This is a genomic window from Vibrio sp. SNU_ST1, from assembly GCF_030563405.1.
Taxonomy (GTDB): Bacteria; Pseudomonadota; Gammaproteobacteria; order Enterobacterales; family Vibrionaceae; genus Vibrio.
On sequence record NZ_CP130749.1, the window covers coordinates 461,372 to 519,042 of the forward strand.

At 42.4% G+C, this 57,671-nt stretch carries 49 protein-coding genes (2 of these 49 running past the window's edge); 25 read left to right on the top strand and 24 right to left on the bottom strand.

What is annotated here, in order from left to right; genetic code table 11:
* On the bottom strand, nt 1-150 hold the start of the coding sequence (locus tag Q5H80_RS16375; protein WP_304570476.1) for a LysR substrate-binding domain-containing protein. It extends 765 nt beyond the left edge of the window; the window shows 150 of its 915 coding nt (coding positions 1-150); the start codon lies at nt 148-150; the stop codon falls past the left edge of the window.
* A 91-nt stretch (nt 151-241) separates the two neighbouring features.
* Between Q5H80_RS16375 and Q5H80_RS16380 the strand changes: the two genes are divergently transcribed.
* Nucleotides 242-1,276, top strand: coding sequence for a DMT family transporter (locus Q5H80_RS16380; RefSeq protein ID WP_304570477.1), 1,035 nt, complete (start codon nt 242-244; stop codon nt 1,274-1,276).
* Nucleotides 1,277-1,318: 42 nt separating this feature from the next.
* Here the strand turns inward: Q5H80_RS16380 and Q5H80_RS16385 are convergent, their stop codons facing one another.
* Nucleotides 1,319-4,372: an HD domain-containing phosphohydrolase gene (locus Q5H80_RS16385; RefSeq protein ID WP_304570478.1), complete on the bottom strand. Its 3,054-nt coding sequence runs from the start codon at nt 4,370-4,372 to the stop codon at nt 1,319-1,321.
* 294 nt (nt 4,373-4,666) lie between these two features.
* Here Q5H80_RS16385 and Q5H80_RS16390 point away from each other — a divergent pair, with 294 nt between their 5' ends.
* The 4 genes from Q5H80_RS16390 (at nt 4,667) to Q5H80_RS16405 (ending at nt 8,277) form a co-directional block, all read left to right on the top strand.
* Complete coding sequence (locus Q5H80_RS16390; protein ID WP_304570479.1) at nt 4,667-5,413, top strand: phosphatase; 747 nt, start codon at nt 4,667-4,669, stop codon at nt 5,411-5,413.
* A gap of 144 nt (nt 5,414-5,557) precedes the next feature.
* Nucleotides 5,558-5,953, top strand: a complete 396-nt coding sequence (locus tag Q5H80_RS16395) for a cytochrome b562 (protein WP_146490101.1) — start codon at nt 5,558-5,560, stop codon at nt 5,951-5,953.
* A 326-nt stretch (nt 5,954-6,279) separates the two neighbouring features.
* Complete coding sequence (locus tag Q5H80_RS16400; RefSeq protein ID WP_304570480.1) at nt 6,280-6,630, top strand: hypothetical protein; 351 nt, start codon at nt 6,280-6,282, stop codon at nt 6,628-6,630.
* 111 nt (nt 6,631-6,741) lie between these two features.
* Nucleotides 6,742-8,277 carry a PepSY domain-containing protein gene (locus tag Q5H80_RS16405; RefSeq protein ID WP_304570481.1) on the top strand — a complete coding sequence of 512 codons (1,536 nt, stop codon included), beginning with the start codon at nt 6,742-6,744 and terminating at the stop codon, nt 8,275-8,277.
* 112 nt (nt 8,278-8,389) lie between these two features.
* On the opposite strand, the gene Q5H80_RS16410 is transcribed toward Q5H80_RS16405, so the two are convergent.
* Both Q5H80_RS16410 and Q5H80_RS16415 read right to left on the bottom strand, forming a co-directional pair.
* Complete coding sequence (locus tag Q5H80_RS16410) at nt 8,390-8,773, bottom strand: VOC family protein (protein WP_304570482.1); 384 nt, start codon at nt 8,771-8,773, stop codon at nt 8,390-8,392.
* Nucleotides 8,767-9,705, bottom strand: coding sequence for a LysR family transcriptional regulator (locus Q5H80_RS16415; RefSeq protein WP_304570483.1), 939 nt, complete (start codon nt 9,703-9,705; stop codon nt 8,767-8,769). Before Q5H80_RS16415 ends, Q5H80_RS16410 begins: the two co-directional genes overlap by 7 nt.
* Before the next feature lie 241 nt (nt 9,706-9,946).
* Here Q5H80_RS16415 and Q5H80_RS16420 point away from each other — a divergent pair, with 241 nt between their 5' ends.
* The 3 genes from Q5H80_RS16420 to tdh all read left to right on the top strand — a co-directional run bounded on the left by Q5H80_RS16420 (nt 9,947) and on the right by tdh (nt 13,841).
* Nucleotides 9,947-11,191: an MFS transporter gene (locus Q5H80_RS16420; protein ID WP_304570484.1), complete on the top strand. Its 1,245-nt coding sequence runs from the start codon at nt 9,947-9,949 to the stop codon at nt 11,189-11,191.
* Nucleotides 11,192-11,506: 315 nt separating this feature from the next.
* The gene (locus Q5H80_RS16425; protein WP_017094962.1) at nt 11,507-12,700 is read left to right on the top strand and encodes a glycine C-acetyltransferase; all 1,194 of its coding nucleotides are present in this window, start codon (nt 11,507-11,509) and stop codon (nt 12,698-12,700) included.
* A gap of 109 nt (nt 12,701-12,809) precedes the next feature.
* Nucleotides 12,810-13,841 (top strand): L-threonine 3-dehydrogenase, encoded by a 1,032-nt coding sequence (gene tdh / locus Q5H80_RS16430; RefSeq protein WP_019825750.1) that lies wholly within the window; start codon nt 12,810-12,812, stop codon nt 13,839-13,841.
* Nucleotides 13,842-14,006: 165 nt separating this feature from the next.
* Here the strand turns inward: tdh and Q5H80_RS16435 are convergent, their stop codons facing one another.
* Both Q5H80_RS16435 and Q5H80_RS16440 read right to left on the bottom strand, forming a co-directional pair.
* Complete coding sequence (locus Q5H80_RS16435; protein ID WP_304570485.1) at nt 14,007-14,753, bottom strand: helix-turn-helix transcriptional regulator; 747 nt, start codon at nt 14,751-14,753, stop codon at nt 14,007-14,009.
* On the bottom strand, nt 14,746-15,492 hold the full coding sequence (locus tag Q5H80_RS16440) for an EAL domain-containing protein (protein ID WP_304570486.1): 747 nt from the start codon (nt 15,490-15,492) through the stop codon (nt 14,746-14,748). Before Q5H80_RS16440 ends, Q5H80_RS16435 begins: the two co-directional genes overlap by 8 nt.
* Nucleotides 15,493-15,904: 412 nt before the next feature.
* Here Q5H80_RS16440 and Q5H80_RS16445 point away from each other — a divergent pair, with 412 nt between their 5' ends.
* Nucleotides 15,905-16,501: a response regulator transcription factor gene (locus tag Q5H80_RS16445; RefSeq protein ID WP_304570487.1), complete on the top strand. Its 597-nt coding sequence runs from the start codon at nt 15,905-15,907 to the stop codon at nt 16,499-16,501.
* A 502-nt stretch (nt 16,502-17,003) separates the two neighbouring features.
* On the opposite strand, the gene Q5H80_RS16450 is transcribed toward Q5H80_RS16445, so the two are convergent.
* From Q5H80_RS16450 to Q5H80_RS16460, 3 genes are all read right to left on the bottom strand, one after another.
* On the bottom strand, nt 17,004-18,227 hold the full coding sequence (locus Q5H80_RS16450; protein WP_304570489.1) for a DUF819 domain-containing protein: 1,224 nt from the start codon (nt 18,225-18,227) through the stop codon (nt 17,004-17,006).
* 531 nt (nt 18,228-18,758) lie between these two features.
* Nucleotides 18,759-20,684 (bottom strand): monovalent cation:proton antiporter-2 (CPA2) family protein, encoded by a 1,926-nt coding sequence (locus tag Q5H80_RS16455; protein WP_304570491.1) that lies wholly within the window; start codon nt 20,682-20,684, stop codon nt 18,759-18,761.
* A gap of 3 nt (nt 20,685-20,687) precedes the next feature.
* Nucleotides 20,688-21,302, bottom strand: a complete 615-nt coding sequence (locus Q5H80_RS16460; RefSeq protein WP_304570492.1) for an NAD(P)H-dependent oxidoreductase — start codon at nt 21,300-21,302, stop codon at nt 20,688-20,690.
* A gap of 304 nt (nt 21,303-21,606) precedes the next feature.
* Between Q5H80_RS16460 and Q5H80_RS16465 the strand changes: the two genes are divergently transcribed.
* Nucleotides 21,607-22,683, top strand: coding sequence for a low specificity L-threonine aldolase (locus tag Q5H80_RS16465; RefSeq protein WP_304570493.1), 1,077 nt, complete (start codon nt 21,607-21,609; stop codon nt 22,681-22,683).
* A gap of 67 nt (nt 22,684-22,750) precedes the next feature.
* Here Q5H80_RS16465 and Q5H80_RS16470 read toward each other — a convergent pair whose 3' ends face one another.
* Nucleotides 22,751-22,876 carry a hypothetical protein gene (locus Q5H80_RS16470; RefSeq protein ID WP_017060906.1) on the bottom strand — a complete coding sequence of 42 codons (126 nt, stop codon included), beginning with the start codon at nt 22,874-22,876 and terminating at the stop codon, nt 22,751-22,753.
* Nucleotides 22,877-23,121: 245 nt separating this feature from the next.
* On the opposite strand from Q5H80_RS16470, the gene Q5H80_RS16475 reads away from it, so the two are divergent.
* Complete coding sequence (locus Q5H80_RS16475; protein WP_017075771.1) at nt 23,122-23,556, top strand: YccF domain-containing protein; 435 nt, start codon at nt 23,122-23,124, stop codon at nt 23,554-23,556.
* Nucleotides 23,557-23,721: 165 nt separating this feature from the next.
* Here Q5H80_RS16475 and Q5H80_RS16480 read toward each other — a convergent pair whose 3' ends face one another.
* From Q5H80_RS16480 to Q5H80_RS16490, 3 genes are all read right to left on the bottom strand, one after another.
* Complete coding sequence (locus Q5H80_RS16480; protein ID WP_304570494.1) at nt 23,722-24,645, bottom strand: hypothetical protein; 924 nt, start codon at nt 24,643-24,645, stop codon at nt 23,722-23,724.
* Nucleotides 24,646-24,881: 236 nt separating this feature from the next.
* Entirely contained in the window at nt 24,882-26,030 is a 1,149-nt protein-coding gene (gene yiaY, locus Q5H80_RS16485; protein ID WP_172379209.1) for an L-threonine dehydrogenase, read from the bottom strand.
* 239 nt (nt 26,031-26,269) lie between these two features.
* Nucleotides 26,270-26,455, bottom strand: coding sequence for a hypothetical protein (locus Q5H80_RS16490; RefSeq protein ID WP_304570495.1), 186 nt, complete (start codon nt 26,453-26,455; stop codon nt 26,270-26,272).
* A 478-nt stretch (nt 26,456-26,933) separates the two neighbouring features.
* Between Q5H80_RS16490 and yjjG the strand changes: the two genes are divergently transcribed.
* On the top strand, nt 26,934-27,608 hold the full coding sequence (gene yjjG, locus Q5H80_RS16495; RefSeq protein ID WP_017098476.1) for a pyrimidine 5'-nucleotidase: 675 nt from the start codon (nt 26,934-26,936) through the stop codon (nt 27,606-27,608).
* A 173-nt stretch (nt 27,609-27,781) separates the two neighbouring features.
* Entirely contained in the window at nt 27,782-28,711 is a 930-nt protein-coding gene (gene yddG / locus Q5H80_RS16500) for an aromatic amino acid DMT transporter YddG (protein WP_304570496.1), read from the top strand.
* 45 nt (nt 28,712-28,756) lie between these two features.
* Here the strand turns inward: yddG and Q5H80_RS16505 are convergent, their stop codons facing one another.
* Together Q5H80_RS16505 and Q5H80_RS16510 are read right to left on the bottom strand one after the other, a co-directional pair.
* Nucleotides 28,757-30,868, bottom strand: coding sequence for a diguanylate cyclase (locus Q5H80_RS16505; RefSeq protein WP_304570497.1), 2,112 nt, complete (start codon nt 30,866-30,868; stop codon nt 28,757-28,759).
* Nucleotides 30,869-30,979: 111 nt separating this feature from the next.
* A complete protein-coding gene (locus tag Q5H80_RS16510; protein WP_304570498.1) occupies nt 30,980-31,876 on the bottom strand; it encodes a cation diffusion facilitator family transporter in 897 nt (298 codons plus the stop codon).
* Nucleotides 31,877-32,237: 361 nt separating this feature from the next.
* Here Q5H80_RS16510 and Q5H80_RS16515 point away from each other — a divergent pair, with 361 nt between their 5' ends.
* The gene (locus tag Q5H80_RS16515; protein WP_114635501.1) at nt 32,238-32,588 is read left to right on the top strand and encodes a hypothetical protein; all 351 of its coding nucleotides are present in this window, start codon (nt 32,238-32,240) and stop codon (nt 32,586-32,588) included.
* 60 nt (nt 32,589-32,648) lie between these two features.
* On the opposite strand, the gene Q5H80_RS16520 is transcribed toward Q5H80_RS16515, so the two are convergent.
* Complete coding sequence (locus tag Q5H80_RS16520; RefSeq protein ID WP_009845583.1) at nt 32,649-33,527, bottom strand: LysR family transcriptional regulator; 879 nt, start codon at nt 33,525-33,527, stop codon at nt 32,649-32,651.
* 161 nt (nt 33,528-33,688) lie between these two features.
* On the opposite strand from Q5H80_RS16520, the gene Q5H80_RS16525 reads away from it, so the two are divergent.
* From Q5H80_RS16525 to Q5H80_RS16535, 3 genes are all read left to right on the top strand, one after another.
* Entirely contained in the window at nt 33,689-34,288 is a 600-nt protein-coding gene (locus Q5H80_RS16525; RefSeq protein ID WP_009845582.1) for a class I SAM-dependent methyltransferase, read from the top strand.
* Nucleotides 34,289-34,713: 425 nt separating this feature from the next.
* Complete coding sequence (locus tag Q5H80_RS16530; RefSeq protein WP_304570499.1) at nt 34,714-36,279, top strand: YjjI family glycine radical enzyme; 1,566 nt, start codon at nt 34,714-34,716, stop codon at nt 36,277-36,279.
* Nucleotides 36,280-36,337: 58 nt separating this feature from the next.
* Nucleotides 36,338-37,252 carry a YjjW family glycine radical enzyme activase gene (locus Q5H80_RS16535; RefSeq protein ID WP_304570500.1) on the top strand — a complete coding sequence of 305 codons (915 nt, stop codon included), beginning with the start codon at nt 36,338-36,340 and terminating at the stop codon, nt 37,250-37,252.
* Between the two features lie 27 nt (nt 37,253-37,279).
* On the opposite strand, the gene Q5H80_RS16540 is transcribed toward Q5H80_RS16535, so the two are convergent.
* The 5 genes from Q5H80_RS16540 to yccS all read right to left on the bottom strand — a co-directional run bounded on the left by Q5H80_RS16540 (nt 37,280) and on the right by yccS (nt 42,835).
* Nucleotides 37,280-38,191, bottom strand: a complete 912-nt coding sequence (locus Q5H80_RS16540; protein WP_304570501.1) for a LysR family transcriptional regulator — start codon at nt 38,189-38,191, stop codon at nt 37,280-37,282.
* A gap of 53 nt (nt 38,192-38,244) precedes the next feature.
* On the bottom strand, nt 38,245-39,504 hold the full coding sequence (locus Q5H80_RS16545) for a hydroxymethylglutaryl-CoA reductase (protein ID WP_304570503.1): 1,260 nt from the start codon (nt 39,502-39,504) through the stop codon (nt 38,245-38,247).
* Nucleotides 39,505-39,690: 186 nt separating this feature from the next.
* Nucleotides 39,691-40,011: a hypothetical protein gene (locus tag Q5H80_RS16550; protein ID WP_304570504.1), complete on the bottom strand. Its 321-nt coding sequence runs from the start codon at nt 40,009-40,011 to the stop codon at nt 39,691-39,693.
* 121 nt (nt 40,012-40,132) lie between these two features.
* Nucleotides 40,133-40,294, bottom strand: a complete 162-nt coding sequence (locus Q5H80_RS16555) for a hypothetical protein (protein WP_304570505.1) — start codon at nt 40,292-40,294, stop codon at nt 40,133-40,135.
* 357 nt (nt 40,295-40,651) lie between these two features.
* Nucleotides 40,652-42,835: a YccS family putative transporter gene (gene yccS, locus Q5H80_RS16560; RefSeq protein ID WP_304570506.1), complete on the bottom strand. Its 2,184-nt coding sequence runs from the start codon at nt 42,833-42,835 to the stop codon at nt 40,652-40,654.
* 177 nt (nt 42,836-43,012) lie between these two features.
* Here yccS and helD point away from each other — a divergent pair, with 177 nt between their 5' ends.
* Together helD and Q5H80_RS16570 are read left to right on the top strand one after the other, a co-directional pair.
* Nucleotides 43,013-45,088, top strand: coding sequence for a DNA helicase IV (helD, locus tag Q5H80_RS16565; RefSeq protein ID WP_304570507.1), 2,076 nt, complete (start codon nt 43,013-43,015; stop codon nt 45,086-45,088).
* A gap of 173 nt (nt 45,089-45,261) precedes the next feature.
* Nucleotides 45,262-45,612: a VOC family protein gene (locus Q5H80_RS16570; RefSeq protein WP_304570508.1), complete on the top strand. Its 351-nt coding sequence runs from the start codon at nt 45,262-45,264 to the stop codon at nt 45,610-45,612.
* Nucleotides 45,613-45,797: 185 nt separating this feature from the next.
* Here Q5H80_RS16570 and tkt read toward each other — a convergent pair whose 3' ends face one another.
* Together tkt and tal are read right to left on the bottom strand one after the other, a co-directional pair.
* Nucleotides 45,798-47,789: a transketolase gene (tkt, locus tag Q5H80_RS16575; RefSeq protein WP_304570509.1), complete on the bottom strand. Its 1,992-nt coding sequence runs from the start codon at nt 47,787-47,789 to the stop codon at nt 45,798-45,800.
* A 90-nt stretch (nt 47,790-47,879) separates the two neighbouring features.
* On the bottom strand, nt 47,880-48,830 hold the full coding sequence (gene tal, locus Q5H80_RS16580) for a transaldolase (protein WP_029223051.1): 951 nt from the start codon (nt 48,828-48,830) through the stop codon (nt 47,880-47,882).
* 459 nt (nt 48,831-49,289) lie between these two features.
* On the opposite strand from tal, the gene Q5H80_RS16585 reads away from it, so the two are divergent.
* From Q5H80_RS16585 to Q5H80_RS16595, 3 genes are all read left to right on the top strand, one after another.
* On the top strand, nt 49,290-50,282 hold the full coding sequence (locus Q5H80_RS16585; protein WP_139685237.1) for a sugar-binding transcriptional regulator: 993 nt from the start codon (nt 49,290-49,292) through the stop codon (nt 50,280-50,282).
* 269 nt (nt 50,283-50,551) lie between these two features.
* Complete coding sequence (locus tag Q5H80_RS16590; RefSeq protein ID WP_304570510.1) at nt 50,552-53,569, top strand: M6 family metalloprotease domain-containing protein; 3,018 nt, start codon at nt 50,552-50,554, stop codon at nt 53,567-53,569.
* A gap of 547 nt (nt 53,570-54,116) precedes the next feature.
* Nucleotides 54,117-55,001 carry a LysR family transcriptional regulator gene (locus Q5H80_RS16595; protein WP_304570511.1) on the top strand — a complete coding sequence of 295 codons (885 nt, stop codon included), beginning with the start codon at nt 54,117-54,119 and terminating at the stop codon, nt 54,999-55,001.
* On the opposite strand, the gene Q5H80_RS16600 is transcribed toward Q5H80_RS16595, so the two are convergent.
* Complete coding sequence (locus Q5H80_RS16600) at nt 55,002-55,460, bottom strand: prepilin peptidase (protein ID WP_304570512.1); 459 nt, start codon at nt 55,458-55,460, stop codon at nt 55,002-55,004.
* A gap of 210 nt (nt 55,461-55,670) precedes the next feature.
* Between Q5H80_RS16600 and Q5H80_RS16605 the strand changes: the two genes are divergently transcribed.
* The 3 genes in view from Q5H80_RS16605 to Q5H80_RS16615 are tightly spaced (at most 54 nt apart) and all read left to right on the top strand, a layout consistent with a single transcriptional unit that may run on beyond the window.
* Nucleotides 55,671-55,883, top strand: a complete 213-nt coding sequence (locus tag Q5H80_RS16605) for a Flp family type IVb pilin (RefSeq protein WP_304570513.1) — start codon at nt 55,671-55,673, stop codon at nt 55,881-55,883.
* Nucleotides 55,884-55,937: 54 nt separating this feature from the next.
* On the top strand, nt 55,938-56,714 hold the full coding sequence (locus Q5H80_RS16610) for a pilus assembly protein CpaB (RefSeq protein ID WP_304570515.1): 777 nt from the start codon (nt 55,938-55,940) through the stop codon (nt 56,712-56,714).
* Nucleotide 56,715: 1 nt separating this feature from the next.
* A protein-coding gene (locus tag Q5H80_RS16615; protein WP_192891125.1) for a type II and III secretion system protein family protein crosses the window boundary here: on the top strand, nt 56,716-57,671 show its 5' portion. The gene runs 370 nt beyond the window's last position; the window shows 956 of its 1,326 coding nt (coding positions 1-956); the start codon lies at nt 56,716-56,718; the stop codon falls past the right edge of the window.

A 57,671-nucleotide genomic window follows, 5' to 3' on the forward strand; every position in this document is an offset into this window, starting at 1 on the left:
CGGTTTGTTGACCAGTTGCTCCAATGATTTTATCGCTTGGCTTACCGCTGAATGGCTGACATACAACACGCGAGCGGCTTCGGTCATGCTGCCTGTTTCGGCTACAGCAATGAAAGCATAAACGGATTTAAGTGGAACGAGTTTCTTCATTGGTAAGTTTTCCTTACAGTTGTGGTTAATATTACTCGCTATTTCTCATCACGTCACGCCTCTAAAATAGCTGTCATAGGAGGTGATAATTATGTCTGATATTACCAAGGCGACGACTTTCATGTTGTTGTCGACATTCAGTTTGTCTTTAAGTGGCTTAATGGCCAAATATCTATCTGAAGTGATGCCTACTTCGTTACTCAGTTTTGTGCGTTTTTTCTTACCCAGTCTGTTTTTATTTCTTTTTCTGACCTTTTATAAGATCAGCAAGCCGACACGAGAAATGTGGAAACCGTCAGTGATGCGGGCGATCTTTATGGTGGCGTGCCAGTGGTGTTTCCTTACTTCACTACAAACTTTAACTCTGGTTGAAGGGGTAGTGTTGTTCAGCACTGGTCCTCTGTTTATTCCATTGTTAGAAAAGTTAATGTTTGGCACCAAGATTCATACAACGACGATAGTGTGTTTAGTTGTCACCTTTGTTGGCGTAGTGATGATGGCTGGGGACTGGTCGCAGTTTGAATTTGGCTCAGAGTTCTTTAGGCCAGCGTTGTTGCTGGGGTTATTGGCGGGTGTGTTTAATTCGGGTTCACAAGTGAGCTTGTACCGGGCGTCTAAAACCAGCTTGACTCCGGCAGAGCTTAACGCGTGGACCTTTTTAGTTGCGGCAATGATTGTGATACCAATGGTGGTGTTTACTTCAGTTTCTGCGGTTCCTGAGGTGATTGAAAGTGCTGAAAAAGGTTTCCTGTCGGCGTTGTTGTCTTTTGACGATTTACGTTGGATTGCTCTCGGAGCTTTCGGACTTGCACTGTTTACCATCAATACCCAAATCTTCCGTTCCAAGGCGTATAAGCTGGCAGACAGCGGTTCCCAGTTGGCACCTCTGATTTTTACAAACATGTTGTTTAGCGCGTTATGGCAGGGTTTGTTCTTTGATGATGTGTTTTCTATTCAGCAGATGATTGGCATTAACCTGATTGTTGTGGCGAGCATTACCAACACGCTATTAGCGAAGAGACATAGCAAGGCGAAAGCCAACCAGACACCGCGAGTTACAGTGGCTGTAGCGACGGTAGCCACTGTAGTGGACGTTGCGGTGTTGGATTCTGCTGCTAAAAACTAATCATTGATCTTATAGCCTAAAGACTAAATGGTTAGCTCAAACTTAAAATAATGAGCGTATGTACTCTTTTACTCGGTCGATGTGTTGGTTTGGTTCAATCTCGCAACGCTGTTTAGTCTCTAGGAATCGCTCAGCGTATTTGTCATAGATTTTGTTTTCTAAGAACAGCAAATACAGCTTGGGATCGATATGACCGCTGGTCGCCATGTCGGTCATGATGTTGAGTGATTCGCTTAGGAGTTTGCCTTTCTTATACGGGCGATCACTAGAGGTGAGCGCTTCAAAGACATCAGCAATGGCCATCGCTCTGGACGGCAGAGGTAATTGGTCTTCGCTTAAGCCTCTTGGGTAGCCCTTACCGTCGATACGCTCGTGGTGTCCACTAGCGATATCCGGAATATTCTGGAGGTAAGGCGGATAAGGCAGCTTGTTAAGCATGGTGAAGGTTTGAATAATATGATCGTTGATCATGAAACGTTCTTCATCGTTTAACGTGCCACGACGAACTTTCAAATTGTGCAGTTCACCTTGGTTGTATTTGACCTCTCCTGGCTTAAGCACAAACGCTTCTTGCCATACATCAGTAGGGCTAAAGCCATTATCCCACGGTATTTTATGCTCAGGTTTATCGGCAAGTAGCGGTTCCATAACCGGCAGAGTTTGCTTGGTTTTAATTGGCTCTAAGGGATTTGGTTCTTCGGTATTTGGTTCAGCGGTATATTGTGTTGCTGAAGTTTGCTTCGTGTTAAACCTCTCTTCTTCAGACCATGACAGCCCCAATTGATCATCCAGCGTGCGTTTCCATTGGCGTTTAGCTATTTGGTCCAAGCGTTCGAGTTGTGCTTCTGTCATCGACTCACCACCAAGGTTGCACTCTGCAACGAAGGCAAATTCTTCATCCAATTCTGACAAGCTTTGTTCGAGGATCGTAAGCTGATCCTCTTGAAGCGCTCCGTTCGCTATGGCTTTCCAATAATCGGTTTCCGCTTGTTGTTTCAATAACTCAAAACGCATTCGCACTTCGTGGATTCGGTCATATATCGTTTCTAGTTTTGTTGCCTTATCCACGACATATTCTGGTGTCGTCACTTTGCCACAATCGTGCAACCAAGCAGCCAGCATGAGTTCTTCCCATTGTTTATTATCCAATGAGAATTGCGGGTAATAGCGGTCATCATCAATGGTTGCTTGAGTTAGCCATTTGGTGAGCTCAGGTACTCGCTGGCAATGCCCACCCGTGTAAGGTGATTTGGTATCAATCGCTGATGCAATCAATTCGATAAAGGCATTAAGCATGTCTTTCTGTTGCTGCATTTGGTCAATGTTATCTTTGGCTATTTCAGCAAAGCTTAGCAACTCTCGCAAAAAAGCATGCTTATCTGCCTGCATTTTAGTAATCGGTCTTTCATAGCCAATTGTCACAATACCCACTAAAAGCTTCTCTCTGTTCAATAGTGGAAACAGGTAAAGGTCTGAATTGAAGATTGAGTCTTGGTAGTAGTTAAGAACATTGTCTTCTCGGTTTAAGTGGATGATCTCCCCAGATTTAAGTTGGCACAACAACCAAGGGGTATGTTTGATGAAGTCATTAATGTCGGCTTTAAAGGGAATAATGGCGAGGTTAGCAGCAGTATCAAACACGTCTTTCTCTTTTGATTGGGTGAAAAGGACGATGGTTTCTGCTTTGGTAATTAAATAGCTTTGGTGAGCAATATTCTTGGCTAAGATCGAAAATTCCTGATTACCTGCAGTGTCTCTAAGTAGTGTTATCAGATCATGAAGCGTGTGTTCCATCAGCTCAATCGAATGGGTGAGGTTAGCCACTTCTTGAATCATGCTTTTGGGATAATGAGTACGCCTGAAGTCAAATCGAGCGATGTTGTCGGTGAGTTGCATCAGCGTATTAAGCGGCTGAGACAGTCGATTAGCAACAAACCATACGATAGCGAAGCAGATGAACAACATCCCAATCGCGACCGCAACTTGCTTGTCTCGCATTGAGATAAGATCAGCGAGCAGCTCATTGTGTGGCGTCGCTTCTGCCAAGTATAAGGTGACGTTTTGAGTGAGTTGAACCGGCGTTAGCGTTAATGCCCAAGTGTTTAAGTTGTATTCAACGTTTTTTAGGTTGAGATTAAACTTCTCTTCATCAGAGATAAGCGGCGCTATGACGGAAGCTTTCAATGCTTCCATCTGTTCACGTTTGGGCACATTAAAGAAGCTTTGGTCTTGCTCACTACCAGAGAGCTTTCCCGTCGCTTGGTTATTCGTTTTCTCAATTTTATTTGGGTCATTAGGCTGTGAGGTAAGCTTGGGAATTGATAGATCAAGTTGATGCTGACCGAGAAGATTAAAATGTTGGTCGAACAAGGCGAGTCGAGTTTGCGGAGAGTAGGCCAATTCACTGATCTGGGAAGAGAGAGATTTCAACGTGAAGTCGGCACCAACGACATGCTTGCCATCCAAAGAACGTCTAGAAAGCGTAATGCCATTGGTTTGCAGGAAATAGAATAGGTAGGGCTCAGAAAGTTGTATTGAGCCGTCAGGCTTTGCGTTACGAAACCAAGGTCGAGTCGTAGGGTTGAACTTACTCTCGGCTTGTCGGGTACTGATCACTTGATGTGCGCCATCGAGAAAGGTAATAAAGTTTTCACCATCTAGATTGGTGGTGCTGACCATCATGGTCGCCTTGGCTGGGGCGTTGTTGTCGGCTCTCTGTTTAATGGAACTCAGAGGTCGAAAGATTCTGAAATTACCATCTTCAGAGCCATAGAACAGGGCGACCAAGTTGGTATTTTGCTTGAAGATAATATCGACTGAAGCAAGCCAAGAATCTTTTTCGACAGAGGAGGTTTGATGGGCAACAAACGGGCTCACCGCCATCACGTTTAAGGTTGTGATGACAGGGGCAATGGCTTGTTTAAATACCGATTCTAGCTTGTCGCGATGTTCATTGCTGACTTCGCGCACTGTGCCTAAAAGCAGTTCTTGAGAGTGCCGATAACTTATCGAAATCAGTACGGCACCGACAAGAGTTGTCAAAATTAAGAAAAGGCTAGTGATGTGGATACTCAGCGGATATCGTCTTCTTCTCATCTAACACTCCAACTTGTGAACTGGTTTAAGTATTGACGAACTTGAGTAGGTTGCAAAAAATTGGCGCAATTACCTGAGTTTATTCGTTCTAGTTAGATACGACCAAGCGTTAGTGCGTTCTGGCTAACCACGTATTCTCGTGCAGTCTAAATAAACCCTCAGGTTTGGGTGCTAATTGTCACTTTCAGCTGATAAACTGGTCGAATTGTTGCCATTAAGCATTCCTTTTCAGAAAGCGGTTCAGGGATACCTTTTTGAAAAACGTTTAGAGACCAAGCTAGAGGGCATTGTTTCATGGAACTCAAAGTAGATACCCACACTCACACATACGCAAGTGGTCATGCTTACAGCACGCTTATCGAGAATGCCAAGTCGGCAAAACAAAATGGCTTAGACATGTTTTGTACCACTGATCATTCAGAGTCGATGCCGGGCGCGCCACATTATTGGTTCTTCAGCAACCAGCGTGTACTTCCTCGTTTTATCGAAGACGTTGCTATTATCCGCGGCGTGGAATCAAACATCATGAACACTCAAGGTGACATCGATATTCATCCGAGCGTTGATAAGAACTTGGATTGGGTGATCGCGAGTTTTCATGAGCCAGTATTTCGCCCATCGGATGTCGCTACCCATACAGAGGCTCTCGTGAATGTGATTAAGGGCGGTCGAATCGATGCACTTGGCCACTTAGGGAACCCAAATTTTGATTTCGATTTTGAAGCTGTGATTGAATGCGCAGCTCAATATAACGTAGCAATCGAGATTAATAACACCACACTCAAAGGCAATAGCCGTGTTGGTAGTGTCGACCGTTGTTTCGAGATTGCGAGAATCGCAAAAGCGAAAGGGGCATTCATTACTACTGGAAGTGATGCGCATTTCTGCCAAGACGTGGGCGGGCTGGATCTTGTGTCTTCATTACTTGATGAGGTGGGCGTGGATTCCAGAAAGGTGATCACTCATTCTCCAAAGCAATTCCTGTCATTTTTGGCGTTGCGCGGTCGTAATGAAATCCCAGAATACTCAGCTCTTATTTAAGAGAATGTCGGCGGGTTTGCATTTCGACACAATCAATTTTTGTGCCTGACAGATTTTTGTATACACTAGCCGAAAATAATAAAGTCGAAGTGCCACAGTAATGATGGCTCTAACTTCAAAGGCACCGCTTCACTTGGAGAAACAATGAAAACTCGCTCAATCCTTTTATCTGGTTTAATCGCTGCTTCAGTATTGTCTGGCAACGCATTTGCTAACGTAGACCTTAAGAAAAACATGCAAGAAATGAAGCTTGCGTTCAAACAAGCGGCAGAAGCTCAAAGCATTGAAGAGATGCAAAAGCCTATCGTTCGTTTAGATACGCTAGTGGCAGAGCTGAAAACGGGTGTTTACCCAATAGAGAAAGAAGATAACTTCATGGAAGGCTTCAAAAAGATCAGTGCATCATTGGATAGCATTGAGCAGAAGCTAGACCAAGGTGACTTCGAGTCAGCACAGCAGGAACTTCGTACTATTGACGGCCTTCGTGAAGAGTACCATGAGAAGCGTAACCCAAGCATTTGGAGCAAAATCTTCGGTTAATTCGTTAATCATGAGCGTTTGCTAGATGCGTATCAAAGAGCAAAACCTCAAGATTCGACTTCTAAAACGTCGCCTTACATTATTCTTTTTTAAGAAGGTATAACGCGTCGTTTTTTTATTGTCGTTTCTCTAAACAGTTTACTGCTATTTTTCTAGACATTTTACTGCTAATAGGCGCGTAACATTCTTTTGGCTCTTTCTTTGTAACCAGTTTTTAACTAAAAAGAGTGTGCGTTAGCTTCAATTTTTTAACTTGCTGTTAATCTTTACGTTTACCTATATTCCAAGTTCCTCATAATAAGGGAAATTTATAAAGATTTGGAATAATGCGCCGAACCTCGTTCAATTTCTCCATGTTACTTGCAACAGCATTAAGCTGGGCGCTAGTGACATTAATGCCTGTTATCAATGCTCATGGTAATAGTGCGGGAGTATGGGCGTCGTTATGTACGGTCAATGGCTTTGAACTGGTTCAAATTGAAGAAGGTGAACCTAATACTCATAAAGGAAAGCCGTGCCCTTTTAGCCATTTTTCCACGTTTCACCAAGACGAACTTCCAACTACACTACTGACAACTCGATTGAGTTCTATTGTCTCAGACAGCTACGCTTTTTTGGCTCTAAGTGAAGGCTACACGAGACAAGCCCCTCGCGCCCCTCCCTTTGTAAGTGCTTAAACCTCACTCATTAAAATAATTAAAAAATATAGTATTAAGTAAAGTTAAACATGCCTTAGTGACTTTCTGATTTTTCAGAAGGTTCGTTTGCGCATGTAAAAGGAAATAATAATGTTGAGAAATGAATCTCAAACTACTGTGAAGGCACAAGCGACTTCGCAGTCTACAAGCAGTGCAACAACCGGTTCGAAAACCCATATAAAAAGCAAAGAGCGTAATAAAACCCTCTACTTTCTCACCTGGCGCTGGCACTTCTATGCTGGTCTATTCGTTATCCCATTCATGCTGATGCTAAGTGTTACTGGTTTAGTGATGTTGTTTGACGATGAGATCGAACTGGCTTTTCATCAAGAAGCGATTGAAATTGCAGTATCCGGTGAGCCGATCAAGATTTCACAGCAGTTAGCGGCAGTGCAAAATCAATATCCACAAGGCTCGGTGACACAGTTTGTACCGAGCAAAGCTCCTGAATTAGCTAACCGCTTTTCAGTATCACTGGAAGATGGAACTTCCGTTTTCGCGACTGTGAATCAATACACTGGCGAAGTGGTAGGAGAAATCCCGCGCAGCGATAGCCTATATCAGCTGGCGAATGACATTCACGGCACTTTGTTGATTGGTGATTGGGGGGATTACCTAATTGAAGTTGCAATAAGCTTATCGATTCTTTTACTTATCAGTGGTATTTACTTATGGTTACCGAGAGATAATGCGAGCCGCGCCGGTTTTCTTAAGCTGAGAGTTTCATCTGGGCCACGTGTACTGATGCGTGATCTGCATGCGAACATTGGTGGCACGCTATCTCTTATTCTGCTGCTTTTTATTCTCTCAGGATTGGCGTGGACAGGTTTTTGGGGTGGTAAATTGGTTCAAGCATGGAGCACTTTCCCGCCTCAAATGTGGGACGATATTCCATTGTCAGATAAGACTCACGCTTCCCTCAATCATGGCTCAGAAGAAGAGCTTCCATGGAATCTAGAACAGACACCGCTGCCTTTGTCTCAAGATCAGCCAGCAGAACACGTCCATCAAGTAGAAGAGGCGCCTGAAGCCCATGATCATTCTAAGATGGATGAAGACCACTCTCAGCATGTGTTGTCAGCTAGCAGCTTCGAGATTGATGACGTTATTGAAAAGGCACACTCACTTGACTTTACACAGTACAAGGTGAATTTCCCTCGTTCAGAAACGGGTGTTTACACGGTGACGGCCAATACCATGGGCGGCGATATCATCGATCCAACGCAGGATCGTACGACACACCTAGACCAATATTCTGGTCGTATTTTGGGTGAGGTGACATGGCAAGATTATAACTTCATTGCCAAGACGTTAGCGGTTGGTATTTCATTGCATCAAGGCGACATCAGCATCATCAACAAGCTTCTAAATGCCTTGTTTTGTTTGGCGTTCATTGTTGTGTCAGTGACAGGCGGTGTGATGTGGTGGATGCGCAGACCTTCAGGTCAAAGAAAGCTTGGTACGCCACCGAAGTTTGGTGATGCAGGGCTTTGGAAGACAGGCTTAGTGACCGTGATAGTTATTTCAGTACTGTTTCCACTCGCGGGGGCGACGATTGTGACTGCAATGCTATTGGATTGGTTACTGTTTTCACGCGTTGAGAGATTCAAGACCGCGTTGAGTTAATTGACATGCAAACGGACTTTCTCGGCTTGAGAAGGTCCGTTTATTAATCAGATGGGCGATTTTTTTGTGAGGAAGACTTTAGACTTGATACAGCTCTAGATTTGATAACGCTTTAGATCTGATAAAGCTCTAGCGGCAGGCCGTCTGGGTCTGCGAAAAACGTAAATGATTTGCCCGTAAACTCATCAACTCGAATCGGTTCTACTTCAATACCTTGTGCTTCTAAATAGCTTTTGACATGTTGAACGTCATCAACACAAAAAGCTAAGTGCCTTAGTCCTTGAGCTTCCGGAAAGCTTGGTCTTTCAGGTGTGTCAGGGAAGCTGAATAATTCTATTTGAGCACCATTAGGTAGCGCTAAATCAAGCTTGTATGACTGGCGAGCCTCACGATAATTCTCGGCAATTATCTCAAGCTTTAAAATTTCTGTGTAAAAGCGTTTCGATAATTCATAGTTTGAACAGATTATTGCCGCGTGGTGTATTCCTTTCAGCATTCGTTTATTTCTCCTGCCAGCTTGTCACTTAAGTGTTCCATTGCGTAATCAATGAATACACGTAATCGTGCAGGCATATACTTGGTTTGAGCAAACTGCATCGCAATCGCACCATGGTAGTTACTCTTGATGGTCCAATCTTCCAATACTTGTACTACAGAACCTTCAGCCAATGCATCTTGAATCACGAAGTCATGGAAAATCCCAACACCTAGGCCTTCTTTTACACCTTTTAGTCGCATCTGCGAGTGGTTGACTGCGTAACGCCCACTGACTGGTACCGTGTGGAATTCATCATCTTTAAGAAAGTCCCAAATGTGGTCTTTGTCTGTCTCCGCAAGATACAAACAGTCGTGTTCAGAAAGCTCGGTAGGGTGGTGAGGAATTCCTTCGGCTTCTAGATAGTCGGGGCTCGCACATAACACGAGGTTTGTTTTTCCGAGTTCTTTTAATACCAAACTCTCGTCAGGTTTGTCGGTAAGGCGAAACGCAATGTCGATGCCTTGACGCAATATGTCGATGTCGCCATCAGCCGCTCTCAATTTAAGTTGGATCTTTGGATACTGATTTAAGAATGGAACAACGAAAGGCTGTAGCACTGAGTTCAAGAACGCCTCAGGCGCCGCTACTGTTATAGAGCCTGCAGGTTCAGTGTGGTCAGAGGTAGACAGTTCAACTGCTTGTTGGGCCGCGTTGATCATAACCACGCTCTGATCGTAAACCAGTTGACCTGCTTGCGTGATGATAAGGGTACGAGTGGTTCGTTCAAACAATTTCACCGACAGTGCTTTTTCTAAACGAGTGATGAGTTTACTCAAGGCTGACGGCGTCACACCTAACTGCTTTGCTGCGGCGGTAAAGCTGCCCTCATTAACCACCAAAATAAAGGAGGCAAGGTCAGGAAGTAGGGCTATCAGTTTTGGGTTGATCATAACGTTGGGTACTCGGCCAGTTGGCTGATATTTTTAGAAATCGACAATCAGCATCATACGTCAAACTCCATTCAATATTAAGTGGAGTGTTTTGTATGGTTTGCACCATTTTCGTGTAGTGAAACAAGCAGGAGATCTTGTCTTTTATAAGAATCACTTGAGTGGTCTGTATTTATACAACTCAATCCATATACTGGCTGAATAACAATTATTAAACCAGTTGGTTAATAAAGGGAATTCTATGGATAGATCAGAAAGTTTATTTCAAAAGCAGCGCGTAAAACGCTTCAATTTCTCAATATGGACGGTACTGACTGGGACGCTACTCGCCCGAACGAGCTACTTTATGGCATGGCCTTTTCTGATAGTCTTTCTCTATGAAGATTACGGTGCATCCGCGATTGAGGTCGGCACTATGTTGGCGGCTTCTGCTGTTGTTGGTGCGGGTACTGGACTCTATTCCGGTTATCTGTCTGATAAACTGGGTCGCAAGTGGGTAATGGTGTTTGGTAGTTGGATTGCCGCGATCTCGTACTCAGGCATTGCACTCGCAAGTGAGGTGTGGCAGTTCTATGTGCTGATTATGATGACAGGTTTGATGCGTCCGATGATAGAAGCACCCGCAAAGGCTGTGATTGGGGATAATCTAAATGATCAGAAAGACCGAGAGCTAGCACTCAACATTCGTTACTTTCTGTTGAATCTGGGCGGTGCTCTTGGGCCATTGATTGGCATTACTTTAGCTCTCGCGCACCCTCAAAATCTGTTCTTTGTGGCTGGTGGTACCTATGTAGTTTACGGATTTTGGTTGTTACTTGGAATCGAGCGTAAAGGGACCTTCACCAAGCCGGACCCTTCTCAGTTACCGAACTTCACCGCGACCTTAAGTGTCATTCGTAAAGACAATATCTTTGTTAAGTTGATGGTTGCGAACTTCATTATGATGTTTGTCTACGCGCAAGTAGAGTCATCTATTCCTCAGGTCATTGTGCGTTCATCAATAACAGATGCAGCACAGTTAATCGCTGGGCTGGTTTTGGTCAACACTCTCACCATTATTGTGTTCCAGTTCCCGATGCTTAAATGGCTAGAGCATGTGCCTCTGTTTGTGAGAACCCGAATCGGCATGATCTTGATGGCTGTCGCGCAAATTGGCTTTCTTTTTACCCCAAATGACTGGCCATTAGGCTGGGGAATTGCTTGTTTTATATTAAGTTTAGGAGAAGTGATTGCTTTCCCAACCCTTAATGTACAAATCGATAGAATGGCACCGCCACATCTAAGAGGATCTTACTTCGGTGCGGCTGCACTTTACTCTCTTGGATTTGCTATTGCGCCACTGTTTGGTGGTGTGGTGATAGAGATACTCAGCGCCTACTGGCTATTTGCGCTCTGTTTCATCCTATGTTTGGTGATGATTTGGTTGTACTGGTTGGCAGAACATACAGAAGACTGCGTCGATAGAGAGTCAATAGTCCAGAGCTAATGAGACAAACCTTGTTGTTATCCTTGTACTCATTGGCGAAAGCTTTTTAATTCGACATCACTCAAACTTGTAGTGTTTCTAAGCTCTTCCCAAATCAGATGAACACTGAATTGTGACTGTATTCATACTTAATGTATTTTATTTGTGCTTTAGATTCATTAATGTTTTTCCAACTAAAGGGATAATCGGAACGAGGATGTTCAACTAGAATATAGGCATGAGTTTTACAGTGTAAATGATCTTATTGAGATCCTTTACATCCCTACATAATGCGGCGCGCGATGCTGCTGAATAATAATTAGGAAGGAATAGACAATGTCTTCTGCATTTTACCAACAGATTCAAACTCAAATCGAAGAAGTTAAAGAAGAAGGTCTTTACAAGTCTGAGCGCATTATCACTTCTGCTCAAAAAGCAGCGGTTTCTATCTCGACTGGTGAAGAAGTACTAAACTTCTGTGCAAACAACTACTTAGGTCTTGCTAATCACCCTGACCTTATCGAAGCTGCTAAAGACGGTATGGATCAACACGGTTTTGGTATGGCTTCTGTTCGTTTCATCTGTGGTACTCAAGACTCTCACAAAGAACTAGAGCAAAAGCTATCTACGTTCCTTGGTAAAGAAGACACTATCCTTTACACATCTTGCTTTGATGCAAACGCTGGCCTATTCGAAACGATTTTAGGTAAAGAAGACGCAATCATTTCTGATGCTCTAAACCACGCATCTATCATTGATGGTGTTCGTCTGTGTAAAGCAATGCGCTTCCGTTACTCGAACAACAACATGGAAGAGCTAGAACAGCAACTTATCGCAGCTAAAGAAGCGGGTGCTCGTCATACGCTTATCGTAACTGACGGTGTGTTCTCAATGGACGGCGTTGTGGCTAACCTTCCTGCTATCTGTGACCTTGCTGATAAGTACGGCGCACTAGTAATGGTTGATGACTCTCACGCAGTAGGCTTCATGGGTGAAAACGGCGCGGGTACTCACGAGTTCCACAACGTTGTTGACCGTATCGACATCATCACAGGTACGCTTGGTAAAGCAATGGGTGGCGCTTCAGGCGGTTACACTTCTGGTAAGAAAGAAGTGATCGACTGGTTACGTCAGCGCTCTCGTCCATACCTATTCTCTAACTCTGTTGCACCTGCAATCGTATCTGCGTCTATCCGTGTTCTAGATCTTCTAGCGGAATCTGGCGACCTACGCACTCAACTATGGGAAAACTCTGCTCACTTCCGTACTCGTATGGAAGCAGCTGGTTTCACTATGGGTGGTGCTGATCACGCTATCATCCCAATCATGCTTGGTGATGCAAAAGTAGCGGCTGAATTCGCAGAACGTGCACTAGAGAAAGGCATCTACGTTGTCGGTTTCTCTTTCCCAGTAGTACCAAAAGGCCAAGCTCGTATCCGTACGCAAATGTCTGCTGCACACTCTCGTGAGCAATTGGATCGCGCAATTGATGCGTTCATCCAAGTTGGTAAAGACATGGCTATCATCTAATTTTAAAGGGGTGCCTGTGCATCCTTTGATTAGATAGAACAACACCCAATAGAACATATAGATTTTTGATTCTCGCCTTGTAGTAAGGCGAGATGAACTGGATAACATTATGAAAATTAAAGCACTTTCTAAACTTAAGCCTGAAGAAGGCATTTGGATGACCGAGGTTGAAAAACCTGAAATGGGTCATAATGATCTTCTTATCCGTATTAAGAAAACCGCAATTTGTGGTACTGATGTACATATCTACAACTGGGATGAGTGGTCACAAAACACAATTCCAGTACCTATGGTAGTAGGTCACGAATACGTGGGTGAAGTTGTTGGCATCGGCCAAGAAGTTCGTGGTTTTGAAATCGGCGACCGTGTATCTGGCGAAGGTCACATCACATGTGGTCACTGTCGTAACTGTCGTGGCGGCCGTACTCACCTTTGTCGTAACACAACAGGTGTTGGTGTTAACCGCACTGGTGCGTTCTCTGAGTTCCTTGTGATCCCTGCGTTCAACGCATTTAAGATCCCTGCAGAAATTTCTGACGATCTAGCATCAATCTTTGACCCGTTCGGTAACGCAGTACACACAGCGCTTTCTTTCGACCTAGTAGGCGAAGACGTGCTAATCACTGGTGCTGGTCCAATCGGTATCATGGCTGCTGCTGTTGCTAAACACGTTGGTGCTCGTCACGTTGTAATCACTGACGTAAACGAATACCGCCTAGACCTTGCTCGTCAAATGGGTGTCACTCGCGCAGTAAACGTAATGGAAGAGAAGCTTGAAGACGTAATGTCTGAGCTTGGCATGACTGAAGGTTTCGATGTAGGCCTAGAAATGTCAGGTAACCCATCTGCGTTCAACAGCATGCTGACTAACATGAACCACGGCGGTAAGATCTCTCTACTAGGCATTCCACCATCAGACATGGCAGTAGATTGGAACCAAGTAATCTTCAAGGGCTTGGTTATCAAAGGTATCTACGGTCGTGAGATGTTCGAAACTTGGTACAAGATGGCTTCACTAATCCAATCTGGCCTAGATCTAACACCAATCATTACTCACCACTACAAAGTGGACGACTTCCAGAAAGGCTTCGACATGATGCGCTCTGGTATGTCTGGTAAGGTAATCCTAGATTGGGAATAAGCTTTAACTGAGTAACAATATATTAGAAAGGCGACAGTTTTCACTGTCGCCTTTTTTGTATCTTAGAGTATAAACTGCGGCCAAATATCGATAATTTAGTTCTCGATAACGGTAGTAAATTAGATGAACTCAAGCAAACAAGTTGTGGTAACTATAAACAGTCCATTATAAAAGTCTTCTTCGAAATATTTCTTTAGTTTTATGATAACTCATTGTATTTACAAACTCTCTTGGTGATCTTCCATAAGTATGTTTGAATTTTTTACAAAAATATGATGAACTAGAAAATCCGGTTAGATAAGCTACCTGTTTTACCGTGTATTTTTTTTGTAGTAAAAAACAAGCTGCCTTATCCATTCTAGCTGAGAGAATAATATCTGACAAAGTCGTTTTCTCTCGGGACAGCTTTCTTGTAAGTGCAGCTCTTGATAGGTAAACCTGCTTGCATACTTCTTCTACAGTCCAACTGTGCTGGATGTTTTTTGATATTAATATGTATATATATTTGGATAAAGATGTTTTCTTCCCTGTATTATTACTCTTGAAATTTCTCTGGGCATCTCTATTTATTAAATTGGATAAAAATCGAGTGTAAGTTAGATTTTCTTTTTTTATTTGAAATAATGACTCAATATAAGGCAGCATTTTTTCATATATATAATCATCGTAGTCGATATGACATCTTACTAAATGTAATGAGAAGCTTTCAGTAAGTACATGTTTTATAGAGAAGTTTATTAATACATTTTTAGGTAGATTAAGTAAAGCCTCACCATCAATGACGATCACATTCCCAGGGTAAGAAATAGCTCCAAAAAAACCACTAAGTTTAATTATGTGTTTTGAATTTGAAAGAAAATGGCCAGATTTTTTTTGTTTTAAATCTATATGTATTCGTTTTATGTTAAACATGTTGGATTTTTTTAGTAACTTGAAGTTTCTTACTAAGTTGTTTCAAATTCATTGGGTATGAATAAAAATAGCCTTGGACTAGAGTGTTTAGTTTTTTTACAATATCATGCTGACAAGCGGTTTCTACCCCCTCTAAGATTAACCCTTTTTTAGAATAAGGAGATATGACACTTAAAAGATAAGTTAGTGACTTACTATCTTCATAATTATGATAAAGGAATAGTTTATCTATTTTTATGTAGTCCCAATCAATGAATCCTAACGAAAGGTTAGCCTCATTATTTTTGTGGTAATAATCATCTAATAAGAGCTCTATACCATAACGCTTTAAAAATATTATATTAGCCTGTAATTGGCGACAATTTACATCAGTATTTAGTTCGGTTACTTCTATGTTAAAAACTACATCCTTTATACCTACTATATTACATAAGAACGCTGTGTCTTTTAAACATGAGAGCGTGAGATTGATCGTTACAGGTGTGTTTATCTTGTTAGCTCCACAGAATTTTATTTGTGCTAGGGCGACAATTTTTATAAAGTCATCGTCCATGTCAGGAAAAAAAGTTTCACTTTGGTATATTTCACCTGAATCATTCAAGACTCTTGACAATACCTCAAGATATTTTACTTCTTTGTTTTTTAATTCAATTATAGGTTGAAATAAAAACTCTAATTTCACAAACGTATTTTTACTGTGAACCGTTATACCGTTATCATTGTAGCTCAAGTTGTACATATTATACCTCCGTGAATAAATTTCCTAAAATAAGCTATGTACGCTTTCTCATGTCTATATTTTGCACTTTGTAGAGTGCTAAGTGGAAAAGGTGAATATACCTTTAATCATCAAATTATTGACAATAATTCCTTTAATACTAGATAGGAAGCAAAAAATAAAATAGAAAAGATCAGCCCCAAAATAAGGGCGTATTTTAATAGCATGGATTTAAGCCTCTCATCTAATTTTTAAGTGACTGACAGAGCGAAATTTAACAACATAATTTAAACTCATGCAATGTGATCGAGAGTAGTATATATTCTACGTGTGAGGCTATGTAGTACATACTCTACTTGTGGAATATAATATAATATAATGGTGATAGACTGACTTTATATTTAATAATTAGGCGACTCAATAGAGTGATGATATGAATTTTATAGTTGTAGATGACCACCCAATAATTACTAGTATGATAAGGAGTTCTTTGAAGTATAGGTTCTCAATGAATTTCTATGAAGCAGAAAATGGTTTGGAAGCAACTAACCTAATTAAATCAATGAAATCAACGTTTACATTAGTAATATTGGATTTAGATACACCTATTTTATCTGGGTTCGAAGTGCTAGAATTACACCCGCCGACTAGTAAGTTAAAATATATAATTTTCAGCTCCTTGATTACCCCAGAGATCGAGAAATCACTTTACTCTAAATATGGTCTATTGGAAATTCATAATAAATCCCTATCAGGGATTAAAGATCTGATTGAGTCAATATCTAATATAATTTCAGACTTCAATTCTTCAGGTAACTCGTTAATATCAGTTAATACACTGTCTAGCCGAGAGAAAACAATTATAGAAATGATTGGTAGTGGTATTTCAAATAAAAGAATCGCATTAGAGTTAGGGTTAGAGGAAACAACCGTTAGTACATACAAACGAAGGGCTATGGTTAAGTTAGGGTTAAAATCTTCAAAGGAGATTTATTTTTTTTGTAAAGAGAACTTTTCTTATACGTCGTAAATTTATCTCCTTTCAGATAGCTATACAATCTTGGGTGTATCGCGGAGTACGGCGTTGTTGATCAAATCATCCCAAACCGATTCGGGGCATTTTTGTTTTCTATAGATGACGACTTATCGAGTTTGTTTTGGACTTGTTTTCTTTTATTCCTATATGCAACCGAAAACTGATGGTCGAAGATTTATCTGTCGTGCCTGATTTTACATTGAGTTTTAATATCAGCCCTGTGGTGGAAAACAAACTGGCGTCTTTGTTTGAAATTTGTGTTGTTATTAATCATAGGTTAAAACAAGTATAGAAAATTATCAAAAACACAGATTAATGCTGGCTTCCCTGAGCAAAGGGCACGACTTCTGGCGAGAACGCTTAATGATTCAATAAATGAAATAGATCCGGTTTCTCGCCTTTATGGAGCACATAAAAAGTAAAGCGAATAAAAAATCCGCTACTGACGAACCAGTAGCGGATTTTCATATCCAACGGATTGTTGACGTTATGCGTATTAACCCGCAGCAACCTGCATAATCAGACCACAGATGTAAGCGCCGTATGTACCGAGTGCATAGCCAAGTACCGCCATAAGGATACCTACTGGTGCCAAAGCTGGGTGGAATGCCGCTGCTACGATAGGAGCCGATGCTGCGCCGCCTACGTTAGCTTGGCTACCTACAGCCATGAAGAACAATGGTGCACGTATTAGCTTTGCCATCACAATCATTAGAATGGCATGGATAGTTAACCATGTGATACCAATGAAGAAGTAACCTGGGTTGTCTAGGATAGCCGTCACATCCATTTGCATACCGATGGTTGCCACTAGGATGTAGATGAACGCTGAGCCCACTTTCGATGCGCCACTGTGCTCAAGGCTACGTGTTGATTTGAAGCATGAAGCGATAAGCGCGAACGTTGTCACCATTACAATCAACCAGAAGAAACCAGACGTTAGGCTGTATTTCGAAAGCTCTGGAGCGTTGGTTGAGATCCACGGTGCAATCATGTCACTGAATAAGTGAGCCAAACCTGTTAAACCAAAAGCAATTGCTGTGATCTTCATGAGATCGGTTGTCGTTGTTGGGCGAGCGTTCTCTTCTTGGTATTTAGAAACTGTCTCTTTTAGCTCTTCGATAGATGATGTGTCTGCTTTTAACCATGCGTCAATCTTCTTCTGACGACCTGCCATGATAAGTAACACGGCCATCCAAATGTTGGCACAGATAACATCAACGGTAATCATTGCAGAGAAGAGTTGGTCATCAACCTCAAACACTTCTTTCATTGCTGCTTGGTTCGCACCGCCGCCAATCCAAGAACCTGCAACGGTTGTTAGGCCGCGCCATACGTCGCCAGATACAAGGTCAGGGTTAACTTGGTCGATAATTAGAATCGCTAAAGGCCCACCAATGATGATGCCGACAGTACCGGTTAGGAACATGATGACGGCTTTTGAGCCAAGGCCGAAGATTTTACGTAGATCTGCTGAGATGATCAGTAGAACGAGTGCGCTTGGTAATAGGTAACGACTTGCAACGAAGTACAGCTTAGAGTTTGATGCGTCGATAATGCCTAAACTGTTTAATAGAGAAGGAACAAAGTAACAGAGCAATAGACCCGGAACGAACGAGTAGAATTTTTTCAGTGCGCTATTTTGGCTACTTTCCGTGATAAAAACACCGCCAAGAATAACAGCTAACATGCCCATTATTACAGCATCATTAGTAATCATTATTATATCTCCTTTAAGGTGAGCGCAAAGGTCTCACTTTTTGAATTGCAGGACTATACCGATAACTTTTATTAGTTACAAATTGTAACTAAAGACATACTTTGAAATGTTTATGTTAATTCTAATGGGTTGAGTTTGTGAATGTGGCGCATTATTTATTTGTTTGATGAATGGTTTGGGCGGGGCTTGTGCCGTGTGTTTGGATATATGCAATGTAACTCAAGCGTTAGAGGATGGTCGATACGAATTGGGTCGATGCTAGAATTGTTGGAATGAGTGCATATATAGCCATGTTTGAGGTGTGGTTTATGCAAGATTGGAATGTTTCAATAATGTAAAAAGATAACTTACTTTTGCTATGTGGTCAGAAATTAAAAATTTTAGATAGATCACATAAATCTGCCGGATTACGAATTCTAGCACCTACTCTCGTGCTCATTTGACGTTTTGTAGGGGCTGAATGAAAGAAAAAGCGGCTTAATCGCCGCTTTTTGATAGATGCTTATCTAGTGTTGTTATTTAGAGTACTGTTTAGGACTCCTCTTCCTCAAAGCCGTCGGCATAGCCCTTCGGCGGTGGTGTCCAACCACGTTCAGAGTGAGAGTGCTTATCTGAGCGGTCTTTTTTCATATCTTCTTTCATCGCTTCTTCTAGATGAATAAAGATTTGTCGGTAGTTGTTGTCGTAGCGTGGGTTCTCTTCCGCTTCAGACCAAGCTTGGAAAAGCTTTTCAGACTTACGGCTTTCAACACGCTGATACGTTGATTTTTGCTGCTCAACGAAAAATGGGTGGTGGCCTAAAGAGCGCAAGGCTTCTGCGCCCATTTCGAGTGCTGAGTGGTAGGTTTCTGATTCTACAAAATCTGCCCCCGCTTCTCTTAGGCGATAGCTGTGACCACGGTCGAATGCGCGGGCTAAGATCTTCACATCAGGGTAGGTGTGTTTAACGTACTTAACCAATTCAACGCTTGAGTCTTGGTTATCGATAGCTACAACTAACATCGCTGCTTCTTCGATACCTGCGGTATGTAATAAGTCGTGACGAGTCGCATCACCAAAGTAAGACTTAATATTGATTGAGCGTAGTAAATCTACTTGGTTGGCCTGATGATCCAGTACCACCGTATTGACATCATTTGACACCAACAAGCGGTTAACGATTTGACCGAATCGGCCAATACCCGCAATGATAACGGTACCTTTCTCTTCGATAGTATCGGCTTCTCGGTCGTTAGATTTTTGTTCGTAACGAGGTAAAATGACCTTATCAAATAAAATGAACAGACCTGGTGTTAGGAACATTGAAAGGGCAACAACTAGCGACAGAGTTTGGACTATATCAGCAGGTAATACGTGGTTTTGAGCCGAGAAACTCAAGAGTACAAAACCAAATTCACCGGCTTGCGCTAAGCTCAACGTGAACAACCATCGGTCGCTATTTTTTATTTTAAAGATCAGCGCCAGTGTAAACAGTACCAAGGCTTTAAGTGCCATGACGCCCAGTGTTAAACCAATGATTAAACCAAAGTCGTTGAATAGAACATCAAAGTTGATGCCCGCACCAACGGTAATAAAGAACAAGCCGAGTAGCAGCCCTTTAAACGGGTCGATATTAGACTCAAGTTCGTGGCGAAATTCACTGTTAGCCAATACCACACCCGCAAGGAAGGTACCCAAAGCCGGTGATAGGCCGACTAGGCTCATCAGTGCAGCAATACCAATGACCAACATCAGTGCCGTTGCTGTAAAGATCTCACGCAGACCTGAGCTTGCCACAAAGCGGAATAGTGGACGACTTAAGAAGTGCCCACCGACAACAACAATCGCAATAGATGCCGTGATCACAAGGCCATAAGCCCAACCGGGTAGGCCAGCAACGAGACTTAATTCTTCATGGTGATCAGAAGCCGAAACGACCGCGCTTTGTGCAGCTTCGATTAATTCTGGCAACGCCAATAGAGGGATAAACGCCAACATAGGGATGACGGCAATATCTTGAAACAGTAAGACCGAGAAAGCGTTCTTGCCGCCTTCTGTTTTGGACAACCCTTTTTCATTGAATGTTTGTAGAACAATCGCGGTTGATGACAGTGCAAAGATCAAACCGATGGTAAGCGCGATCGTCCAGGGCTGCCCGAAGAATAGGGCAATACCCATAACAATCGCAGTGGTGCCACCAACTTGCAACCCTCCAAGACCCATAAGTCGGTTTCTCATTGCCCAAAGCATTTTCGGTTCAAGTTCAAGCCCGACTAAGAACAGCATCATGACCACACCGAATTCAGCAAAGTGTTGAATGGTTGTAGTCTCTTCGCCAACTAAGCCAATAATTGGACCAATCACTACACCGGCAATCAGGTAACCGAGCACAGAACCGAGGCCAAGTCTCTTGGCGATAGGGACAGCGATGACTGCCGCGAGCAAATAGATAAATGCTTGTAGAAAATATCCTGTCATGATCTAACCTCTGCTCATCATTTCATCAACGTAGTGATTTAGCTTGTCAGCCTTGCTTGCTTTTTTAAGGTCGACTTCGCCAGCAACAAAAGCTTCTAAAAGCACTTTATAGCTATTTACGTGATCTTGAATTCGATTTTCTTCCAACGCAGTACGTGAACCAAACAAAGCCAATGGGGCCAAGTAGTTCATGCCGCACAAAGAAGCGGTTTGTTCGATTGGGTGAAGCAGCTCTCGTATGGTGAAATGGTTATAGCCATCAGTTTGATAAGCATCTTTCTTGCCGCCAGCGGTGATACTGCATAACAAGCTTTTACCTTGCAGTTCATTACCGTCGGTGCCGTAGGCAAATCCGTATTCTAGAACAAGGTCTTGCCACTCTTTAAGAATCGCGGGTGTTGAGTACCAATATAGTGGGAATTGAAAAATGATAATGTCATGGTCCAACAGGCGTTTCTGTTCACGATCGATATTGATCTTGAAGGTCGGGTATTCAGCATAAAGGTCGACACAGGTGACGCCTTCAATACGCTTGGCTTGCTCAAATAAGGGTTTATTAGCTTCAGAGCGATGCTGAGAAGGGTGGGCGAATAGCACCAAGACTCGATTTTTCGACATATAGCCCTCTTTGTCCATTAACGAATAATATTTATTGGAATTATAGATATACAATAATAGAAGAATGGTTGAACAACAACGAATTAGCCCATACTTCTCTATTTAGATGCGTGTGTTTTTCGGTGCTTAATTATATAAAGCATCAATCAATTTGAGTATTTCCGACACAAGGTGCTGATGACTGAGTAAAACTTATTATTCACGAATAGTAAAAGCGAATATGGGCATTTTATGCCACCTTTGGCGGGGTACGTAAATAATTCAATAACCCTACATAGAACAACAATGAATAAAGGAAAAAACTATGAGCATGGACTTGCGTCAACAATGTGATTTGTTGCTTTCTGGTCACTTAGAACCGACTCCAGCACAAACATTCGCTCAGATGGCTGAATGGTGTGAAACACATAATGTGAGCCATGATAGCTATGGTGATGGTGAGTTTATCGAGAGCTTTGAGAACAAGGTTGCAGAGCTGCTTGGTTATGAAGCCGCTGTGTTTGTGATTACCGGAACCATGAACCAACCAACAGCATTGGAAATTGCGTGCCAAGAGAAAAGAAATCCTGTGGTGGCGATGCATGAGTCGAGTCATATTATACGTCATGAACGCCAAGGGTATCAGCTCCAAAACCGCTTCAACGTACTGCCTGTTGGCAACGTATTTCGCACTTGGAATGTTGATGACTTAAAGGCGTGGCCTGATGAGATTGCCGCTGCTTTGTATGAACTGCCTATGCGTGAAATTGGCGGTCAATTACCTGAATGGGAAGAGCTTGAAGCCATCAAACAGTACTGCAAAGAACAATCGATTCATCTGCATATGGATGGTGCTCGTTTGTGGGAGTGCGGCGCGTATTATCAAAAGCCATATAGCGAGATTGCTAAGGGGTTCGATACGGCTTATGTTTCGCTGTACAAAGGATTAAACGGTCTTGGGGGGTCACTCCTATTAGGTGACAAGGCTTTCGTAGCAAAAGCATCGGCATGGATGAAGCGTCAGGGCGGAAATGTTTATCATCGCACGCCTTACGTGGTTTCGGCAGCAATGCAGTTTGATGAGCGATTAGCTTTGATGCCATCACTGTTTGAGCGAACAAAGCAGATCTATCAAATCTTACAAGATTACCCGCAGTTCAAAGTGAATCCGCAGCAACCCCAGGTAAACATGCTTCACCTCTATTTACCCGTGAGTTTTGAGGATGGCATCATCCTGCGCGACAATATAGCTAATAAGCACAAGGTTTGGATAGGAAACCCAGCGTTTTGCGAGTTGCCAAACCAATGTAAGATTGAGTGGTATGTTGGTGATAACTTATTAAAGTTGCCAGATCATGAGTTGATCGATGTACTGGATTTTATTGCAGAGGAACTGATTTAATTCGAACTGAAATGGATATAGGAAAGAGGTCCAGTATCCATTTATTCAGCTAGGACAACAGGGTTGGTTACATATACTGATTGATGTATACGTCGACCAAAAACATGAATACAGGCACCGTGCTGAGAAGTCCGAAGAAGACGATTGGCACCCAGTTTTTCATTTTCTTTTTAGGTTGCTCAGTGTTGTTCATAAATTCGGCCTTCATTAGTTGTTGTAGCTGTTTAGCTTCGTGGTACTAAAATCTAAGAGCATGGTATCAAATAAAATCGATGAGCCCTATGCGGATTTGGCGTTTCGTGGTGTGTATCAATCACATTAAATGTAAGTGATTCATAAAAGGTTCATAAAGACTCAATAATAATGAACCTATTAGAACAAGTATTGCCTTATTCGGCATATGAAATTAACAGCATTCAAAGATTTGGAGAAGACAACATGAGAACAATAGGAAACATCATTTGGTTTCTGTTTGGTGGCGTATTTATGGGACTGGCTTGGTGGTTCTTCGGACTGCTCGCATTCCTCACCATCGTTGGTATCCCATGGGGTAGAGCGTGTTTTGTAATGGGTAATTTTTCATTCTTCCCATTCGGTCAAGAAGCGATTTCACGTGATGAATTGACGAATGAAACAGACATCGGTACCAGCCCACTAGGTATGATTGGTAACATCATTTGGTTCTTATTTGCAGGAATCTGGTTGGCGATTGGTCACATCATGTCAGCAGTGGCGTGTTTCATTACTATCATTGGTATTCCGTTTGCGATTCAGCATCTTAAGCTAGCGGTTATCTCATTGGCGCCAATCGGCAAAACGGTTGTCGACAAGCGTGAAGCAGAAGCGGCACGAGTAAGAAACTACAAAGGTTAAGGCTACAGCTTAAGCCTTAGTTAGAACTGAAAAAGCACATCACATGATGTGCTTTTTTTGTGCCTCGGTTCCTATCTCACTATGCCCGCATCTCACAAACACTAACTAGACGCTAGTGGGCTAGACACTGTTTAACTAGATATTATTTAGCTAGATATTGTTTAATTAAACATTGTTGAACAGAACTTCAAGTCGAAGAGTGATGTTGGCTTCTTCGGTATGTTTCTCATAGGGATTTCGTTCCCATTGATAGCGCGGAATCAGTTCGTAGAATAGCCACTCTTTCCAAATGTTTTCTCGGTAGGTTATCGACACCTGTGAATATTCGTAGTGGTTATACGGTTCGCTGGTTGCTGTGATTGTGGCGCTGTATTGCAGAGCTTGGTCTTGAGAAAGGTAGTGATACAAAGTTAGCCCTGTACCGTAGTCCCAGCCTTTAAGGTCGTCGTTATAACCTGCAAAGTTCGACCATCGTGCTAAGAAGTCATCACTCAAAGAAAGATCAAAATCGATATCGGTGATCTCGCCAGTTTCTTGCTTTTCTTGATACACACGTTGAGTCAGTCTGAATACAGCATCGGTGGTGAGAGGGTAGGTAAATCGGTAGCGAGCTTCAATCCGCGGGCGCAGTGTCGCTTTAATATTGAAACTGCTATAGCCTTTGGCATACGCGTCGTAACGCAGACCAAGTGCACTCTCCAATTCTTCCGAATCTTGTGGAAAGAAATCAAAGAACTCTTCATCGCTGACAGATTCGTAGATTAATTTTAGGCGCTTACTCGCAAAGGGAAGATGTAAGCGTGCATTGAGTTTTGTTGAGTAGTCGACGTCACCACCTTCTGAGTAAATAAAATCGTTATACCAACGGACAGAGGTGCCCGCTCGAGCATCTTCGGTAATGCGATCATCAACAAAAAAGCTGTCAAACCACAGAGCGGGTTGGCAAAATTTACTGTTGAGGAAGTGGTAGGCGTTTTCGACAGGGGCGTCTTCTAAAGGCTGACTGTGGCACTCATTTCGTTCCTCTGCCTGAGCGGAGTAGGCGAAGAGTGACGCCAATAATGAGGTGTTAACTTTCCAACGACTCAATGGAACCTATATGTCATTCTATATATTCATAGTTTGACTATAACTAAGCGAACGCAACAATGCGACTTTTTAGTGGTGAGTAGCTAGTGATTCGTCGCTCTTAGCTTGTGTGAAGATAAAGAATTGAAAGGGGCAGACAGATAAAAGAAAACGGGCCAGAAGGTGAACCCGTTTGTGTTAGCTATTTGTTTTTAGCAAGAGCCGCGTGTTTCTAGCTCGAATAACTTGTATCTAGATTACATAGCCGCTTCGAAGATCGCTGAGATTTCTTCATGAGTTGCTTGTTTAGGGTTAGTGAAACCACAAGCATCTTTTAGTGCGTTGTCAGACAGAGTCGGGATGTCTTCCAATTTAGCACCAAGTTGAGCAATACCCGTTGGGATGTTCACGTCGTTTGCTAGTTGAACAATCGCATTGATAGCTGCTTCTGCGCCTTGCTCTGCTGTCATACCTTCAACATTCACACCCATTGCTTTTGCAACATCACGTAGACGCTCAGGACAAACTTGCGCGTTGTAGCGTTGAACGTGTGGAAGCAAGATAGCGTTACATACACCGTGTGGAAGGTCGTAGAAACCGCCCAGTTGGTGCGCCATTGCGTGAACATAGCCAAGAGAAGCGTTGTTGAATGCCATACCCGCCATGAACTGTGCGTAAGCCATTTGCTCGCGAGCTTCAATGTCTTCGCCGTGCGATACTGCTGTTCTTAGATGTGCTTGCACAAGTTCGATTGCTTTAATCGCTACAGCGTCGGTAATTGGCGTTGCTGCGATAGAAACGTAAGCTTCGATTGCGTGCGTTAATGCATCCATGCCAGTTGCAGCAGTTAATGAGGCAGGTTTAGCTAGCATTAATTCAGGGTCGTTTACTGAGATAAGCGGTGTTGTGTGCTTATCAACGATAGCCATTTTAATGTGACGAGCTTCGTCAGTAATGATACAGAAACGTGTCATTTCAGATGCCGTACCAGCCGTGGTGTTGATAGCAATCAATGGCATCATTGGCTTTTCAGATTGGTCTACGCCTTCGTAATCTGCAATCTTGCCGCCGTTAGAAGCAACCAGAGCGATGCCTTTTGCACAGTCGTGTGGAGAACCGCCACCTAGAGAAACAACAAAGTCACAATCGTTGTCAGTCAGCAATTCTAGACCATCGTTCACGTTAGTGATGGTTGGGTTTGGTTGAGTGCCGTCGAATACAACGGCGTCTACGCCGCGCTGGCTAAGAAGGTCTTGTACCTGCTTAACTACGCCAATTTGATTCAGGATCTTATCAGTAACGATTAGACCTTTTTTGAAGCCTTGGGACTGAATGCTATCAGCAGCATCTTTCAAACAGCCAGTACCCATGAAGTTGATTGTAGGGATGTAAAATGCAGTAGACATTGGAAAACTCCGTTAATTATGATTTTTTAATTTCCTACATGTTGTCGGCAATCAAGTGGTCGACCATTGATCTGGAACAACTTTGATTTCGAACTACCACTTTATGGCTAGCTGTTGTGATGGCGCTCATATAGCAATCGTTTTTATGGTTTTCTTATGTGTTTATTGTCAGTAATGGAAAGAGAACTATTGATTGATTTAAGAACAGAATGGCGATCCATGACTATGAAAAGTAAAGGCTATTCACTCAAAATCGGTTCAAGTTCAGTTTGTGTCGATGGTTTTCGTGAGTCATCGTTAGCTTCTATTTGTGGTTGTTGAGACTCATCGGTATCTAAGGTATCTAAGGTGTCTTCTGGTTCTTCATCATAATACTTAACAAGGAATGGGGTGAGCATGACGGATGACGGTAAGAAGTGCTTCATGGTACCTCCCGGTACTTAAGTGTATTTTTAGGGCGTGTTGATTTTTCGAGCTGATTTTTGCAGCGAGTTGCTGGGTATTTATACAAGGCAGAGGCTTTGATGTGTAGCTAGCCTACATGAGAAGCCGTTAACGTAGTAGAAATGACCAGCAAACGCTGCCCGAAGGGTTCGGCTAAAAGCGTTTTACTCTTTGTTGAGGGAAATTTACTTAGAATGACTAGGCTACTTCCCCTCGCCGCGATTAAAACGCTTTTATCTCGAACAAAACTTAACCACGAAAGGTCGACACGCCCTAGTATGGTATTGGTTTAATATGTGGCAAAATTTGCGATACATCATGACTTGTTGCTTGTTTTCTATAAATTATTAGAACTATATTCAGGCTCACAAAATTGATAGTAGAATGCACATCTGGCCTTTGAGGCAACGAGAAAATAAATACAAGCACAGCTCAACCGCGCGAATAATAGGACATAAAATGAAGTACGATTGGATATTCTTTGATGCAGATGAAACCTTGTTCCACTTTGATGCTTTTCAAGGAATGAAGCTGATGTTCTCCCGTTTTGGCGTGGACTTTAGCGAACAGGATTATTCAGTTTATCAAGAGGTTAATTTGCCGTTATGGGTCGATTACCAAGATGGCCGTATTACGGCGGCACAACTGAAGCACGCGCGTTTTGAAAGCTGGGCAACAAAGTTAGAGACAACAACGGCAGCACTAAACAGTGCGTTTTTAGCCGCAATGGCAGACATTTGTTCTCTGCTTCCTGGTGCAAAAGAGTTGATGGAGTCGTTAAAAGGCAAAGTGAACATGGGCATCATCACCAATGGTTTCACAGAGCTGCAGTCAATCCGTTTGGAACGAACAGGAATGACAGACTACTTTGACCATGTGATCATTTCTGAGGAAGTCGGTGTCGCTAAACCAGACGCGGAAATTTTTGAGCATGCGCACAAGCTGATTGGATTGCCATCAAAGCAAAGAGTATTGATGGTCGGGGATAACCCACACTCTGATATTTTAGGTGGCTTGGATTTTGGTATTGAGACCTGTTGGTTGAACAGCCAAGAGAAAGCAACGCCAGCAGGAATTAACCCTCATTATCAGGTTAAATCTCTGGCTGACCTGCAAGCCCTTTTGTTGGCATAATTGCTAATTGCTAATTGCTTTTAGATTTTTGAGTGAATGATTGATAGCCGAGTACAGTTATGTGCTCGGCTACTTATTTTTACTTACTGCAACTTATCGATAGTGGTGCTGAAGCCTATCTTTGCTTTAAGCTCACTTTGATTACCCAATTACAATAAAAAGAAGGAAGAGGCGTGCTGAAATCTCATCGCCATAGCTGCTACGGTATTGCTGCCATTTTACTTTGGAGCTGCTTAATTGCATTGTCTCGTAGTGTTTCAGAACAACTGGGCCCAATTGGTGGCGCAGCCAGTCTTTATACGGTGAGCTCACTGCTGTTGGTCTGTGTTATGGGGTTACCTAAGCTGTCGCGCTTCTCTAAATCGTATTTGATGATCGGTGGTGCCTTATTCGTTTGCTACGAAATCTTCTTGGCTCTGGCTTTAGGAATGGCAAACAGCCGACATCAAGCCTTAGAGATGGCGGTTATCAACTACCTTTGGCCTGCACTGACGGTATTGTTTGCAGTATTACTCAGCGATAAAAAGATAAATTGGCTGGTGTACCCAAGTATCTTTTTGGCGTTTTTTGGTGTCGCTTGGAGTATCAGTGGCGACCAAGGCCTCTCTGTCGAACAGATTGCGGCAAATATCGCGACTAACCCTAAAACCTATTCGATGGCGTTTTTCGGTGCGATTATTTGGGCTGTTTACTGCAACTATACCCAGCGTGTCGCTAAAGGGCAGAATGCGATTGTGCTTTTCTTTATCGCTACTGCGGTCACTCTGTGGATCAAATACGCATTGAGTGATGAAACCAGCATGGTGATGACAACGAGTGCGGCGGTTGATTTAGCACTAGCTGGCGCTTGTATGGGGGCTGGCTATGCACTTTGGAACACGGCGATTCTAGGTGGCAACATGGTCTTTCTTGCTACCATGTCGTACTTCACTCCAATCTTTGCAACTGTGCTCTCTTCTCTGATTTTAGGGCTAACTCTTACTATTACGTTTTGGCAGGGCGTATGTATGGTGACGATTGGGTCACTCGCATGCTGGTGGGTAACCAGAGACAAAAAGCCGACGATTAAGGTGTCGGCTTCTAAAAACGTGTTAGTTAAATAATTCAAAGTTACTAGCCTCTCAGAAGACTAAACTTGATAGTTAGGTTTAGCCTTCAATCAATATTCCATTTCTTCCTTGGTCTTTTACTTTGTAGAGTGTTTTATCTGTTTTTTGGATCAGCTCTTCATTGGTTAGATTTAAAATATCAAAGTGTGTGAATATCGCTCCACCAACCGAAAGAGTTAAGCGATCACTGCATTTAGACTTCTTGTGGCTGATATTTAAATCATGCACACCGGATAAGAGCTGAGAAGTTTTTGCTAGCAACGCGTTTTTTGTTTCACCGGTACATAAAACTAAAAACTCATCACCGCCAAATCGGAATACCTTAAAAGATTCTGCTGAAAAATGATGTTTAAGCTGTTTTGATATGGTAACCAAAACCTCATCCCCTTTCACATGACCGTAGCAATCATTGAATTGTTTATAGTAGTCAATATCAATTAATAGTAACGCGTAGGGTTGTTCTATTTCTACAGTATCACGCCACTGTGTGATGGATTCTGCCAAGGTTAAACGGTTAAATAATTGACTGAGCGGATCTAAATTCATCAGTGTTTTGAGCGTCATTTTTTGTTCTTCAAGTTGTTTCTTTTGCTGCTTATTTTGAAGATCAATGGATAAATAAGAACCCAAATGTTTCATTAAAGATAAGTGATGTTCTTGGTATGCGTTGGGCTCAATGGATTGGACGGTAAGAACACCAAGGCGCTTACCCTCAAGAATGAGCGGCAGCATGATAACAGACGAGTAGTCTTCTTTAGTTACACCTGTTAAAGCGTGTTCACCGAGTGGTTTATTTAATAGTTTGTTCAGTGCTGCTTTTGTAAATGCACCATGACAGAAAGGTATTCTGTTATTAATGCAATATGCACTTAATGTCGCTTGTTTTGTACAGTCGACAGTGAAAGGTTCGAGTGTAACACCAAGGTCTAAATAAATTTCATAGGTCAGTTGTTGTGTGTCTTCGTTATACAAAGCTAGCCCAAGAGACTCAACTGGCATCACCTTTTTCAGATCTTCGTGAAGGCGTTGCATCATATCGGTGAGGTTTGAATGTGAACTTAAATACTCACCAAATGAAGTAATTAAATCTAAATCTGTTGTGAAAGAGTGTGCTTTCTCTAATGCGGGGCGTTCTGAGTACAGTTGATACAATTGAAAAACGGCTTCGTTATTACTCTCGGAAAGGTTCTGGAATGCTATTGACTGAAGTTCAAAGGCCTTCTCAACTATCTTAGATTGTTGGGCTTCCGTTGCTTCTTGGCGACTAAAATTAAATAGTGATGAGGCGAGTTTTTGCAGTGATGTAGCGCTGCCATATTTGTTTCCTAAAGATATAGCACGGCTTAAATATGGCTCAAGGATATCGTTTCTTTCATGCTCTATTGCACATGAACAGTAATTTTTTAAAGTTTCGATTAAGTAAAAATTGTCGCCCAGTAATTCACAGATTTCAATTGCAGTCTTAAAAGAAGAGAGTGCTTCATCAATCTGGTTGATAGATTGAAGGTGTTCTGCATAGCAACTGTGGTAAAAGTAAGTACCAATAAGACTAGGGTGTTTATTGAGTAGTTCTCGACATAAAGTGAATTTTCTTTCGGCCTCGGCTTTATTACCTAGCGTTGAATCAATGATAGCAAGATTACTTAATATTGATCTCGATGAAGCTTGAAGAGAATTTTTTTCTATTTCCCATGCGAGCTTGCAATAGTACTGAGCTTTTGAATAATCTTGGGTTTCTAAAAAAATGTAACCTAAATTATTATATATTCGAGTTAGGAGGCGTTCATTGTTAACGGCTTTTGATGCACTTGCTTTAGTGAGAGAAATAATGGCTTTTGAATAATAGCCTAATCGTATGAGAGCAACGCCAATAGAGTATTCTATGCAGAATTTAATGTCGTGAATATTGGATATTTCACTTCGATGTAGTGCTTCAGTTAGATGTTCAAAGGCTTGATGTACTTGCCCCAATTTTAATAACCGTGATCCTGTACAAAAATAATCAACGGCGCTTGGGATTGGTAGGTCATTTTCAGAGGCAAACTCTCTTATTTTAGCCTCAATCGTAAGAATACTTGCTTCATTAGGAGCTTCAACTATGTCGTTCATTTTTTCACTTAAAAAATAATTAAAGTGCTTAGAAGGGGTCATGTCACGATCACTAAAATAAGATAATCTCGTATTGTACGAAGGGGCGAACAAATTTGAAAGTAAAACTTATAATATAAAAGTGATGTATAAAGGTTACTAGGGACCAGATCATTAAGCCGTAATATTTAAATTCAATTGAAGCTCATAAGGCATTTTAGATAAGCGTCGCTTTAATTGATGGCGTGTTCGTTCAATATCATCAACCGTAATCGCATCTTGGTCGTTAGTATGAATATCAACATTGATTCTTAGCTCCGGGCCAACCTTAGTCACACCCATTAGTTCCAAATCTTGATCCGCATCTTTGTCTACCGCGACAACATTCTTATCTACCGCGTCACAAATGTCTTTGGTTGCCGACATCATCAGCAGTTCGCGCATTGCTTCACGTAACATGTCAAGCGGCACTTTGATGAAGTAGAAAGACATCAGCAACATCATCATTGGGTCGGCATATACCGCGTATTCAGCAAATGGAGAGTAAGCCACCAACCAAGCAACAACGAAACCTGCCGTAACTGCCACACTCAAAAGCGTATCCATCTGCCACTGTTTAGACTCAGCTTGAATCAAACCTGAAGAAATACGTTTGCTCTTGTTGGCGATGTACCACCAAGCGTAACCACAACCTAATACGTTGAAAATACCAAACAGAGTTGCGATAGAGGCATCGACTTCACGACCGCCTGTCATCAGAGCACCAATCGCGGAGTAAAGCGAATAACCGACCACAAGCAGAATCACAATTGCTTTAATCGCGATTACGATTGGCTCAATGATTGCTCGACCGAATGGGAACTCCCTGTCTGATGGTCGATTAATGTATTTCGAAGCAGCTAGTGACAATAAAGTTAACAGTAAGCTGATCAGAGAATAGACACCGTCAAATACTATGACTAGAGAGCCAACGAGAAGACCCAACACCAATCCGCCAATTGCGAAGCCTGATGCTAAAAGGGCTGAGAACAATAGTACTCGGTTTTCGTTTTGGCTTTTCCTGTCACACATAATATTTTCCAGATGTTTTTGATAACTTCATTGTTCTAATATTGAGCTAGCTTTACAAACTTTATCTGATGACGTTTATATGTCGGCAACCCGTTTTATATTAAAGTTATTACTATTCAATTGCTTAATGATAGAATCTGGTGTCAGTAAAGTTGACGATGACTGTTTTTTAGGAAATGTGAAACTGACGTTAAATGGTTTATGATTAGTAAAATACATAGGTTGTGAAGGTCTCATAGGCTCGCTGTGTAAAGGGTCAGGCTGTTAAGGTTGCAGAAATCGCACTGAAACCTTATACCTTAAACTTGGGTTTGAACCTTGAGCGTAAAGCTGAGTTGAACTTGAAAAGGAGTGGATGAAGATGAAATTTGATGATCTCAATGATAGCGAATTATGGGCGATTGCTAACCCGATAATGGACAACTTGATGGACGGCTCAACCAAGGTTGACCATGCTCAGCACTGCCGAGACTTTACGCAGCGCATGAAGGATATTGTGACGCCTGAATATTTGGCAAAGGTGTGTCATCACTATCAACACAGCAACGGCTTTTTTGCTGAACGTGAACCCGTTGCGCTATTCAGACGCTCCGATTCCATCGCCTTTGTTTGGAAACAAGCGTATACCATTGCGAAAGGCGAGTTTGTGGCAGAAATGGTGCTGGTTGAAGAAGACGGACGTTATTTAGTGGATCACGTGATGGTCTTCTAAAGGAGAGTTTTCTATTTGTTAGATGATTTTAAGTATCGAGATAGAACATTATCTGACACTTTAAAAATCAAACAAGTAATCGCTGATCTGATCCGCTAACCAATTCATACCTGGGTGTTCTGCCATACCTGCCGCGGTAAACATACAGTAGTCTTCTTGAGTCAAGCCATAAGTGTGTTTGATCACCGCCAGTTCCTGTTCGCGCAATAAATGGCGTATCAATGGCTCTGGCATTACGCCCCATGCATCTTCTCGTAGAATCGTATCCAACATAAAGTCGAAGCTAGAGAAGCCGATGTATCGGCGAGAGAAGGGCTCAAGCTCAGGGTTATCTTTTTCATTAAGATAAACCATCGTCGCTTGCATCGAATTTCTTAGTACTTCATCCGACACTCTTCGCATCGCACTTAAATCATGTCCTTTCTTACATACCGACATCATTCGGATCTTGCCGAGTGGGTTGTAGATAATTCTTGGGTCGTCTACACGCTCGTAATCAACACCAAACGCAAAATCAACTTGCTGAGTTTCGACAAGATTAGCCAAGTCGCCGCTAGAAGCGAGAACGAAGTTGAAAGAAGTGGAAGGGTATTTGTTGTTCAGGGCGTGCGATAAACTTTGCCACATTTCGTCGGGTAGGGAGTCATCGCGTGCGATCCAAATCTCTGCGTTGAATTCACCTGAAACATGTAAGCAGGTTTGCTTAATGCGTGCTGCCGTTACCAACATACCTTCGCAATCTTTGTAGATAGCTTTGCCTGCTTCAGAAAGCTCTACGTGGTTGCCGCTGCGAACAAACAGTTCGACATCTAACTCTTTTTCCAAGGCTTTGATCGACATGCTCAGTTTGGTTCGGTTGCATTCTAGCTGTCGCGCAGCTTCAGAGACGGATCCTAAATCAGCAACAGAACAAAAGGCTTGGACTTGAGAAAGGTTCATTTCATTTCCATATTGAGCGGGTGGCGGTGCATATTATCTGAATATTGTGCTGACTATCTTAGAAATAGTCCATCTTTGCATGATAACTCTATGACGAATTGACTAATTTGGTTTATTCTGGGGGTGTTCCGAACCTACAAGAAGTAAAGATGGAGGCCATGATGGCGAAACAATGGGACGAGTACGCACCTGATTGGGATAACGATCCCGCTACTGCTGTATTCGCACAGTCCGCATTTGACCAGTTAACACAGCTCGTTGATTTGAACGGAACCCGTGTCCTTGATTTTGGTTGTGGTACAGGATTACTCAGCCAGAAAATATCTCCTTTTGCAAAAGAGATCATCGCTCTCGATATCTCAGAAGGGATGATTGAAGAGTTAGATAAAAAAGAGCTGTCTAATGTAGAGCCTGTCGTTGATATCTTATCTCGCGGACTTGCAGCCCAACACCCAGCATTCAGAAATCAGTTTGACTTAGTGGTAGCCTCTTCGGTATGTGGCTTTATTCCGAACCTACAAGACACGGTCAGCCTTATTTATACTCTGTTAGAAAACGATGGGGTTTTTGTGCACTGGGATTGGTACTTAGAAAACGACAGCGAAGATTTTGGGGTCAGCGAACAGCGCTCCCAGAATGTATTGAGCGCAGCAGGTTTTTCGATTGTTGAAGTCTCAACACCGTTTTCAATCGACACCCCACAAGGTACTTTGAAGGTACTGATGGGTGTAGGCCGTAAACAAGTGGTTCCTCATCTATAGTTCACTTGTCTGTAGTTGACGTATCTGCAGTTGACGTATAGATAACTGATCAGATAACCGCACTCACGCTTAATTGACTAAACCCACATCAACGATCTTTGGATCCGTTATGTGGGTTTTCTATTTATACGCACTTGCGTTTTAAACTAAACGGTTCAATCAAGGGGTCTAATCTTTTCTGCTTACTCTTTCCCTTCCCACCATAAATTTTGCTCTACCGTTCATTTATCGCTTTCCCAACGACAATCATCGATAAACAACCATCGTTAATTTGCAAATAGCCAATTTACAAGCTGTCTATTCACAAATTACCAAGTTACAAATGGTGTTTTCTATTTTGGAAATGTAGCATTGCATACATTTCATTAGTGGAAATGTAAGTGTGAGATATAAAATAAGCCCATAAGAATATTAAGGGTTTAATCATGAGCCACCAATCTGCATCATCTACTTCTTCACCATTTTCAGTGCAACAACAACGCTTTAGCAATATCATTTCAGATGCCAGCCTGTCCCCAAAACAGAAGTCGAGCTATCTTGCCTTAGAAGCCGAAGCCAGCCTGCCGTATATGCCGGTAAGCAATGAAGTAGAGCAAGCCTTACAACAAGGTGTGCTGTGTGACATGTTTGAAGGACACGCTCCATTTAAGCCGCGCTATGTGCTTCCTGATTATTCTAAATACTTACATCAAGGCTCAAAGTATTTAGAGCTTAGCGCGGCAACTAATTTCGACGAAGCATTGAACATGCTCACCATCCTTTATCATCACGTTCCATCGGTGACTTCAATTCCGGTTTACTTAGGTCAGTTGGACGATGTGTTGATGCCTTTTGTTGGCGATTTGACGGATGTGCAGGTATATCAAAAGCTGAAGCTGTTCTGGATTATGCTGGATCGAACACTGCCAGATGCCTTTATGCACGTGAATATTGGCCCAAGTGACAATATTATATGCCGCACCATTTTACGTGTGGATGCTGAATTGAAGCAGATCGCACCTAATTTAACTTTTATGTATGACCCTGCCGTCACGCCTGATGATCTGCTTCGTCATGCGGCGAGCAACATTTGTGAATGCAGCAAGCCGCATATTGCCAATTATCCTGCACACGCCGCTGCGTACGGTGATAAGCGTTTTGGCATTGTGAGTTGCTACAACTCTTTGCCTCTGGCGGGTGGTTCAAACACGCTAGTACGTATGAACCTGAAGCAAGTGGCTCTGAAATCTGAGGACAGCGTAGACTTCTTACAGCAAGTATTGCCTAACTACAGCAGTATCATGGTTGAGTTAATGAACGCGCGCAGCCGTTTCTTACATGAAGAATCAAACTTTTTCGAGGGTTTCTTAACCAAAGAAGGCCTGATTGAAGAGGACCGTTTTGCGCCAATGTTTGGCATTTACGGCATGGCTGAAGCGGTCAACATCTTAATGGAGAAAGAAGGCAAATCAGGGCGCTATGGTCACGATGAACAAGCCAACCAGCTTGGACATCGTATCTCTGAAAAGCTGGCAGAGATCGTTGAAAGCTCTGAAGTGAAGTATGGACTAGAAGGTAAAGCCTTGTTGCATGCTCAAGGTGGTATTAGCTTAGACGAAGATGTGACACCTGGTGTGCGTATTCCTTATGGAACAGAACCTGATCCAGTTTCTTACGTACGTGCGACGGCTGGTCACCATAAGTTCTATACCTCGGGCATCAGTGACATTCTGACGATCGACGAAACGGTGAAATCAAACCCAGAAGCGATGTTCAACCTGTGTAAGGGAGCGATTCAAGCGGGTTACCGAGAGTTCACGGCTAACGTAGCATCGAACGACTTAGTCCGTGTGACTGGCTACATGATCAAGCTGTCTGATATTTCTAAATACGACGATCAAGGTTCACGCACCAATACCACTTTCCTTGGTGCTGAAGCTGCAAAAAACACTGGTATCCTAGAGCGTAAGCCACGTGTGGCAAGCTTAGAGATGTCACCGACATACGAATAGCTTTAACGTGCGTGTGTTATGTGTGTGTTATGCGTTTCGAATGCGAACAATGTGAATTATGAAAATTTCTGATCTAACAACTCAAATGGCTAGGGTTAAAAATAATAAGACAGAAAAACAAGCGAAGGTCAGCCGTGTGCTGACCTTTTCTTGTGTTGATGGCCCCGGAAATCGTTTGGTACTGTTCCTACAGGGCTGCAATTTCGATTGCATCACTTGTCATAACCCACACACCATCAACAACTGCAACCATTGTGGAGATTGCGTTAGTGGCTGCCCGAGCAGTGCTCTGAGTCTTATTGAGGGCAAAGTGAAGTGGGATCCGGTAGCTTGTACCAACTGCGATCAGTGCATCGATACCTGTGATCATAAGTCGAGCCCAAAAATCACCACTATGACGGTCTCAGAGGTGCTTGAACTGGTTAGGCATAATCAATTCTTCCTGAGCGGTATTACTGTTTCGGGTGGTGAGGCGACTATGCAATTGCCGTTTGTCATCGAACTATTTCAAGCGATCAAAAGCGATCCGCAATTGGCTCATCTCACATGTTTTATTGATAGTAATGGCTCACTGTCGCAACAAGGGTGGAATAAGGTGTTGCCTTACCTTGATGGTGCAATGATCGACCTAAAATCATGGCAATCTGAAACACATCAATGGCTAGTGGGTAGAGGAAACCATCGAGTGTTTGAAACCATCAACTACTTAGCTGATAAAGATAAGTTACATGAAGTCCGGTTGCTGCATATCCCTAATAAAAGTGACCTCGATATCGAGGTAGAGCTGGTCGGTTACTACTTGAAGGGCTTGCCAAGTGATGTTCGAATTCGGCTGAATGCGTTTCAACATCATGGGGTAATTGGTGAAGCTTTGGAGTGGCCGAAATGTACAGAACAACAGATGCAGAGTTTTCACGACAAGCTCTACGCGATTGTTCAAAGGCCTATGCATACGCAAGAGGTTTATACCTAATATTCTCGGTCATCTATAATGAAATAGTTAGGCTTCTAAAAACAGGTCACACAGCCATTTGATCGCCTGATCATTCATGTTTGGCTTGTTCCACACTAAGCTGTACGCCACTTTTCCGTAATCGAAGGGAAGTGGCTTACTCACTAATCCATGCGCTTGTTTCGCGTGTTCAGCCCACTGTTTCGAACAAGTGAACAGGAAAGGAGTATTGTGACAAAGCACCGCCGCTGCGCCAAAATCCGCTACCGATATCGCCATATCTCTCGGCTTGTGACATTGCACTAAGTTTTGCTCAAAGTAAGGCTTAGACAGCTCGTTATCTAAGATTCCAATGTGTTTGTAATCTAAATAGCCTTCAACCGTTAGCTCTTGCTGAGCGAGAGGGTGGTGAGCGCCCATCAAACAAACCATTTCATCAGGAAGAATTGTTTCCCACACCAACTCTTTATTATCCGTTGGTGGTTGGGATATATCATGGGGCAACAAGATCAAGTTGACCTTACCACTGAGCAAAGCATCGAATCCAAGCTCCTGTTTCGAATAGATATTAAGCTTGGCTTTTGGTGCAAGTTCAGTGGTGATTTTGCTGATCTTGGAGGCAAACACTTCGAAGGTACTTTCACGCATCGAAAGTGAAAAGCTGCCTTGGTAATCTTGAGGAGTAAAACTCTTTTGGTGAAGTAGCCCATTCATGCTGGAAAGAATCGCGTGAACGGTGGGCGCTATTTTCAGGGCAAAGGGAGTCGGGATCAGCTTGGTGCCGTCTCGATAGAAAAGCTCGTCATTAAGGATGTCACGTAGCTGAGACAGAGTTTTACTTACACTCGAAGGGCTGACAAAGAGTTGCTCTGACGTTTGAGTGACGCTGTGGGTGTTCAGCATAATATGAAGCGCAGTGAGGTGTTTAAGGCTCACTCGCGATAAATGTAAGTAATCCATACACAATTCACTCAATACGTGACAACGGTCGGTTTAAGGTTTTATAACAGAAACTAGCGCGCTAACTTGTGATGAGCGCGCGAAAAGTGACCCGCACAGAATGCGCCTACAATCGATAGCTCACCCGCCAAGCATAATGCAGCACATACTTCGGCTAAGGCTTGTGATTTACCATTGCCGTGTAGCCCTAGTAAATCGAGACACGCTTTTTGGCTTGGTAGGCCAGTACCGCCACCGACTGTTCCTAACATCAAGTTAGGAAGCGTTACGCTCGCGTACAAACCACCTTCTTTGTTGAGCTCCATACGAGTCATACCAATCGCAGACTCAGCAACACACGCCGCGTCTTGACCGCAAGCAATGTAGAGTGCAGCAAGTGCATTGGCATAATGAGCATTGATACCAATCGTACCGCTTAGAGCGCCACCGACTGTGGTCATTTGTCCGAACTGCACCATCTTCTGTGGTGTGGTGTGGAGATACTTAGCGACAAGCTCAGCAGAGATATTGACCTCGGCTGTGACTTTTTTACCACGGACACTGCGCAAGGTCTGGGTATTGGCTTTTTTGTCGCCCGATAAGTTGCCATCAAGGAAGGCGTGATCGGGCTTCACTGGTGTATGATCAATGATGTACTCAAATACCGCGTTGGTTGCGATAGTTACCATATTCTGACCAGAAGCATCTCCGGTTAGAAATTCGAACACCAAGTAAACATGGTTGCCTTCGATGTTGATATTGATGTCGGTAAGTTTGCCGTGCGACGTTGTTGATTCAGCTAAGGTTTTAAATTGGTCATACTGGGTCACTGCCCATGCCACAAACTGTCCTGCTTCAACTAACCCTTGGAATGCGAACCCAGGGGTGCGTGTGACACCTTCATTGAGCAACATTGCACTTGCGCCACCACAAGCTGTGATCAGCTTTGAACCACGGTTGTAAGACGCCACAAGCGCCGCTTCTGTTGTTGCAAGCGGTACTAGGTAATCGCCTTTAGCAAACAGGCCATTGACTCTTAAAGGGCCAGATATACCAACAGGGACTTTAACGGTGCCAATAAAGTGCTCAATGTTTTTCTCATAAACCTGAATTTGGCTTTGAGTATGAGGGTCGAGCAGTTCTTGCTGCGAGTCTGCATTATCGAGAGCAGTCCAACGACGTGTAAGGTTTTTTTCAGTCAGATAAGGGCTCGGAGTCAGTTTATTCACTGGCTTCTCAAAATGAGGCTGGAGCTTCTTTTCTAATTCGTCTGCGGAGATGTCGCCTCCTAAAATAGAAACATAGTCACGGCGATGCAGATTTAGTTTTGGCATAAGTAGTACGAAGTAAAGTTTGTGCTGCAAGGATAGTTTGCGCTGATTCTACCGAGTAATAAACCAGAAACAAGCGTCAGATATAATGAGTTACAGTTTGTGTGCTTATAGAGTCAAAAAGCATCAAAAGTGATCGAATTAAATGGATTCAGGGCATAGGAAACAAGCACTCAGTATGAGTATAGATCAGATATGGATGTCGAGAAGACTGCCGATGGCTTCGTTTTGACGGTCAACGATACTTGCGCCAATGCGATTGTAATTTGCGCTTTGTGTCAGTTTTATTAACGCTTCAGTAGAGGATGAAGCAGATTCAGGCTCTTTTTCTTTAAACGAAATGGGTTGTTCAGGTTCTATTTGATTGAAGCTCAAATCGCTAGTTTGGAAAGTGTCGTCGGATTTTAGAGAGTGTTTGGAGTTTTGGTTAAGCTCGATAGCGGCTTCTTCAGCCATATTGGTTGACTGCTGAATGATGGCGTAACCAGATTGAATACCAGATATCGACATAGCAGAACCTTTTATTGACGTATGAAATGAGTCTAGGCGGACGATATTTTGAGTGCAATGGTGAACGGGTACAATTTACTGAGAACAGGTGAACTTAGGCTAAAATAGTGATCTCTGTCTACTAATTAAACAGGTCATTTAGTGCGTTTAACTCTTCATCAGTAAGCAGAGAAGGCTGATCCGTTTCAAGGTTGCCGTCGATTTCACCTTGAAGTGCTTTCAATTGCTGTGGGCTAAGAAGCTGTATTTGCTCCTTAAATGCTTCAAATTGCTGTGTATTCATAATGTGACCTTAGTTCAAATACATATGCTCTATTGAGCATAGCCTACTGATTCAGGAAATCAAACAAGATTAAGTGAATATTAAATGAAGTTTGAAGTTTCCTAAAACTAAGACAACTATAAATTTCTGTGGTCGTTTTTTGTCCGAGAAATGTTAGGCAAAGTTATGGCTTGGTCAATCAAAGTCAGAGAATTTCTACAATGTGAAAATCCCCGCATCCCTTGTACTGCAAGGGTAGGTAAGCAATTGCTCTACCAAATGGGGGGGGGGAGGTAGAGCAATGCATAAATATATTTAATGATCAAAAGGTGAGCGATTGACGGTATCTTTTTGTTTTTACAGTATTTTGTTTATTGATCAAGAAGTTTCTGTTTCAAACGACTTATCTATCTTTACCTTAACCGCAAACTTGGTAGCTAAGGTGTGCAGTTCTGGAAGCATTCGATAGATCAAATGCAACTGCTGTAGGACCATCCTCACAGAGCTTTCATCCTCTTCTCGCCACTCACTCAAACGTTTATCAAGTTCAGGGTCGTAAGCGTTTTTCACTTCGCATTGTTCTTGATGACAAAACAACTGGTCGTTGAGAGCGTCGAGGTGCTCGTGTATCACTCTGTGTGCGTCCAGTACCAGTTTATGTGTTGCTTCGTCATCGATACGCGTTCTATGAGCACCCAGAGCAGAGATATAGCTGAGTAGTGCATGATTGAGTGTTAGGAATCGGAAGCTCTCATCTTCAGACGTACGGTACTTACCCGGCTCAACCAGCATGCTACTAATAGCGGCAGTCAGGTTTGCATCATTGTTATGTGCACTGCGGCGTGCAATACGATAGCTAAGGCTGTCTTTTTTGCCTATACGGTATTGGCCAATGATCTGAGCGAGATAATCTTTATTGGAATCAAGCGCATCTGCCATCACCTTGTGAAGTCGTTTTGATTGCCAGTCTGGTAGAATGTAGATAACCGCTAAAACAGCAAGCGCACTACCAATGAAAGTATCAGCTAATCTTGGCAATACAACTGCGTAGCCTTCCCCTAATTGATTGAAGCAGAAGAGCACAAGCAGTGTGATAAATGCGGTCGCGAATCCGTAGTTATTGATGCGGAAAGCGAAGAACATCACGCCACTGACCACAATGAATACTAGCTGACTCTCTTGAGATGGAAAAAAGGTCAGTAACGGTACTCCAATTAGCAAACCTGCGACGGTGCCAATGACACGAGCCGTCAGTTTTTGGCGGGTTGCGCTGTAGTTTGGCTGGCATACAAACAGTGTCGTCAGCAAAATCCAATAGCCACGCTCTATGTCAAAACCTTGAATGATCCCGTAGCCGAGCGTCAATGTGACCGCCATACGAATTGCGTGGCGAAATAGCATCGAGTCGGTGTTCAGGTTGGCTTTGATCTTATGCCACATCGCCGTCAAAGTATGAGGGTTGGTATCATCCAGTACGCCTTCTTCTAGTTTTTCAGCATCTGGGTTACTGATATTGGATAGCTGTTTTTCGACGGTAGCTAGGTTATTAAATAAGTAGTCCAATTGGCTGAGCAATGGTTTCCATTCTGATTTCTTCTGCTGATGCAGATGATTAAGTGAAGACATTAGTTCATCAAGTGCCAGAACCGATTTTTCGCCATGTTGGTATTCCGTCCCGACTTTCAATGAAGCGGCCACTTCTTTACAAGCGGTAGCTTGGGCTTCAAGTAAATACTTAAATCGAAACAATACGTCTGAGCGCTCAAAGTGCTTTGCCAGTTCTTGATAGCGGTAGTGGGTAGAGCTCACGCGCTCATGAATGTCTTGTGCGATGAAATAGGTGTTTAGGAATCTATCGCTCGGACCATCAATGTGTCCGCGTTTAGATCGGTTGAGTAGCGTCGCTTTACACATGTTGAGCGCGTTAACAGTGCTAGCGTTCAGTTTGGCTTCAATGATTCGATGTGGTTGGGGAATCAAATCTGATACAGGATAGAAGAGCTCCGCTTTGGAACCGATGTAATTGCCGATTTGATCGAATACTGTTGCTAGGTTTTGCTGCACTGGTTGCATTGGCCATACGACCTGCCAAATCATCGACATGAAGTAGTACCAAGCTGCACCCGTTAACAGTAGTAGAGGTTGAAACCAAAGGTTAGTGCTCTCGTGAGCCCCAAGCATGGCGTAGATAGCCACAAGTAATGATCCAAATGCGATACTGGCATATTTAGGGCCAATTGCCCCAAGTATAATAAAAGAGAAGGTTGAAACGAAAAGCCCTATCGCGAACAGCCAAGGGGTGTCGAAGAGAATCTCAATAGAGAAGGCTGCAACGGCAAAACAGATAAAGGTTAGCGTGAGTGCTTTCAACCGCCCGGTAAAGCTGTCATCACTTTCAGCAAGAGCCGCAGCAATAACCCCTAAAATTAATGGTGTGATAAGTGTGTTTTGACCATAATACCAAGCAGGTACTACAACACCGAGCAAAGTGATGAGAATTAATACGCTGTAATTTATGGTTTTATTCGCCCAATAAAGGCGTAGTTTTGCTGAGAAGTCCACAGTCGCTCACTTGACACACTAAAACCATAATCCTAACAGAAATCAAGCACAAGAATTTGATACTTATCCATAATTGCCCCTAGGTGGTCATGAAAGCGTCGATAAGCAGTGAGACATTATTAATTCTCACTGCATCATGATATAAATTCAATATTCCCAATTAAAGAGCACGCTCCAATGCAGCTAAGCGCTAATAAGACTGCACAGTTTTTTATTCAAAATGAATATCATCAGGTTGAGCTTGATGGCCCACGCCTGCTGTTATCTTCAGTAGGCAGTGAAGAACGTATCCCTTTCACTATTTGGAGTGGCAAGATCGCGATAAAGCGCGGATTGTTTTGGGGATCGTTGCAGTTTTTTGCTAATCAACAAGATGGCAAACAGCGAAGCTGGTTAGTCCAAGGCCTTCCATGGGAACAATGCCGTCAATTTGCGCGCGCATCGGTTGCTGCTTATCAGAAGTGGCATGACAGACAATGTGAACAGTTGGCAGAGCACGTTCCTCAATGGGAAGCTGAATTGACACGTCTTGAGCAACTTCCTGCTTTCCTACCGCATTCTAAAGTGAAAACTTGGGTCGACATGGTCAATGTCGGTCTGGAAAATATGACGATGACTTTAGAGGAAGCGGCGCAGCGCATGCCAAACCGAATCGCGCGAATGCAGCCATGGTTGTCTGAAACGGAAATTAAGCAAGCCGAGAGGAATCAACAGTGGTTAGAGACAGAAAGACAAAACTGGGAAGTATTGTTTGCTCAATGTGAATCGTCACCACTGAACTTATCGCAGCAATATGCGGTCTTGATGAATGATGATCACAACCTTATTTTAGCGGGCGCAGGCTCAGGTAAAACCAGTGTTCTCACAGCTCGCGTCGCGTATTTATTGCAAAGCCACCAAGCTCAAGCTGAAGAGTTGTTACTGCTCGCCTTTGGTCGTGAAGCCGCGGAAGAGATGAAACAGCGCCTTAACAGCAAAATTGGCATATCAGCTGAGAAGGTGCAAGTCAGTACTTTCCACCAGTTGGGTCTAAAGATACTGAATCAAGTTGAACCCGAACGCGTGGTTATTTCTCCGCTCGCGCTCGATGACAACCAACGCCAAGCATGGTGCATTGATTGGTTGAAGAAGCACTGGATGACACCGACCAACTTTAAACGTTGGCAAAAGCACTTGTCTAAATGGCCAATTGCTTATTTAACCGGTGATGATGAGCTAGGTAGTCATGTTTCAAATCTCAAATTGATTGGTTGGCTTGAAAAGCAGCTTGAACAGTTGAATGCGTCGGGCTTAACGAAAAAAGAAATACAGCAACAGCTGATTGATCACCGAGACTATACGCGCCTCAACAGCGAGCTTTCACTGTGTTGGCCATGTGTATCTGCTTGGCAAAAGGAATTGAAAGAACAGAATCATATCGACTTCTCAATCATGATTAGCCGAGCGACACAGTATGTCGAGAAAGGGAAATTCATTCCGCCTTGGAAGTTCATCATGATCGATGAATATCAAGATATCTCACCAGACCGTTTAGCCTTGGTTGAAGCCTTGTGTAATCAATCGAAAGCGCAGCACCAAGCTTCTATTTTTGCCGTAGGTGATGACTGGCAGTCAATTTACCAGTTCGCGGGTGCAGATGTGGATCTTACGACGGGCTTTAAAGATCGTTTTGAGAGCTCGACAATTCATCATCTAGATACGACTTATCGATTTAACAATCAGTTAGGTTCGGTTGCCAATCGCTTTGTGCAGGAAAACCCGATTCAATTACCAAAAGAGCTCAACAGCTTCAAGCAACAGAAACAGAAGTCGGTTTATAGTGCGCCAAGCAAAGAAGTTGAGAAGATCCTCGATCAGATAAACAGGCAAGCAAAAGGTAAAGCGAATAAATCTGTGATGTTGCTTGGGCGAAATCATTACCACAAACCAGATCTGTTGGAAGACTGGAAAAAGATCTATACCTCAATTGATATCAGCTTTATGACTTGTCACGCAAGTAAGGGTAAAGAAGCGGATTTCGTGATTATTCTTTGCGTTGACGAAGGACAGTTCCCCGCGAAGAAGAAACAATTGCACATTGATGGCGCGTTGACTGAATCTTCGGATGTGTTCCCTTATGCGGAAGAGCGTCGTTTGTTTTACGTGGCAATGACGCGAGCGAAAGAGAAAGTATGGATCACGCACAGTGGCGATGGTTCTGGCTTTGTGCAAGAGCTACATGGTTCTGATTACCCCGTTGTTCGTAAAAAGTGATGTCAGTTGACGTGATTGTCTAAGATTAGATCTCCAAGCGCGCTACTCATTATTATTAGGGCAGAAGCTATTCTAATTAGGGCGTAAGCAATTATCATTAGCGTGCTACCTATTCTAATTAGGGCGTAAGATATTATCATTAGGAAAAAGGCATAAAGCAGAAGGAATCAGTTATGGAACACGGCTCAATTAACTACATTGAATTTGCAGCGCGAGACATCGCCGCCACTAAGGCGTTTTTCAGCCAAGTGTTTAGTTGGGTCTTTGAAGACTATGGTCCTGAGTATTCTGCTTTTGAAGGAAAAGGCTTAATGGGTGGGTTCTATTTAGCGGATCTAGCGTCCAATGCTGAAAGTGGTGCGGCGTTGATGGTTTTCTATAGCGAAGATCTTGAGCAAACCGAGCGTGAGGTGTTGGATGCTGGTGGAGAGATAAACCGTGAAATATTCAGTTTTCCCGGCGGGCGACGCTTCCATTTTAGAGAGCCAAGTGGTAATGAAATGGCAGTATGGAGCGATAAGTAGAGAGTTAAGATTCTGGTAAACAAAAAGCCACTATGCGAAATGGTCCTGTAACGCTGGACATTTCTGTTAAGCGGTAATCAAGGCCTGACTATCGAAGTCAGGCCTTTTAGTTTCACTTTATACGTTTGGTATTGTAGAACTAATTATGCATCAACCCAGTTTAGGGTGAGACAATTTAGTCAAGATTAAGCTAGAAGCTCTTTTGCTGTGTTTACTACGTTTTCAGTAGTGAAACCAAACATCTTGAATAGCTCACCTGCTGGTGCAGATTCGCCAAACGTTGTCATACCAATGATCTTGCCGCCGAAGCCAACGTATTTGTACCAGAAATCAGCGATACCAGCTTCTACAGCGATACGTGCAGTTACGTCAGATGGAAGTACAGACTCACGGTATTCAGCGTCTTGCTTATCGAATGCGTCGGTTGCAGGCATAGATACTACACGTACCTTCTTACCTTCAGCTGTTAGTTCAGCAGCAGCGTTAACCGCTAGCTCAACTTCAGAACCAGTCGCGATAAGGATAAGCTCTGGCTTGCCTTCACAATCTTTCAGGATGTAACCACCCTTAGCGATGTTAGCAACTTGCTCAGCGTCACGATCTTGTTGTGCAAGGTTTTGACGAGAGAAGATAAGTGCAGAAGGACCATCTTTGCGTTCGATTGCCAGTTTCCAAGCAACAGCAGACTCAACTTGGTCGCATGGGCGCCATGTGCTCATGTTTGGAGTCAGACGTAGAGATGCGATCTGCTCAACTGGTTGGTGAGTTGGACCATCTTCGCCAAGACCGATAGAGTCATGCGTGTAAACTTGGATGTTCTGAGTTTTCATCAGAGCAGCCATACGCATAGCGTTACGCGCGTATTCCATGAACATTAAGAACGTTGCGCCGTATGGTACGAAACCACCGTGCAGAGCGATACCGTTCATGATTGCCGTCATACCGAATTCACGTACACCGTAGTGGATGTAGTTACCAGAGAAGTCGTTTGCTTCAAGTGACTTAGAACCAGACCACATAGTCAGGTTTGAAGGCGCAAGGTCAGCAGAGCCGCCCATGAATTCAGGTAGCATAGCACCGAATGCTTCTAGAGCATTTTGAGATGCTTTACGTGATGCGATGTTTGCTGGGTTAGCTTGAAGATCAGCGATGATTGCCGATGCTTTCTCTTCCCATTCAGCAGGTAGGTCACCGTTTACGCGGCGTTTGAATTCAGCTGCCAGCTCAGGGTATGCTGCTTCATAAGCTGCAAGTTTCTCGTTCCACGCTGCTTCCTTAGCTGCGCCTGCTTCTTTCGCATCCCACTCTGAGTAAACTTCCGACGGAATTTCAAAAGGACCGTGCTCCCAACCTAGTTGCTTACGAGTTGCTGCGATTTCGTCAGCGCCTAATGGTGCACCGTGACAGTCGTGCGTACCTGCTTTATTTGGAGAACCAAAGCCAATCACTGTTTTAGTACAGATTAGAGTTGGACGAGGATCCGCTTTAGCCGCTTCTATAGCCGCGTTGATAGCGTCAGCATCGTGACCATCAACTGCAGGGATTACGTGCCAGCCGTAAGCTTCAAAACGCTTAGGTGTATCGTCAGAGAACCAGCCTTCAACTTCACCATCGATAGAGATGCCGTTGTCATCCCAGAAAGCAACCAGCTTACCAAGACCTAGCGTACCCGCTAGAGAACATGCTTCGTGAGAGATACCTTCCATCAGACAGCCATCACCCATGAATGCATAAGTGTAGTGGTCTACGATGTCGTGGCCTTCTTTGTTGAACTGTGCAGCAAGCGCTTTCTCAGCCATTGCCATACCAACAGCGTTAGTGATGCCTTGACCTAGAGGACCAGTCGTCGTCTCGATACCAGGTGCGTAGCCGTACTCTGGGTGACCTGGAGTCTTAGAGTGCAGTTGACGGAAGTTCTTAAGATCTTCAATTGAAAGCTCGTAACCTGCTAGGTGAAGCAGAGAGTAGATCAGCATTGAGCCGTGGCCGTTAGACAGGATAAAACGGTCGCGGTCAGCCCACTCTGGGTTTGATGGGTTATGGTTCAGGTGAGAACGCCAAAGTACTTCAGCGATGTCAGCCATACCCATAGGTGCGCCAGGGTGACCAGAGTTTGCTTGTTGTACGCCGTCCATGCTTAGAGCACGAATAGCGTTAGCTAGATGTTTGCGGTTCATAATTGCTTCCAAAATTGATTCGAAATTAATAATTCGTGGACAGATGTAAAAGAGGAACGAAATTCGTTCCTCTTATTTATTACGTAGTGATTACAGCTTAGCTGCGATCATGTCTTCTAGTTTGCCTTGGTCAACGGCGAAGTTGCGGATGCCTTCAGCTAGCTTCTCTACAGCCATTGGGTCTTGGTTGTGATCCCATAGGAACTCAGCGTGAGTCATTGCAGCAGGACGCTCTTTAGTACCGTTAGAGTCGATTAGCTTCTCTACTACTTCACCTTCTGCTGCTTCTAGGTCAGCTAGAAGTTGAGGTGCGATAGTTAGACGGTCACAACCAGCAAGTTCAAGGATCTCGCCGATGTTACGGAAGCTTGCGCCCATAACAACAGTCTTGTAACCGTGCTCTTTGTAGTAGTTGTAGATGTCTGAAACAGAGATTACGCCTGGATCTTCTGAAGCTTCGAAATCGCGACCTTCTTTCGCTTTGTACCAGTCCATGATACGACCAACGAAAGGAGAGATAAGGAATACGCCAGCTTCAGCACAAGCACGAGCTTGAGCGAAAGAGAATAGAAGCGTTAGGTTACAGTTGATGCCTTCTTTCTCTAGGATTTCAGCAGCACGGATGCCTTCCCAAGTAGAAGCAAGTTTGATAAGGATGCGGTCGTTAGTGATGCCAGCGTCGTTGTACATTTTGATAAGTTGACGAGCTTTAGCAACGCTGCCTTCCATGTCGTAAGAAAGACGAGCATCTACTTCAGTAGAGATGCGGCCAGGTACAACGTTAAGGATTTCTTTACCAATGTTCACGTTAAGCATGTCACAAGTGTCTTGAACTTGTTGTGCTTTGTCGCCACTTTGCGCTTTAGCGTATTCGATAGAAGCATCGATTAGAGGTGCATACTCAGCAATTTGAGCGGCTTTAAGAATTAGAGATGGGTTAGTTGTTGCATCTTCAGGAGTGTACTTGCTGATAGCTTCGATATCGCCAGTGTCAGCTACAACAGTTGTTAGTTTACGAAGTTGCTCTAATTTATTGCTCATTTTGATCATCCTATGTATCGCAGAACACCCCTTTAATGGGAGAGGTGTGGGCATTTGCAAGCGAACTAATGAAGTTCCTCATGGTTGTACCAGTGAGTCAAACTTACATTAATTTAAATTTTTCTCCGAACGAACATTTGCACAGAACATTTGATCGCTCGATGAGTAAATGATGTAGCCATATTTATCCGATCTAGCCCCAAAGTCAACGGTAAATAGTGCTGTATGGTGACTTCAGTCAAATATATTTCGCTCTAGTAATCATGGGGTATGCAAGCAAACGTTTAACGAACAAAGTGAGGTGAATTAATCAACAGCAAAACTATGGTTATGATGCTGAGCAAATGTTTCTTGTTGTTACATATGTTCAGGGTGTAAGCTTGTGTATCACTTAATGAGCTCTCCTATATTAGGAAGCACAGCAGGTAAAATAATTGTTAAATATTGGTTGAGTGGTATATGAGTAACAATATCCAAGATGTTTCCGAAGAAAACACTGATCTCCTAACCGAAGTCGCCGTTGCTTATTATCAGGATGGCGCGACTCAAGAAGAGATCTCCAAAAAGTTCTCTATCTCTCGTGCAAAGGTTGGTCGAATGCTCAAACAAGCGCGCGATGAAGGGATTGTTGAAATCACCGTGAAATATCACCCTGTCTTCAGTGCCAAAATTGAACAGCGTCTCATCGAAAGGTTTGGTGTGAAACGTGCATTAGTAGCTCTTGATCAGCCGAATGAAGAGAAGCAGCGGTTACAGGTTGCTGGTTTGGTGTCTAACTACCTAACGAGCACCTTAAAAAACGGCATGGTAGTAACGGTCGGCCAAGGTCGAAACGTATCGTCGGTTGCTCACCATACTGGGGTGATCACACCGCGTGACTGTAAATTTGTTTGTGGTATCGGCGGTATTCACCCAAGAGGCGGTATGTTTAATGCCGACCATATATGTAGACAACTCGCCAAGAAATACGGTGGATCTTCTGAAACCTTGTATGCGCCTGCTTATGCAGAGAACAAAGCACAAAAATCCGCGTTCATGGAAAACAGTACTGTTAAGCAAACACTCGATCTCGCCCGCAAGGCAGATGTTGCATTAGTCGGTATTGGTGACATGAGTGAAAACAGCTATATGGTCGACCTAGGTTGGTTTACGGCGGGAGAGGTGGTTCAATCTCGTTTACTTCAAGGTGTCGTCGGTGACTTTGCGGGTTATGACTTTTTCGACGTGCACGGTAAAGCGGCAAACACAGTAATGAGTGACCGAGTCATCGGCTTAGGCTTGGAAGAGTTCCGACCAATTGCCGAGGTAATCGCCATCGCTGCCGAGAACAGTAAGCCACTCGCTTTGTTAGGTGCGTTAAGAACAGGTGTGGTGGATGTGATTGCGACTAGTGTAAGTAATGCTTTGACGGTACTTAACTTGGATGAGCAGTTGAAACATGCGTCTCCATAGTTAACTCTTTTGTAAATATCTATTATTTTAATAAGTTCGCGGGTTAATTAAACTGTCCAATAATAAAAGATAGAATTATCCATTATCTATCTTTTATTTTTATAAATTTATACGATCATAATTAATTCTTATGTTTTATCCTATAAGTAATATTTATAGGTTTAGTTAGAAAGTTAATTGGTTAATATAATACCTCATTGATAAAGTCTCGTTTTATTTAATAAATGAATTGTCTCTTTCAGAGAAATTCAAATAACGAGATTACCCTAATGAGGACAAAATTAATTTGTACACTAATTACAGCACTCATTGCTGTTGGTTTTGTACAAGCGACTACTTTACCTGCGCCAACTTGGCACACAATGACCTTCATTGATGGCAGTACAAAAGAACTGCGCTTAATGGGGTCTCAATATATGTTTTGGTACCAAGACCATGATGGTCACCTATACGTTCAGGGTGTTGATAATCAGTGGTACTTTGCTAAATATGAAACAAGTGAAAAAGGGGGGGGGAGTGTTGTTTCAACTGGGGTGTTGGCTTCGAGTGATACTGAAATACCCGTTGAATCAAACATAAAAAACCTAAAAATTGATCCAATACATATCAATGAATCTTTTGACTCACCCGCTGCGAACCACAAAAGATTTACCCCAATAAATAATCAACGTTCGCACCTAAATAGTTCTTCGCCAAAAAGGGTCACTGAGCAGGCCTTGTTGGTAATACAGGTCAGTTTTTTAGACGAACAGATTGAAAATGATTTTCAGTCGACGATATTTGGTGAAAACCAACAAAGTGTTCAAGATTATTTTCTAAAAAATAGTTATGGGAATTATAAAGTTGTTCCAGCCAAAGAAAATGAAGGAACAAAAAATGATGGTGTTATTAATGTCACGCTGGATATGGATCATCCCAACTGTCATTCAAAGTCTGAAAAAAATTGCCAAACTAAGCTTAATAATGTATTCAAAAAGGCATATGAAGCGCTAGATGTTGACTTTGACCTTTCTCTATATGATTCGAACAATGATAATAGCATCTCAGCTCAAGAGCTGTCAGTCATGTTTGTCTTTGCTGGGAATGACAAATCTAGCGGTACACGAAAAACCCCGACAATTTGGCCTCATAAGTATGCTCATAGCACTGTCGAGATCGATGGAAAACGTATTAGTGCTTATTGCTTGTTCGCCGATTATCAAGGTGACCATCAGTCAACAATGGGGGTGATAGCACATGAGCTTGGACATCTGATGTTAGGACTTCCAGATTTATATTCTTATAAGCATGATGGTTCTATTGGTCATTGGGGGTTAATGGGAGGGGGCAGTTGGGGGAGAAAACCGACGGATCAGTATGCTGGCGAAACTCCGGTCAACATGTTGGCTTGGAGTAAAGAGGCATCTGGTTTTTTAAAGCCGAAAGTTCTCTCCAATAACGGGAGCATTGAAGTTGGTACAATCAAGGGTGAAAGCGTTATCCACCTTGATCCTTACCTTAAACAGTTTGGGCCTCGTGCTTATGTGGAAAATAGACGCAAAAACGATTATGACCAAGCGCTTCGTGGTGAGGGGTTATTAATCACAGCCGTGAATATAGATAACCAATTCAATAGTTCTGGTCCGATGCAAGTACAGGTATTCCAAGCCGATGGAGAGGGGTTATTAGAAAATGGATTCTCTTCTGGAGACACTGGCGATGTCTTCCCTGGCAGAGAATCGGTTACCAATCTCTCAGATGATTCAGAACCTTCCTTAACAGCGATTACGGCGGGGCGAAAGACGGATATCTCAATAACCAATATTGTTAGCGATGATACCAAAGCGAGTTTCTCTTTGTTGGTACCTAACACCAACAACAAATCATCCTGGGTAACCTCCTTTGGGAGAACATACCCACGTTACGATGCGAATATTAATGTTCTAGGCTTCCCCATTGATGTGGTCAAGGGAAACCAAAGTATTGCAGGAATTCACTTTTACGCGAAAGCAACGAGCGTCGCGATGCCGATGTTTTATCGTTTGGTGGAATATCCATATCAATCAAGATTCGGCAATGCAGTTATTGACGAGCAAGCAGCTCGATTGTTACACAGAGGTATCGCGAGGCAGGGCGGTGGACAAATCATTTTTGACGAGAAAATTAAGCTTGGGCTAGGCACAAAGTTAATAGTCTTAGAGATTGAGAATGGTACCCCTGAATATTCAACCCAGTTTTTAGATGCGTATTTAGGGGATGGACAAAGAAAAAGCCAATTCTCAGGTACCATTTCTGATTACAAAACTCGAGGGTTGAGCCGAGGTTTCGGTCAGAATTTTCCTTTTGCAGCGCTTTTTGAGTTGCCAATAGATGCCAAGCCTATTGCTGTCGATGACATGATATCGACTGAGGAAGATACCCCTTTTATGCTTAATTTATTGGCTAATGATATCAATTTACCAAAGCCAAATAATTACTCTGTTGAAATCGTTCAGAAGCCAATGAAGGGAGTGATAAAAGATGGAACCTACTTCCCAAAGGTTGACCAGTTTGGTCGTGACAGTTTCACATACCGTTTGGTAAATAGGCTAGGATATGAGACGGATTTTGCTCGTGTGTCAGTTGATATTAAGCCTGTGAATGACGCGCCCAAGTTAACAATAGATAGGCTAGAGGTTACGTCTAAGCCTGGTGAAACTGTTACTTTTACGGTAACCGATATTACCGACGTCGATTCTTCTGAGCATCAAATTATGTGGTCTCAAATTCAAGGTCCAAGCCTGAAATTAAGTGGATCACGCTCCAAAGCCCTACAAGTGACAGTACCTAGCGATGCTTCGAAAGGAGAGCGATACCGATTTACGATTTTGGTACAGGACTCGTCAGGAGGTAATGCAAAGCAGTCTGTAGTTCTGGATGTGCAAAGAACGGAAGCTTTATTATTGGGCACCAAATCGTTGCAAGTAAAATATGGCGATACAATTGATTTAGTTCCTATTACTAACGGAGATGACCACACATTATATATTTTAGAATTTCCACGTAGTGGTATTGCAAAAATTGTCGATAGTAAGATCATTTATAATGCTCCTGATCAACGTAAGCTCGCTTTATATGACACTATTAAATATAAGGTTTTATCGGCCGATGGTGATGAGTGGGTCGGATCGTTTGATATAGAAGTTTTACCGAGTGTTTCAACCGCATCATCTGTGCCAGTAAGTCAAGATGAGTCATCAGGAGGAAGTTCCTCACTACCTATCCTCTTTATATTGTGTATGCTCTTTCAATTACGAAAGCAACGATAGAATAAATTGAAATGAAAGAGCTATATTTATTGGCTCTTTTTATTTTTCTGTACATACATGAGATAATCGAATAAAGAATGTTTTGTCGCACTTCTTTCCTTAGGTTACATCAATAAGTGTTTAGTTGCATTTTGGTGTAATCTTGATCACAAAAATAGATAATTGTTACTTTGAGTGTTTTTTGAGCTTTAATCCTATGAGTGGGGAATATTTACATAAATTTCAACGATTTTCGTCAACGAAAAGGTGGAGAGTGCATAGGTTTTGGTTATAATTGTGTTGATTGTCATTTGCACTGGAAAGGTGTTGTGTAAGGGCTTTGGTATGTGAATGACACACAAAATATGTTGTTTGTAAAAGCACATAAGGATTTGTGAATCAGTTGTTGGTTGTGGTGGGTGTATTTATTTATATAGATGCATATAAACATTATTTATGAGTATATAAATAATGTTTTTTTGTATCTGGATGACACTATTGCTACTTTGACGCTGATTTTTAATAAGAATAATTAATAAAATAACGCAACATCGGGGTAGTTTGCACCATGAAAAACGTCAACAGGTCTATCGACGTCAAATATTTAAGAACATTTTCGCACGTTGCTAAACACAAAAGTTTTACAGCAGCCGCTGAGTCTTTATTTATGACCCAGCCCGCTGTATCTCAGCATATTAAAAAGATCGAAAGTACAATCGGGGCGAGTATTTTTGATAGGAAAGAGGGATTTTTACTCACTAAACACGGAAAAGTATTACTTGATTATGCAGACCAAACAATGTCTATGTACGAAAGATTGTTTGAAGATTTGGAAAAGGTTGAATTAAGAGATCAGTTCAATATAGCGATTTCTGAATCTTTTTGCTTTGATATGGTTGAGCGTGTAATCAATGAATTTCGAATGTTGAATAATATAGACTTGTCCATAAATAGCTTCACAAAATCCTCTTTATTAGATTCGTCTCGTTACGATTTAATTTTTACAATGGATAGGATTTCACAAGAAAATGGAAAATCGTATCAACTGAATACCGTGAACTATGTTATCGCGCATTCTAATTCACTTGACCCGCATGAGTGTTATCCGCAGAGAGTTGTTTTTTGTAGCTCCCTTCCCAAATCTTATGTACAAGAGATTCTCAACGATTATAACATTGACTCAAATCATGTGACGAGTTGGGTGAAAACAAGTTCATGTCAATTCCTTAAAAATGAACTGGAAACGAATGGAACTATTTTAATATTTCCTGAATGGTCGATACGTCACAATAAATGCAAGACAATACCATTACGTCAAAAAGTAAACATGTACGTTTGGTGTAGTGATGAAATTTCACAAGAGTTAGAGGCGTTAGGTATCAAAGATAAGATTCAACAATTATTTCAAATCAGTGATATTTCTAGTCCTATATTAGAGCGCAATATTATGTAGTCAGTTTGCTAAAATGGATATAGTGCTAAAAAAGAAACAGCTCACAGCAATAGGTATTCCGTAAGGAATGCCTTTTGTAAAGCTAGGTAATCCTCTTATCTTTCCTACGATGTACATAGCGAAAACCAAAAAGCCTCCTAGAAAACCTATACAAATCAATGTTATTGTAACTAAATTCGGCTGTATGCCAATGATTAAGGCACTGAGTAACTTTACATCTCCAGCTCCTATCACTTTTAGATACCAAAGTATAAAAAACACCACGAAACATAAAATCGCAATGGGTAGTGATGACATCAAGTAACCGTTATTTAACGCGACAATATTACTAAATATCAAAGCTATTTTGTTTAGGTTGTTTGGGATTTTTCTATGCCAACCATCAAAGAAGAATACAAACGACAATATTAAAAAATTTGTTGATATTAATACAATGTTAACTAATAAATCTATATTCATAGTTTGAGGGTATACTCAATAAATTTTCATTTCAACTGATGTTACGGTTATATTATTTATGGCTTTATAAAAATACCTTATCTCAATGCTCAATAAATTTGTGTTATGTGTCCATAATAACTATTAATTTGATGTATGTTTTTGTATCAGGTAAATTTTCCTCGCAATTTCAATTAGACCAATGGTCAACATACTTTTTATAGGATTATTATGTACTACAAAACCTTAGCAAAAATGGCTGAACTTAAAATGAAGTTCGAAGATGATGTACGCGGTGTTACCGCTGTGGAATATGCAATTATTGCTGTTGTAATGTCGGCTCTAGTATTAGCGGCATTTCAAACTGATGCGCTTAAAAATGCTATCACTGGTGCATTAACTAAAGTGACCACCAATTTGACTACAGCTACTACAGGCAAATAATCAGCCTCTAAGAATAATATATAAAGGGGCTTTTGCCCCTGTTTTAGGCTTAATATGAACAGAATTATCATTCTCCTTCTTGTCGCTTTTTCTATTTTCTCTACATTGATTTATATCAATATGAACTATATGTCATCTGATGAAGAACCACAGGAAGTTCAGCAGAAAGAAGAACCTAAGGTCAGTATTTTAGTCACTCAGAAAGCGATAAAACGTTCTCAACCGTTAACTCCTAATTTTTATGATAAGAAGTTTGTCCATATATCTGATTTAGATGGTTATTACTACACGTTAGAAGACGATCTTATTGTTGAACCTGGTGCTCTTTTTAAAGATGACATCAGTGCAGGTACCTATATAACACAAAATATGATCTCTAACCCGGGTGACCGAGATTATATGTACCTGTCATTAAATGACGGTGAATTACCTTATTTTTATGAAGTAACTGGTATCGGAGTCGTACAAACCGCAACGCTTACCCCTGGTGATAAAGTGAGCTTCGTTTCCACAACCTCATCAAAATCAAATCTAGTTGAGAATGGATATGGTGACATCGGTGATCTCGTTAGCCGAGTGATTATTAGTGGAGCTCGCGTGCTGCAGGTAATAAAAGGCAGTGAAGATACTGATTCAGAGGATGCCGAAGATAAAAAGTACAGTTTAGTTATTGCATTAAATATGCGCAGCGTTTTGAAACTCGAAATGGCTCAAAAAATCGGTGATGTGAATATCATTCCATCTGAAATCGAGAATCGCTATTTATCTATCCGCAGCAGTGACCTTTTAGAAACTCAGTTCGGTGTCAGAGAATTACGTGGTAAGGAATAACATGACTTTGAAGAAGAAAAATATAGCCTTGCTATTGTGCGGGATTCTTTCTTGTCCATTACTCGCATCAGAATTAATGAATTTGGATCAAGGCGCTGCGAAAACCATTAATTTGAAGCGACAGATATCAACGGTATTTGTGGCGAATCAAGAAATAGCTGACTACAAAATTATCGATGAAAACAAGGTTGTGGTTTACGGCGTTGGCCAGGGTACTACCTCAGTGATTGTTTATGACCGCGGTGGAAATGAAATTTACAATGCGGAATTGGTTGTCAATCAAAGCTTAAGACTTCTTAAGCAAACGCTCATCGCTCGATTCCCTGATGAAAGCGTTATGGTTTCCAATGTCGGTGACCAAGTGGTCTTAGACGGTATTGTCGGTAGCGAAGAGATTAAACAAAAGATCAATCGACTTGTCGGCGAAATGTTGAAGAAAGATCGTCGTAGAACGGCTTACGAGCTAAAGGATGCTGATGGTGAAGCTTTAGACGAGCTAGAGTACACGGCACAATACAACTATGACCAAGTCATTAATAACCTGAAAGTTTTAACCACCGAACAGATCAACGTAAAGCTGACTGTGGCGGAAGTGTCGAGCTCTTTCCTTACTGAATTAGGTGTGACTTACAGTGACAGTGGGGAGCCTGGGACTTTTGTGAATAAGCTCCTTGATTTTACGGCTCAAGATATCGTTTCTGTTATCTCCGCAAGTGGTGATGACAAAATCGGGCGGGTATTGGCCGAGCCCAACCTTTCTGTTATTTCGGGTGAGCAGGCCAGTTTCCTAGCAGGTGGCGAGATACCAATCGCTGTTCGAGATGAAGACGGGATTACCATCTCTTATAAAGAGTATGGAGTTAAGTTGGCCATGGTTGCAAAGGTCACGGATACAGAGAACATTCGTTTGACTCTTATTCCTGAAGTCAGTTCGATTGATGAATCAAACAAAACTAC

Bases quoted from the DNA above. Each gene is read 5' to 3' on its own strand.
- Q5H80_RS16380 (WP_304570477.1), top strand. From the start codon at position 242: ATGTCTGATATTACCAAGGCGACGACTTTCATGTTGTTGTCGACATTC.
- Q5H80_RS16385 (WP_304570478.1), bottom strand. From the start codon at position 4,372: ATGAGAAGAAGACGATATCCGCTGAGTATCCACATCACTAGCCTTTTC.
- Q5H80_RS16390 (WP_304570479.1), top strand. From the start codon at position 4,667: ATGGAACTCAAAGTAGATACCCACACTCACACATACGCAAGTGGTCAT.
- Q5H80_RS16395 (WP_146490101.1), top strand. From the start codon at position 5,558: ATGAAAACTCGCTCAATCCTTTTATCTGGTTTAATCGCTGCTTCAGTA.
- Q5H80_RS16400 (WP_304570480.1), top strand. From the start codon at position 6,280: ATGCGCCGAACCTCGTTCAATTTCTCCATGTTACTTGCAACAGCATTA.
- Q5H80_RS16405 (WP_304570481.1), top strand. From the start codon at position 6,742: ATGTTGAGAAATGAATCTCAAACTACTGTGAAGGCACAAGCGACTTCG.
- Q5H80_RS16410 (WP_304570482.1), bottom strand. From the start codon at position 8,773: ATGCTGAAAGGAATACACCACGCGGCAATAATCTGTTCAAACTATGAA.
- Q5H80_RS16415 (WP_304570483.1), bottom strand. From the start codon at position 9,705: ATGATCAACCCAAAACTGATAGCCCTACTTCCTGACCTTGCCTCCTTT.
- Q5H80_RS16420 (WP_304570484.1), top strand. From the start codon at position 9,947: ATGGATAGATCAGAAAGTTTATTTCAAAAGCAGCGCGTAAAACGCTTC.
- Q5H80_RS16425 (WP_017094962.1), top strand. From the start codon at position 11,507: ATGTCTTCTGCATTTTACCAACAGATTCAAACTCAAATCGAAGAAGTT.
- tdh (WP_019825750.1), top strand. From the start codon at position 12,810: ATGAAAATTAAAGCACTTTCTAAACTTAAGCCTGAAGAAGGCATTTGG.
- Q5H80_RS16435 (WP_304570485.1), bottom strand. From the start codon at position 14,753: ATGTTTAACATAAAACGAATACATATAGATTTAAAACAAAAAAAATCT.
- Q5H80_RS16440 (WP_304570486.1), bottom strand. From the start codon at position 15,492: ATGTACAACTTGAGCTACAATGATAACGGTATAACGGTTCACAGTAAA.
- Q5H80_RS16445 (WP_304570487.1), top strand. From the start codon at position 15,905: ATGAATTTTATAGTTGTAGATGACCACCCAATAATTACTAGTATGATA.
- Q5H80_RS16450 (WP_304570489.1), bottom strand. From the start codon at position 18,227: ATGATTACTAATGATGCTGTAATAATGGGCATGTTAGCTGTTATTCTT.
- Q5H80_RS16455 (WP_304570491.1), bottom strand. From the start codon at position 20,684: ATGACAGGATATTTTCTACAAGCATTTATCTATTTGCTCGCGGCAGTC.
- Q5H80_RS16460 (WP_304570492.1), bottom strand. From the start codon at position 21,302: ATGTCGAAAAATCGAGTCTTGGTGCTATTCGCCCACCCTTCTCAGCAT.
- Q5H80_RS16465 (WP_304570493.1), top strand. From the start codon at position 21,607: ATGAGCATGGACTTGCGTCAACAATGTGATTTGTTGCTTTCTGGTCAC.
- Q5H80_RS16470 (WP_017060906.1), bottom strand. From the start codon at position 22,876: ATGAACAACACTGAGCAACCTAAAAAGAAAATGAAAAACTGGGTGCCA.
- Q5H80_RS16475 (WP_017075771.1), top strand. From the start codon at position 23,122: ATGAGAACAATAGGAAACATCATTTGGTTTCTGTTTGGTGGCGTATTT.
- yiaY (WP_172379209.1), bottom strand. From the start codon at position 26,030: ATGTCTACTGCATTTTACATCCCTACAATCAACTTCATGGGTACTGGC.
- Q5H80_RS16490 (WP_304570495.1), bottom strand. From the start codon at position 26,455: ATGAAGCACTTCTTACCGTCATCCGTCATGCTCACCCCATTCCTTGTT.
- yjjG (WP_017098476.1), top strand. From the start codon at position 26,934: ATGAAGTACGATTGGATATTCTTTGATGCAGATGAAACCTTGTTCCAC.
- Q5H80_RS16505 (WP_304570497.1), bottom strand. From the start codon at position 30,868: ATGACCCCTTCTAAGCACTTTAATTATTTTTTAAGTGAAAAAATGAAC.
- Q5H80_RS16510 (WP_304570498.1), bottom strand. From the start codon at position 31,876: ATGTGTGACAGGAAAAGCCAAAACGAAAACCGAGTACTATTGTTCTCA.
- Q5H80_RS16515 (WP_114635501.1), top strand. From the start codon at position 32,238: ATGAAATTTGATGATCTCAATGATAGCGAATTATGGGCGATTGCTAAC.
- Q5H80_RS16520 (WP_009845583.1), bottom strand. From the start codon at position 33,527: ATGAACCTTTCTCAAGTCCAAGCCTTTTGTTCTGTTGCTGATTTAGGA.
- Q5H80_RS16525 (WP_009845582.1), top strand. From the start codon at position 33,689: ATGGCGAAACAATGGGACGAGTACGCACCTGATTGGGATAACGATCCC.
- Q5H80_RS16530 (WP_304570499.1), top strand. From the start codon at position 34,714: ATGAGCCACCAATCTGCATCATCTACTTCTTCACCATTTTCAGTGCAA.
- Q5H80_RS16535 (WP_304570500.1), top strand. From the start codon at position 36,338: ATGAAAATTTCTGATCTAACAACTCAAATGGCTAGGGTTAAAAATAAT.
- Q5H80_RS16540 (WP_304570501.1), bottom strand. From the start codon at position 38,191: ATGGATTACTTACATTTATCGCGAGTGAGCCTTAAACACCTCACTGCG.
- Q5H80_RS16545 (WP_304570503.1), bottom strand. From the start codon at position 39,504: ATGCCAAAACTAAATCTGCATCGCCGTGACTATGTTTCTATTTTAGGA.
- Q5H80_RS16550 (WP_304570504.1), bottom strand. From the start codon at position 40,011: ATGTCGATATCTGGTATTCAATCTGGTTACGCCATCATTCAGCAGTCA.
- Q5H80_RS16555 (WP_304570505.1), bottom strand. From the start codon at position 40,294: ATGAATACACAGCAATTTGAAGCATTTAAGGAGCAAATACAGCTTCTT.
- helD (WP_304570507.1), top strand. From the start codon at position 43,013: ATGCAGCTAAGCGCTAATAAGACTGCACAGTTTTTTATTCAAAATGAA.
- Q5H80_RS16570 (WP_304570508.1), top strand. From the start codon at position 45,262: ATGGAACACGGCTCAATTAACTACATTGAATTTGCAGCGCGAGACATC.
- tkt (WP_304570509.1), bottom strand. From the start codon at position 47,789: ATGAACCGCAAACATCTAGCTAACGCTATTCGTGCTCTAAGCATGGAC.
- tal (WP_029223051.1), bottom strand. From the start codon at position 48,830: ATGAGCAATAAATTAGAGCAACTTCGTAAACTAACAACTGTTGTAGCT.
- Q5H80_RS16585 (WP_139685237.1), top strand. From the start codon at position 49,290: ATGAGTAACAATATCCAAGATGTTTCCGAAGAAAACACTGATCTCCTA.
- Q5H80_RS16590 (WP_304570510.1), top strand. From the start codon at position 50,552: ATGAGGACAAAATTAATTTGTACACTAATTACAGCACTCATTGCTGTT.
- Q5H80_RS16595 (WP_304570511.1), top strand. From the start codon at position 54,117: ATGAAAAACGTCAACAGGTCTATCGACGTCAAATATTTAAGAACATTT.
- Q5H80_RS16600 (WP_304570512.1), bottom strand. From the start codon at position 55,460: ATGAATATAGATTTATTAGTTAACATTGTATTAATATCAACAAATTTT.
- Q5H80_RS16605 (WP_304570513.1), top strand. From the start codon at position 55,671: ATGTACTACAAAACCTTAGCAAAAATGGCTGAACTTAAAATGAAGTTC.
- Q5H80_RS16610 (WP_304570515.1), top strand. From the start codon at position 55,938: ATGAACAGAATTATCATTCTCCTTCTTGTCGCTTTTTCTATTTTCTCT.